At 37.3% G+C, this 57,671-nt stretch carries 50 protein-coding genes (2 of these 50 cut by a window edge); 24 read left to right on the top strand and 26 right to left on the bottom strand.

The features are described 5' to 3' along the window. The 3 genes from dnaG to FN817_RS19745 form a co-directional block, all read left to right on the top strand. Window positions 1–1,615: the 3' portion of a DNA primase gene (gene dnaG, locus FN817_RS19755; RefSeq protein WP_047423715.1), read on the top strand. 371 nt of this gene lie to the left of the window's left edge; only the last 1,615 of its 1,986 coding nucleotides appear in the window; its start codon lies beyond the left edge, outside the window; it ends in the stop codon at window positions 1,613–1,615. 112 nt (window positions 1,616–1,727) lie between these two features. Beyond that, a complete protein-coding gene (gene clpP / locus FN817_RS19750; RefSeq protein ID WP_034726592.1) occupies window positions 1,728–2,414 on the top strand; it encodes an ATP-dependent Clp endopeptidase proteolytic subunit ClpP in 687 nt (228 codons plus the stop codon). Between the two features lie 346 nt (window positions 2,415–2,760). Beyond that, window positions 2,761–4,029 (top strand): esterase-like activity of phytase family protein, encoded by a 1,269-nt coding sequence (locus FN817_RS19745; protein ID WP_142719435.1) that lies wholly within the window; start codon window positions 2,761–2,763, stop codon window positions 4,027–4,029. Between the two features lie 90 nt (window positions 4,030–4,119). Here the strand turns inward: FN817_RS19745 and tpiA are convergent, their stop codons facing one another. From tpiA to FN817_RS19720, 5 genes are read right to left on the bottom strand one after another with little or no spacing between them, the layout of a single operon-like run. Beyond that, entirely contained in the window at window positions 4,120–4,878 is a 759-nt protein-coding gene (tpiA, locus tag FN817_RS19740) for a triose-phosphate isomerase (protein WP_142719434.1), read from the bottom strand. 42 nt (window positions 4,879–4,920) lie between these two features. Next, window positions 4,921–5,268, bottom strand: a complete 348-nt coding sequence (locus FN817_RS19735) for a TerB family tellurite resistance protein (RefSeq protein ID WP_142719433.1) — start codon at window positions 5,266–5,268, stop codon at window positions 4,921–4,923. Window positions 5,269–5,272: 4 nt separating this feature from the next. Then, window positions 5,273–5,953: a DUF6058 family natural product biosynthesis protein gene (locus tag FN817_RS19730; RefSeq protein WP_142719432.1), complete on the bottom strand. Its 681-nt coding sequence runs from the start codon at window positions 5,951–5,953 to the stop codon at window positions 5,273–5,275. Between the two features lie 13 nt (window positions 5,954–5,966). After that, window positions 5,967–7,076: a BT_3928 family protein gene (locus FN817_RS19725; protein WP_142719431.1), complete on the bottom strand. Its 1,110-nt coding sequence runs from the start codon at window positions 7,074–7,076 to the stop codon at window positions 5,967–5,969. A gap of 1 nt (window position 7,077) precedes the next feature. Further along, window positions 7,078–7,644, bottom strand: coding sequence for a DUF1599 domain-containing protein (locus FN817_RS19720; protein WP_142719430.1), 567 nt, complete (start codon window positions 7,642–7,644; stop codon window positions 7,078–7,080). A 350-nt stretch (window positions 7,645–7,994) separates the two neighbouring features. Between FN817_RS19720 and folP the strand changes: the two genes are divergently transcribed. The 7 genes from folP (at window position 7,995) to ilvA (ending at window position 16,352) form a co-directional block, all read left to right on the top strand. Further along, the gene (gene folP / locus FN817_RS19715; protein WP_142719429.1) at window positions 7,995–8,858 is read left to right on the top strand and encodes a dihydropteroate synthase; all 864 of its coding nucleotides are present in this window, start codon (window positions 7,995–7,997) and stop codon (window positions 8,856–8,858) included. A 367-nt stretch (window positions 8,859–9,225) separates the two neighbouring features. After that, window positions 9,226–10,098: a branched-chain-amino-acid transaminase gene (gene ilvE, locus FN817_RS19710; protein ID WP_142719428.1), complete on the top strand. Its 873-nt coding sequence runs from the start codon at window positions 9,226–9,228 to the stop codon at window positions 10,096–10,098. Between the two features lie 180 nt (window positions 10,099–10,278). Then, window positions 10,279–11,961 carry a dihydroxy-acid dehydratase gene (gene ilvD / locus FN817_RS19705; RefSeq protein WP_142719427.1) on the top strand — a complete coding sequence of 561 codons (1,683 nt, stop codon included), beginning with the start codon at window positions 10,279–10,281 and terminating at the stop codon, window positions 11,959–11,961. Window positions 11,962–11,967: 6 nt separating this feature from the next. Next, window positions 11,968–13,692, top strand: a complete 1,725-nt coding sequence (ilvB, locus tag FN817_RS19700; RefSeq protein WP_142719426.1) for a biosynthetic-type acetolactate synthase large subunit — start codon at window positions 11,968–11,970, stop codon at window positions 13,690–13,692. A gap of 11 nt (window positions 13,693–13,703) precedes the next feature. Further along, entirely contained in the window at window positions 13,704–13,985 is a 282-nt protein-coding gene (locus FN817_RS19695; protein WP_052184688.1) for an ACT domain-containing protein, read from the top strand. Window positions 13,986–14,030: 45 nt separating this feature from the next. Beyond that, complete coding sequence (gene ilvC, locus FN817_RS19690) at window positions 14,031–15,077, top strand: ketol-acid reductoisomerase (RefSeq protein ID WP_142719425.1); 1,047 nt, start codon at window positions 14,031–14,033, stop codon at window positions 15,075–15,077. Between the two features lie 12 nt (window positions 15,078–15,089). Then, window positions 15,090–16,352 (top strand): threonine ammonia-lyase, encoded by a 1,263-nt coding sequence (ilvA, locus tag FN817_RS19685; protein ID WP_142719424.1) that lies wholly within the window; start codon window positions 15,090–15,092, stop codon window positions 16,350–16,352. Window positions 16,353–17,311: 959 nt separating this feature from the next. On the opposite strand, the gene FN817_RS19680 is transcribed toward ilvA, so the two are convergent. The 6 genes from FN817_RS19680 to alaS form a co-directional block, all read right to left on the bottom strand. Beyond that, window positions 17,312–18,781: a M20/M25/M40 family metallo-hydrolase gene (locus FN817_RS19680; RefSeq protein WP_142719423.1), complete on the bottom strand. Its 1,470-nt coding sequence runs from the start codon at window positions 18,779–18,781 to the stop codon at window positions 17,312–17,314. Between the two features lie 8 nt (window positions 18,782–18,789). Continuing rightward, window positions 18,790–19,026 (bottom strand): hypothetical protein, encoded by a 237-nt coding sequence (locus FN817_RS19675; RefSeq protein ID WP_142719422.1) that lies wholly within the window; start codon window positions 19,024–19,026, stop codon window positions 18,790–18,792. Between the two features lie 75 nt (window positions 19,027–19,101). Then, a complete protein-coding gene (locus FN817_RS19670; protein WP_228451616.1) occupies window positions 19,102–21,429 on the bottom strand; it encodes a DUF5686 family protein in 2,328 nt (775 codons plus the stop codon). A gap of 300 nt (window positions 21,430–21,729) precedes the next feature. Then, on the bottom strand, window positions 21,730–23,544 hold the full coding sequence (locus FN817_RS19665) for a cytochrome-c peroxidase (protein WP_142719420.1): 1,815 nt from the start codon (window positions 23,542–23,544) through the stop codon (window positions 21,730–21,732). Between the two features lie 69 nt (window positions 23,545–23,613). After that, complete coding sequence (locus FN817_RS19660; protein WP_142719419.1) at window positions 23,614–25,092, bottom strand: alkaline phosphatase PhoX; 1,479 nt, start codon at window positions 25,090–25,092, stop codon at window positions 23,614–23,616. 420 nt (window positions 25,093–25,512) lie between these two features. After that, a complete protein-coding gene (gene alaS / locus FN817_RS19655) occupies window positions 25,513–28,116 on the bottom strand; it encodes an alanine--tRNA ligase (RefSeq protein ID WP_142719418.1) in 2,604 nt (867 codons plus the stop codon). 232 nt (window positions 28,117–28,348) lie between these two features. Between alaS and FN817_RS19650 the strand changes: the two genes are divergently transcribed. The 4 genes from FN817_RS19650 (at window position 28,349) to msrB (ending at window position 30,817) form a co-directional block, all read left to right on the top strand. Continuing rightward, complete coding sequence (locus FN817_RS19650) at window positions 28,349–28,903, top strand: RNA polymerase sigma factor (RefSeq protein ID WP_142719417.1); 555 nt, start codon at window positions 28,349–28,351, stop codon at window positions 28,901–28,903. A 5-nt stretch (window positions 28,904–28,908) separates the two neighbouring features. Further along, a complete protein-coding gene (locus FN817_RS19645) occupies window positions 28,909–29,178 on the top strand; it encodes a hypothetical protein (protein WP_142719416.1) in 270 nt (89 codons plus the stop codon). A gap of 80 nt (window positions 29,179–29,258) precedes the next feature. Next, on the top strand, window positions 29,259–29,702 hold the full coding sequence (locus FN817_RS19640) for a DUF417 family protein (RefSeq protein ID WP_142719415.1): 444 nt from the start codon (window positions 29,259–29,261) through the stop codon (window positions 29,700–29,702). Between the two features lie 17 nt (window positions 29,703–29,719). Next, a complete protein-coding gene (gene msrB, locus FN817_RS19635) occupies window positions 29,720–30,817 on the top strand; it encodes a peptide-methionine (R)-S-oxide reductase MsrB (RefSeq protein WP_142719414.1) in 1,098 nt (365 codons plus the stop codon). Window positions 30,818–30,859: 42 nt separating this feature from the next. Here the strand turns inward: msrB and FN817_RS19630 are convergent, their stop codons facing one another. The 3 genes from FN817_RS19630 to FN817_RS19620 form a co-directional block, all read right to left on the bottom strand. Further along, window positions 30,860–31,510 (bottom strand): hypothetical protein, encoded by a 651-nt coding sequence (locus FN817_RS19630; RefSeq protein WP_142719413.1) that lies wholly within the window; start codon window positions 31,508–31,510, stop codon window positions 30,860–30,862. Between the two features lie 101 nt (window positions 31,511–31,611). Next, window positions 31,612–32,457 (bottom strand): ABC transporter permease, encoded by an 846-nt coding sequence (locus tag FN817_RS19625; protein WP_047423691.1) that lies wholly within the window; start codon window positions 32,455–32,457, stop codon window positions 31,612–31,614. 2 nt (window positions 32,458–32,459) lie between these two features. Then, the gene (locus FN817_RS19620) at window positions 32,460–33,362 is read right to left on the bottom strand and encodes an ABC transporter ATP-binding protein (RefSeq protein ID WP_142719412.1); all 903 of its coding nucleotides are present in this window, start codon (window positions 33,360–33,362) and stop codon (window positions 32,460–32,462) included. A 116-nt stretch (window positions 33,363–33,478) separates the two neighbouring features. On the opposite strand from FN817_RS19620, the gene FN817_RS19615 reads away from it, so the two are divergent. The 5 genes from FN817_RS19615 to FN817_RS19595 all read left to right on the top strand — a co-directional run bounded on the left by FN817_RS19615 (window position 33,479) and on the right by FN817_RS19595 (window position 38,520). After that, window positions 33,479–34,834, top strand: coding sequence for an ATP-binding protein (locus FN817_RS19615; RefSeq protein WP_142719411.1), 1,356 nt, complete (start codon window positions 33,479–33,481; stop codon window positions 34,832–34,834). 49 nt (window positions 34,835–34,883) lie between these two features. After that, window positions 34,884–35,990 (top strand): NAD(P)/FAD-dependent oxidoreductase, encoded by a 1,107-nt coding sequence (locus FN817_RS19610; RefSeq protein ID WP_142719410.1) that lies wholly within the window; start codon window positions 34,884–34,886, stop codon window positions 35,988–35,990. A gap of 17 nt (window positions 35,991–36,007) precedes the next feature. Beyond that, window positions 36,008–36,502, top strand: coding sequence for a hypothetical protein (locus tag FN817_RS19605; protein WP_142719409.1), 495 nt, complete (start codon window positions 36,008–36,010; stop codon window positions 36,500–36,502). A 123-nt stretch (window positions 36,503–36,625) separates the two neighbouring features. Next, window positions 36,626–37,738, top strand: coding sequence for a peptide chain release factor 2 (gene prfB, locus FN817_RS19600; RefSeq protein WP_047423685.1), 1,113 nt, complete (start codon window positions 36,626–36,628; stop codon window positions 37,736–37,738). Between the two features lie 86 nt (window positions 37,739–37,824). Further along, complete coding sequence (locus tag FN817_RS19595) at window positions 37,825–38,520, top strand: DedA family protein (protein WP_047423683.1); 696 nt, start codon at window positions 37,825–37,827, stop codon at window positions 38,518–38,520. 329 nt (window positions 38,521–38,849) lie between these two features. Here the strand turns inward: FN817_RS19595 and FN817_RS19590 are convergent, their stop codons facing one another. The 3 genes from FN817_RS19590 to FN817_RS19580 all read right to left on the bottom strand — a co-directional run bounded on the left by FN817_RS19590 (window position 38,850) and on the right by FN817_RS19580 (window position 41,773). Beyond that, window positions 38,850–39,719, bottom strand: coding sequence for an alpha/beta hydrolase (locus FN817_RS19590; RefSeq protein WP_142719408.1), 870 nt, complete (start codon window positions 39,717–39,719; stop codon window positions 38,850–38,852). A 52-nt stretch (window positions 39,720–39,771) separates the two neighbouring features. Continuing rightward, window positions 39,772–41,163 (bottom strand): serine hydrolase, encoded by a 1,392-nt coding sequence (locus FN817_RS19585; protein ID WP_142719407.1) that lies wholly within the window; start codon window positions 41,161–41,163, stop codon window positions 39,772–39,774. Window positions 41,164–41,296: 133 nt separating this feature from the next. Beyond that, window positions 41,297–41,773, bottom strand: coding sequence for a tetratricopeptide repeat protein (locus tag FN817_RS19580; protein ID WP_228451615.1), 477 nt, complete (start codon window positions 41,771–41,773; stop codon window positions 41,297–41,299). Between the two features lie 155 nt (window positions 41,774–41,928). Between FN817_RS19580 and FN817_RS19575 the strand changes: the two genes are divergently transcribed. Beyond that, entirely contained in the window at window positions 41,929–42,813 is an 885-nt protein-coding gene (locus FN817_RS19575) for a DUF808 family protein (RefSeq protein ID WP_142719405.1), read from the top strand. A gap of 479 nt (window positions 42,814–43,292) precedes the next feature. Here FN817_RS19575 and dnaJ read toward each other — a convergent pair whose 3' ends face one another. The 5 genes from dnaJ to proS all read right to left on the bottom strand — a co-directional run bounded on the left by dnaJ (window position 43,293) and on the right by proS (window position 49,559). Further along, window positions 43,293–44,411 carry a molecular chaperone DnaJ gene (gene dnaJ, locus FN817_RS19570; protein ID WP_142719404.1) on the bottom strand — a complete coding sequence of 373 codons (1,119 nt, stop codon included), beginning with the start codon at window positions 44,409–44,411 and terminating at the stop codon, window positions 43,293–43,295. 101 nt (window positions 44,412–44,512) lie between these two features. Continuing rightward, window positions 44,513–45,052 (bottom strand): nucleotide exchange factor GrpE, encoded by a 540-nt coding sequence (locus FN817_RS19565; protein WP_394345054.1) that lies wholly within the window; start codon window positions 45,050–45,052, stop codon window positions 44,513–44,515. A 136-nt stretch (window positions 45,053–45,188) separates the two neighbouring features. Then, a complete protein-coding gene (locus FN817_RS19560; RefSeq protein WP_142719402.1) occupies window positions 45,189–46,523 on the bottom strand; it encodes an Nramp family divalent metal transporter in 1,335 nt (444 codons plus the stop codon). Window positions 46,524–46,636: 113 nt separating this feature from the next. Then, entirely contained in the window at window positions 46,637–47,965 is a 1,329-nt protein-coding gene (locus FN817_RS19555) for an OmpA family protein (RefSeq protein WP_142719401.1), read from the bottom strand. Window positions 47,966–48,083: 118 nt separating this feature from the next. Beyond that, complete coding sequence (proS, locus tag FN817_RS19550; RefSeq protein WP_142719400.1) at window positions 48,084–49,559, bottom strand: proline--tRNA ligase; 1,476 nt, start codon at window positions 49,557–49,559, stop codon at window positions 48,084–48,086. A 144-nt stretch (window positions 49,560–49,703) separates the two neighbouring features. Between proS and FN817_RS19545 the strand changes: the two genes are divergently transcribed. Next, window positions 49,704–50,813, top strand: coding sequence for a prolyl-tRNA synthetase (locus FN817_RS19545; protein ID WP_142719399.1), 1,110 nt, complete (start codon window positions 49,704–49,706; stop codon window positions 50,811–50,813). Between the two features lie 53 nt (window positions 50,814–50,866). Then, a complete protein-coding gene (locus FN817_RS19540; RefSeq protein WP_228451614.1) occupies window positions 50,867–52,252 on the top strand; it encodes an OmpP1/FadL family transporter in 1,386 nt (461 codons plus the stop codon). Window positions 52,253–52,312: 60 nt separating this feature from the next. Here the strand turns inward: FN817_RS19540 and FN817_RS19535 are convergent, their stop codons facing one another. Together FN817_RS19535 and FN817_RS19530 are read right to left on the bottom strand one after the other, a co-directional pair. Next, the gene (locus tag FN817_RS19535; RefSeq protein ID WP_142719397.1) at window positions 52,313–53,041 is read right to left on the bottom strand and encodes a ZIP family metal transporter; all 729 of its coding nucleotides are present in this window, start codon (window positions 53,039–53,041) and stop codon (window positions 52,313–52,315) included. Next, window positions 53,041–53,766: a class I SAM-dependent DNA methyltransferase gene (locus FN817_RS19530; protein ID WP_142719396.1), complete on the bottom strand. Its 726-nt coding sequence runs from the start codon at window positions 53,764–53,766 to the stop codon at window positions 53,041–53,043. The genes FN817_RS19535 and FN817_RS19530 overlap by 1 nt, the downstream gene beginning before the upstream one ends. Before the next feature lie 137 nt (window positions 53,767–53,903). Between FN817_RS19530 and FN817_RS19525 the strand changes: the two genes are divergently transcribed. Continuing rightward, window positions 53,904–55,073 carry a THUMP domain-containing class I SAM-dependent RNA methyltransferase gene (locus tag FN817_RS19525; RefSeq protein WP_142719395.1) on the top strand — a complete coding sequence of 390 codons (1,170 nt, stop codon included), beginning with the start codon at window positions 53,904–53,906 and terminating at the stop codon, window positions 55,071–55,073. A 239-nt stretch (window positions 55,074–55,312) separates the two neighbouring features. Here the strand turns inward: FN817_RS19525 and FN817_RS19520 are convergent, their stop codons facing one another. Continuing rightward, the gene (locus tag FN817_RS19520) at window positions 55,313–56,119 is read right to left on the bottom strand and encodes a helix-turn-helix domain-containing protein (RefSeq protein WP_142719394.1); all 807 of its coding nucleotides are present in this window, start codon (window positions 56,117–56,119) and stop codon (window positions 55,313–55,315) included. Window positions 56,120–56,335: 216 nt separating this feature from the next. Then, window positions 56,336–57,349, bottom strand: a complete 1,014-nt coding sequence (locus tag FN817_RS19515; RefSeq protein WP_142719393.1) for an SDR family NAD(P)-dependent oxidoreductase — start codon at window positions 57,347–57,349, stop codon at window positions 56,336–56,338. Window positions 57,350–57,557: 208 nt separating this feature from the next. Here FN817_RS19515 and FN817_RS19510 point away from each other — a divergent pair, with 208 nt between their 5' ends. After that, window positions 57,558–57,671, top strand: partial view of a glycosyltransferase gene (locus FN817_RS19510; RefSeq protein ID WP_142719392.1) — the 5' end (the start) only. The gene runs 891 nt beyond the window's last position; the window shows 114 of its 1,005 coding nt (coding positions 1–114); it begins with the start codon at window positions 57,558–57,560; its stop codon lies beyond the right edge, outside the window.

Here is a 57,671-nt window from a genome sequence, read left to right as displayed (position 1 = left end):
GTATTTCCAGGAAATTCTTTGGGATGATCATGAAGGGAGAAGCATAGGACTTTCTTATTTTAAAGAGAGAGAACTTCGGGATGATATTATCAAAAAGTTCCAGTTGGGATATTCACCGGAGAAAAAGAATGCTTTTACTGCTTATGCACTGGAAAAAGGGTACAACAAAGAAATTCTTGAAAAATCCGGACTTTCTATTTTCCCGGAAAATACTCCTTCAGGTGTTGACCGCTTCAGGGAAAGAGTTATTTTCCCTATTCACAGTTTTTCCGGAAGAGTATTGGGTTTTGGGGCAAGGATTCTTAAAAATAATGTTAAGACTGCAAAATACCTCAATTCACCGGAAACGGAGATCTATCATAAATCCAATGTCCTTTATGGATTAAACCAAAGTAAGCAGGCAATTTCAAGGAAGAACGGCTGTCTTTTGGTAGAAGGATATATGGATGTGATTTCACTTCATATGTCCGGAATTGAAAATGTGGTGGCCAGTTCAGGAACTTCTTTGACAACGGAACAGATCAAACTGATAAAAAGGCTTACAGAAAACGTAACGATTCTTTTTGACGGAGATAACGCCGGTATCAAAGCCAGTTTCCGAAGTATTGACATGCTGCTTACGGAAGGAATGAACATCCGTGTCTTGCTTTTCCCTGATGGGGATGACCCTGACTCATTCGCCAGAAAACATCCGCAGGAATATGTAGAAAAGTATATTGAAAATGAGGCGATGGATTTCATCGACTTTAAAGCGGAAATCCTGTTGAGGGATGTTGGCAATGATCCTATTAAAAAAGCAGAAGCAATAAGGGATATCGTAAAATCTGTTTCTTTTGTACAGAATGCACTGAAAAGGGAAGTTTACCTTAAAGAGGTTTCCAATAAATTCGGACTTTCTGAGCAGAGCCTTTTCAATGAACTGGATGTTCAGAAGCAGATCACACAGAATCAGACCCACCATGTTCAGCAACAGCAAAAAGAGAAGGCAGCTCCGAAGATGGAGATTGTTCCCTTGGAAAAGGAAAAAGAAGATCCTTTCCTGTTTGATGTACTGTTCATGGAGAACAAGCTTGTAGAGCACATGCTGGCATTTGGGGATATTATTCTGAAACGTAGAAATGAACAGGGTGAAGAATATCAGATTACAGTCATTGAGGAAATACTTCATCATTTTGAAGAAGAACAGTATACGTTTTTAGTCAAAGGCAATGAAATCATTATCACTCAGGTGAGAGAGGGAATTCAAAAAGATGAGCTCAGAAGTGGAAACTTTTTTGTATCTTTTATGGATGAAGAGATTACCACAAAGGTGGTGGATGCCTTGATTCCGCTGGACGATCTTGAAAACTGGGCTTCCAGAAATATTTATCCTCCCAATTACGGGGATAAAGTGGCAGATCAGATCCAGGGAGATGTTTTATTGCATAAATACAGGTATATTGATTATTTAATTACAGAAACAGATAAAGAGCTGGATCTGTACAGAGATACTGATGAAGTAAAGTACTATGAGCTCATCAAAAAGATTACCTTATTGAAACAGGCTTCCATGCGATTGAGTAATATTATCGAATATTCGCCTATCAAAGGAATCTATGGAGATAGAAAAAGATAATTTTTAAGTCAGTTTTTTTCATATTCTGTGACAAAAAGTCCTATAAAATTTTAGGAATAAATATTGTAATTTAAACTTCGAGAATAGTATAAAAATAATACATAATAGAAATATGGACATTAAAAAAGATTTCAGAGATTTCTCTGTAAAACATTTAGGAAACAACGGTTTGGTTACCGATCAGTATATGGGAATGTATGGCCCAACGAATCTTACTCCGTACATCATGGAAGAAAGAAGATTAAACGTTGCTCAGATGGACGTTTTCTCCCGTTTGATGATGGACAGAATTATCTTCCTGGGAACGGGTATTGATGATCAGGTAGCAAACATCGTTACGGCACAGCTTTTATTCTTAGAAAGTGCAGACCCATCAAAAGATATTCAGATCTACATCAACTCTCCTGGTGGAAGTGTTTATGCAGGTTTAGGTATTTATGACACGATGCAGATCATTAAGCCGGATGTAGCGACAATCTGTACAGGTATGGCTGCTTCAATGGGAGCCGTATTATTGGTTGCCGGAGAAAAAGGAAAACGTTCTGCGCTTAAGCACTCAAGAGTAATGATTCACCAGCCTTCAGGAGGTGCGCAGGGAGTTGCTTCTGATATGGAGATCAACTTAAGAGAGATGCTGAAACTGAAGCAGGAACTTTATGAAATCATTGGTCACCACTCAGGACAAACGTATGAGTGGGTAGAAAAATCTTCTGACAGAGATTACTGGATGACTTCTGAAGAAGCGAAAGGCTACGGAATGGTAGATGAGGTTCTGCAAAGATCTACTGAGAAAAAATAATTGATTGCAAAATCATAAGAAACCGCACCCATCTGGTGCGGTTTTTTTGTTGGCTTAATTTTGGATTTTAAACTGTATTGACTGTTCAGATTCCTATGGAATTCTCCGCTGAAGACGTAAAAATTCCCCTCCTTTGGAGAGGTGGCGAAAATTCAAAGAATTTTTGACGGGGTGGTTTCCATATCCTCATAAAAAAGAAACTGTCTTAAAAGTCAAATTATTTGATTTTTGTCATTGGCTGCATAGAATCTTAATCATTTTATAATTCTATTGTTAAAATACAATTATCATTATATTCAAGATCAGTTTATAATCAATCTCTATTTTCGCAGCCATAAAAGTGAATATGAAAAAATTACTATGGTCTGCTGTAGTGCTGGCAGTATTGGCTTCATGTAAAAGTGATGATGATACCACAATAATTAATCAGGATATTAATTATTCCAAACTCCCTCAGGAATTTCCATTTACAAAACTGGCTACGATCAACGGAGTAGATGTCATCAATGGCGGATTTGGCTCCGGAGCGGCGGCTCACCCCACAAGAAAAGGTGAATTCTACGTCATAACAGACAGAGGACCGAATACTGATTTCCAGAATGGTAAAAAGTTTCTTGCTCCTAACTTTACGCCTACTATTATGCATTTTAAAATCAATGCTGACGGAAATGTAGAGGTAATCAAATATATTAAACTTAAAAATCCATCCGGGCAGCTTATTACAGGATTACCAAACCCTGTAGGAATGGGCAGTACCGGAGAAATAGCTTATGATGCTTCCGGAAATGTTTTAGGGACAGATCAATATGGGTTAGACAGCGAAAGTATTGTAGCAGCAGCTGACGGTACATTCTGGGTTTCTGATGAATACGGACCGCACATCGTTCATTATAGTGCAGACGGGATCGAAATGGAAAGAATAAGCCCGGTAGGTGTAAATACCGGACCAAGAAAACTACCTGCCGTTTTAGCGAAAAGGAGAGCCAACAGAGGAATGGAAGGACTTTGTATTACTCAGGATGGAAGAACGCTGGTAGGAACCATACAGTCAATGATGCATGTACCCAGCAAAGCATTGGCAACCAATACTACTTTAACGAGAATTGTCACATTTGATATTATTACTGGGCAAACCAAACAGTTTTTATATAAGCAGGACGGAGGCGCTTCTGATTCAGTGTGTGACATTACAGCCTTAAGTAACAATGAATTTCTGGTGATTGAAAGAGATGGAAATTTCGGATCCCAGGGAGGAATTAAAAAAGTATACAGAATCAACCTGAGCAATGCTTCCGATGTGAATGGAACTGACATTAATGCAGTTGACGGAATGAAAATCAATGGAAAAGCCTTAGAGCAGTGTTCATGGGACGAGATTACCAATGCGGGGATAAAAGCTGTTTCAAAAACATTAGCGGTGGATCTGGTTGCAAAACTGGGCTATGAACATGATAAGTTTGAGGGAATCGTTTATTTGGGAAATAATAAACTGGCTGTTTTCAATGATGATGACTTTGGGGTAGTGGATGATGGAAATGGAAACCCGAAAGCTAAGATTCTTCCTAAAACAGGGAAGGTAGACAAAGGAACTATGTACGTAGTCGATATTCAATAATTAGATTTTTTTAACGGAAAACGGCGGCATCGAAGATGTCGCCGTTTTTATATCAATAGGAACAGACTTTAGCCACCTATTATTTCAATATTAGTTAAAACCTTCAATAATCTTAGAGAAATCCTCTAATTTCAAAGCAGCACCTCCAATCAGACCTCCGTCGATATCCGGCTGAGAGAAGATTTCTTTTGCATTGTCCGGCTTTACAGATCCTCCGTAAAGGATTGAAATTTCATCAGCAACTTCCTGTCCGTATTTTGCAGCGATGATACTTCTGATGTGTGCATGGATTTCCTGTGCCTGCTCAGGGCTTGCTGTTTCTCCTGTTCCGATTGCCCAAACAGGTTCGTAAGCGATCACTACCTTCTTGATCTCTTCAGCAGAAAGTGTGAAAAGCGCTACTTCAGTCTGATTTTTTACCACTTCCAGGTGCTGTCCTGCTTTTCTCTGCTCAAGAGTTTCCCCGTTACAGTAAACAGGAATAAGACCTTTGTCAAGCGCTAATTTGATTTTTCTGTTACAGTGAGAATCTGTTTCTCCGTGATACTGTCTTCTTTCAGAGTGCCCGATCAATGAACCGGTAGCATCAATAGATTCCAGCATACCAGCAGAAATTTCTCCAGTGTAAGCACCACTTTCATGCTCACTCATATCCTGAGAAAATACCCCGATTTCATCCTTTTCAAAGATGTCTTTTGCCATCATTAAATATAAAGATGGTGGAGCGATCCAAACCTCACAGTTGGTAGCATTGTTGTTTTTATAGCTTAGTAACTGAATCATCAATTGTTGTGCATCAATTACATTTTTGTTCATTTTCCAGTTGCCTGCAACTATTTTTCTTCTCATAAGATTTATATATTGATTGATTTACTTTTAGTGGTTGTAGTATTATAATCCCCAAAGGTTTTTCAGCAGAACGTAGAACGTATGCTCCTCTTCAGTTACTTTATTATCCGCTTTGATCAATGATTTTGCAAACTGAACAAACTTTACACGTTCATCTTCTGTAGAATCATCATGGAAGCATCTTGCATGGAATTCAAAATGATCTTTCCATTCTTCAGGCTGCAAAAGAGCTAATGTGTCTAGTTCATTGTCAAGATTCATTCTGAAGGGAAATTCATCAGCCAGGTATTGTTGTACCAGCATTCCTTCCTCAGGAGCAAACTCTCCGTCTACAGAAGAAAGGATCATTAATAAGTGATATCCGGCAATTGATTTATTTGATTTTTGCATGTTTTTAATATTTTTTTACTAGATAGTCTAAGTTGTTTTCTTCTAAAATTTTATCGAGATACTTACCTCTGCTGCTTGATTTTCTTTGATAAGGAGCGAATTTCTGTGTTACTTCGTTGAATTCTTCACTCAGCTTGATCAGTTCTTCTGATTCATCTGTAGTAAGTTTTTTATCAGAAAACTTTGTATTGAAATGGATCAGTTTTTTTACTGCAATTTCCTTTTTTACAATTTCTTCCTCAGTAGAATGTAGAGTACAAATCCCATAGATTCCATTACAATAGGCAGCCCATTCACTTTCAAATATTTCATCCAGCTTTTCCTGTCCATGGGAAGAGGTGTTGAATATACTGTCATAAGCAAAACCTTTATGGGGATGATTCATCAGATGTCGAATGAAGTTTTCTTTGAATTCTTCTTTATACTGATGGATATCGCTCAATTCTTTATTCTTTTTAACCAGAGAAATGCAGTTTTTACTGAAATATTTTTCTGTAATCTCACTTTCAAACTCATCATTAAGAGACGATGTAATTCTGATACTTCGGGAAACAGTGTAAGAAGGCTGTGGTACTAATTGATTTTGAATAAGTGCAGCCAGATCCTCCTTACTGATATCCGTTACAGTACACAATTCATCTTCTGTAATATAATTTTCATTAATATAATCGAAATTTTGGTCCATTACGGTGAAGTATTTAGTTGATATAGTCCTTTGCAGGCTGTTTGTCTATAATTTTTCCATTTTCAAGAATCAGTACAAACGGATTGCTTCTCGCTATAGTTTTGATGGCTGTTCCATCCATCATTGCATTTTTAATCGTTTTAAAAGTATTCGGATAGGTAGAAACTCCATAGATTAGAGCTCCTTTCTGTGTATTTACTTTAGCTTCCACTTTCTGGAGCAGATCAGCAGGAACATCTTTGGGATGATAAGAAAATACCAAAACAGCTTTTGGAGCATTGATGATTTCGTTCGTAACCTCCATTCCTGTAGGATCTTCAATCTTAAATTTCACAATCTCAGATTTGTAACCTTCTTTGATCAGCACAGATTCATTTTTTCCTTCCTCAATTTTCCAAGGAGAACCTTCTGCCCAGTATTCTGTCTTTTTGATATAATCATCCTGATTTACCTTGATAACAGCTCCTGTTTTCTGATTTTTCAGAGAGTAAAAAGTCTTGTATTCAGAAGGATTTTTTTCGATTTTTACTTTTTCACCTTTAATGTCTGTTCCTACTTTATAATCACGGAAATCAATGATCGGTTCATGCATAATTCCCTGTGCCATAACGTAAACCATGCCCAGAGAAAAAACAGTTAAAAGAACATATTTAAAAGTATGGGAAGACTCTTTCTTGGTCACTCCGTACTCATCTTTTTTACGGAAATCTTTTCTGTATAAGACAAATAATATGATTAATCCTACCAAAAGTACAACATCCTTAAGGAAGCTCTGCCAGGGCGTAAACTTGATGGCATCACCAAAACATCCACAATCTGTTACGACATTGAAATACGCCGAATAAAAAGTAAGGAACCCAAAGAAAATACAAAGGGCAATTAATACGGACAAGGTAAATTTAAGCTTTAATTTAAGCAGCAGCATAAATCCTAAGAAAAGCTCCAGTATCACTACGATAATGGAAAACAGCAGGGCAAACTTTTCTAAAAATGGCATGTTGAAAACAGGAGGAGCAAAATATTCTTCCATTTTGAAAGAAAAACCTACCAGATCCACGGCTTTCACAAAGCCTGAAAGGATAAAAATAACAGCAATAATAAAGCGTAATAAACCTTTGAGCATATTAAATATTTTTGGGTTCGAATTGATTTTCTTTTTCTGAGAACTTGATCAGGCAGAAGACCGCATAATTCAGCATATCGAAATAGTTGGCGTCAAGTCCTTCCGAAACGATTGTTTTTCCCTGATTGTCCTCAATCTGTTTAGTTCTTAATACTTTCTGATAAATAAGATCTGTGATTGAAGAGATTCTCATATCTCTCCATGCTTCACCATAGTCATGATTTTTTCTTTCCATTAAAGCTCTCGCTTCATTGGCATATTGGTCATACAGACCTAAAATTTCTTCTTTATTTTCATTGAAATCATTGGAAAGACCTTTCTCAAGCTGAATAAGTCCAATAATAGAATAATTGACAATTGCGATAAATTCATCTTCCTCACTCTCATCCACCATTTTTTTATCAGTCATCTGAAGGGTACGGATTCTGTTGACTTTGATGTAAATCTGATCTGTAATGGAACTCGGTCTTAGCACCCTCCATGCAGCACCATAATCCTGTAATTTTTTACCGAAAAGATCACGACACTGACTGATAACTTTCTCGAACTGTACTGATGTTTTTAGCATAAATTTTCTTAATCTTCCAAATATACGAATTCGGTTTTAGATTTTTGAATTTGAGGAGGTGAGTTTGTGAGTGAGAAGATTGGAGAGTAGGAGAGTCGGAGGGTTTGAGAGTTTGATTAGTTTTGGGATACGGGATACGGGATACGGGATACGGGATACGGGATACGAGATATGGGTTTTGGGGGTAAGAGTGGGAGTCTTCGAGAGTAAGGATGTTTGATTGTCTGGCCTAACTTCCAGCTTCCATCTTTCAACTTCCAGCCTCAATTTATTTCTTAAAAGCTATAAATCACTAATTTTGCAGAATACAAAATCATTTACCAATTATCATTCATCAATTATAAACTCCCATGCTCTCCAACTCTCCAACACTCCAACACTCAGATCGAACCTACTCAATCAACTGTAACGGTCGTTTAGTACAACTTGATACCCCAAAAATCATGGGAATCCTCAATCTGACTCCGGATTCATTCTCTGACGGCGGAAAATTCAATGAGGAAAAATCAGCTTTGGAACATGCAGAAAAATTGTTGAAAGATGGGGCAGAAATACTGGATATCGGACCTCAGTCTACACGTCCTAATGCAGAGTTTTTAAGCGCTTCAGAAGAAATAAACCGAATCGGAAATATTATTTCTCTGATCAAAAAAGAATTTCCGGAATCCCTGATTTCTCTTGATACTTTTTATGCAGCAACCGTAAAGTTTGGGTTCAGTGAAGGAATTGATCTGATCAATGATATTTCCGGAGGCCAGTATGATGCAGAAATGTTTGATACAGCAGCTCAGACAAAACTTCCGTACATTTTGATGCATGTAAATCCTTCCTACGAAACCATGCATGATAAAATAAAATTTGAAGATATTACGTTGGAAGTGAACCAATATTTTGCTAAAAAAACAAAAGAACTTTTAGAAAAAGGAGTGAATGACATCATTCTTGATCCCGGTTTTGGCTTCGGAAAAACAGTAGAAGATCAGATGAAAATGATTCATGAGGTTGAATATCTTGGATTCGGAAGGTTTCCCTTGTTGATAGGGATTTCCAGGAAGTCATTTATCTACAAACCTCTTGGGAAATCCCCTTTGGATATCAATGAAGAAACGCAAAAACTTCACATGAAAGTTTTGGAGCAGGGGGCGAAAATTTTAAGAGTCCATGAAGTTGCTGAAACAAAGGAAACCCTCACCCATTTTTTACGGAAAAAATAAAAAGTGTGAAAAAAACTTGTGAGTAATTAAAAAGTTTATACATTTGCAGTATGAATTTTATGAATCAGAAAAATATTATTGTCATTTCTATTATCGCTGTTGTCATTAGCAACAGTAAGGAAACGGCATTTTAGATAGATTTTAATTTAAATTATATATAGAACCGTTTCAAATGTTGAAACGGTTTTTTTGTTTTAATTTTTTATAGTAAAAATATGTATCAGTTAGTATCAGTAATTATTATCGTCATTATTATTCCCTTGCGTCTGTGAGAAGGAAGGTGTATGACTGTACATATATTGAGCCCTCTCACAGCGTGAGAGGGCTTTTTTTATTCCCTTTTGTTAATTTTTTAAACCTCTATAACATGTATTACAACGACGACACGACCATCTACTTTGACGGAAAATTTATGAAAGCGAAAGATGCCGGAACAGATCTGTATGGACAATCACTTCACTATGGTTACTCTGTTTTTGAAGGAATTAAATCTTACAGCACCGATCATGGAGCCAGGATTTTCAAAGCAAAAGAACATTATGAAAGGCTAAAAAGATCAGCTGAGTTAATGCATATTCCCTTCGATTATTCTGTGAACCAGCTTACAGAACTTACTTATGAACTTCTGGATCGTAATGGTTTTACAGATGCTTATATCCGTCCGTTGGTCACGTGCTCACCCAATATGTCCCTTTCAAAAGGACAAAAATCTTATCTGTCGCTTCTTGCCTGGGAATGGAATAACGGCTATCTGGCAGATAAAATGAAAATTATGACTTCCCCTTTTCAACGTCCTAATCCTAAAGCTTTCAAGGTTGAAGCCAAAGTAGGAGGACATTACGTAAACTCAATATTGGCCTGCCAGGATGCCAAAGACAAAGGCTATGATGAAGCGTTGGTATTGGATGAAAACGGAAACGTTGCCGAAAGTTCCGGGGCCAATGTTTTCTACGAAAAAGATGGGGTTTTGTTTACTCCAGCCAAAGGGAGCATTCTTCCGGGAATCACCAGACAAACCGTTATGGAGATTTGTAATGAGCTAAACATTCCTGTGAAAGAGACCTTTTTTAAACCGGAAGAAATGCGTGGTGCAGATGCTGGCTTTTTCTGTGGTACAGCAGCAGAAATTGTTGCCCTGGATTCTCTTGATGATGTTCCCTTTACGAGGAACTGGGAAGAGACTGCAAGCGGGAGAGTACAGCAGGCATATTTGAAATTGGTAAGAGTTCTGTCATTGTAGATTTTTAGATTTTAAATATTTGATTATCAGTAAAATGTATCTGTTTTTAAAACGATTGAATATTGTAATTTTTATAAAAAATGAAAATGAAAAGAATATTACAAAATGTAGTTTTGGATCGAAATTTAGTAAAGAACTCCATTTTAAAGAAAGGAAAATAATAGAAAATGCAGGAAAAATATGTTAAATAAATATTCAAAAACATTCACGCAGAACAGCGAACAGCCCGCAGCCAAAGCAATGTTGTACGGGATAGGATTTACAGAAGAAGATATGCACAAGGCTCAGGTCGGAATTGCCAGTATGGGTTATGACGGAAATACCTGCAATATGCATTTGAATGATCTGGCTCAGGTTGTAAAAAAGGGAACATGGAATCATGGGTTAGCCGGATTAATTTTTAACACCATTGGAGTGAGTGACGGGATGAGCAACGGAACAGAGGGAATGCGTTACTCTCTGGTAAGCCGTGATGTAATTGCTGACAGCATTGAAGCCATCTGCGGAGCTCAATATTATGACGGATTGATCGCATTGCCGGGCTGTGATAAAAATATGCCGGGAACTATTATTGCGATGGGAAGACTGAACAGGCCATCCATCATGGTCTACGGAGGAACTATTGCTCCCGGTTGTTATAAAGGTGAACAGCTTAACATTGTTTCTGCTTTTGAGGCCTTGGGAAAAAAAATTGCAGGAGAAATCTCTCAAGAAGATTTTGATGGGGTTGTAAAGAACTCCTGTCCTGGAGCAGGCGCATGCGGTGGAATGTATACAGCCAATACAATGGCCTCGGCGATAGAAGCATTAGGAATGAGTCTTCCGTATTCCTCTTCCAACCCTGCTTTGAGTAAAGAAAAACAGGAAGAATGTTATGAAGCAGGAAAATATCTGAAAATATTATTGGAAAAAGACATCAAACCATCGGATATCATGACCCGTAAAGCTTTTGAAAACGCTCTTCGCATGATTGTTATTTTAGGAGGAAGTACCAATGCGGTTTTACATTTTATAGCCATGGCAAAAAGTGTTGGAGTGCCTCTTACTCAGGATGATTTCCAGAAGATGAGTGATAAAACTCCGGTGCTGGCAGATCTAAAGCCAAGCGGAAAATACCTGATGCAGGATCTGTATGAGCACGGAGGAATACCATCAGTAATGAAATATCTTTTAAACCAGGGATTATTACACGGTGATTGTTTAACGGTAACCGGGAAAACATTAGCCGAGAATTTAGAAAATGTTCCAGATCTGGATTTTAATACACAGAAAATTATAAAACCATTGTCAGAACCTGTAAAAGCTACCGGACATCTGAGAATTCTGTACGGAAACCTTGCTGAGAAAGGGAGTGTAGCAAAGATCACAGGGAAAGAAGGTGAACGTTTCGTAGGGAAAGCCCGTGTATTTGATGGCGAAAAAAATCTGATCAGAGGAATTCAGGATGGTACCGTACAACATGGTGATGTTATCGTCATCCGAAATGAAGGTCCGAAAGGTGCTCCCGGAATGCCGGAAATGCTGAAACCTACCAGTGCGTTGATTGGAGCCGGTCTGGGAAGCAGCGTTGCCTTGATTACAGACGGAAGATTTAGTGGAGGAACCCATGGATTTGTAGTGGGTCACATCACTCCGGAAGCTCACGAAGGAGGTCTGATCGCCTTTGTAAATGATAATGACCTCATTGAAATTGATGCCGTAAACAATATCATACAGCTCAAAGTTTCAGACGAAGAAATTGAAAGAAGAAAAAAAGGATGGCAAAAACCACCTCTTAAAGTACAGAAAGGACTGCTTTATAAATATGCATTAACAGTATCATCGGCTGCTGAAGGCTGTGTAACGGACGAAATCACTCAATAAAAGTATATGGAAAACCTGAATTTATCAACAGAAATACAACTTAGCGGAAGCCGGATCATTCTGGAAGCATTTCTTAACGAAGGCATAAAAACAGTTTTCGGATATCCCGGAGGTGCTATTATCCCTATTTATGATGCTCTTTATGACTATCAGAAGAACCTGAAACATGTGCTTGTACGTCACGAACAGGCTGCGGTACATGCAGCGCAAGGGCTGGCAAGAGTTTCTGGAGAAGTAGGTGTTGTGTTGGCAACCAGTGGTCCCGGAGCTACCAATCTTGTAACAGGGCTGGCTGATGCGCTACTGGATAATACTCCGCTTGTTTGCATTACAGGGCAGGTTTTTGAACACCTTCTCGGAACCGATGCCTTTCAGGAAATAGATGTAATGAATGTTACAAGTCCGGTTACCAAATGGAATTATCAGGTGACTGATGCCAATGAGCTTCCAGAAGTACTGGCAAAAGCATTCTACATCGCAAAATCAGGCCGTCCTGGTCCTGTCCTGATTGATGTTACTAAAAATGCCCAGCTGCAATCTGTTGATTATAAAGGATATTCTCCATGTCATTCATTGAGAAGCTATAAACCAGATCCTGATCCATGTTTTGAAAATATTGAAAAAGCGGCACAGTTGATCAATGAGGCAGAAAAACCCTTCATTATCGCCGGGCAGGGGATTATGCTGGGAAATGCTGAAAAAGAGTTTTTAGAGTTTGCCGAAAAATCAGGGATTCCGGTGGCATGGACGGTTTTAGGAATGAGTACTATTCCTACTGATCATCCGCAAGCCGTTGGAATGGTAGGAATGCATGGAAACTATGGACCGAATATATTAACCAATGAATGTGATGTATTGATTGCCATCGGAATGCGCTTCGATGACCGTGTGACAGGAAGATTGGATCAGTATGCGAAACAGGCAAAAATCATTCATTTGGACATCGATAAGGCAGAGATCAATAAAAATGTAAAAGTAGATGTTCCGGTTCTTGGAAACTGTAAACACACCCTTCCGTTTCTTAGAAAATGGATTACAAAAAGAGAATACCCGGAATGGCATGAAAGATTTAAAAACTGTCATGAAATTGAAAGTATCAACCTCATCAATACAGAACTTTTTCCTGAAGAAGGAGAAATTACAATGGGGGAAGTTATCCGTTATCTGAACGAGATGACAGAAGGAGAGGCGGTAATTGTAACCGACGTGGGACAGCATCAGATGGCAACATGCCGTTATTCTAAATTTAAAAATCCCCGGACCAACGTAACGAGTGGCGGATTGGGAACCATGGGATTCTGTCTTCCTGCCGCAATAGGAGCATCCTACGCAGAGACTGGACGTCCTGTAATTGCTGTCATGGGAGATGGAGGTGCTCAAATGAATATTCAGGAGTTGGGAACCATTATGCAGTATCATCCTGAGGTTAAAATTTTAATCCTTAATAACTGTTATCTGGGAATGGTAAGACAATGGCAGGAATTGTTTCACGAAGAAAGATATTCCTCAGTGGATATTCAGAGTCCCGATTTCGTTCAGGTAGCAAAAGGATATAATATTCCGGGAAGCAGGGTAACTGAAAGAGAAGAGTTGAAAGGAGCGCTTCGGGAAATGCTTGATCACAAAGGATCTTTCCTTCTTGAGGTCATGACGGGAAAAGAACACAACGTATTCCCCATGATTCCTCAAGGGAAAAGTGTTTCAGAAATTGTACTGAATAATAAATTTTAAAAATAAAAAAAATGAAAACAGATCATAAAGAATATACCATTACAGCGTATACAGAAGATTATTTAGGATTGATCGGCCGGATCAATGCTATTTTTTCAAGAAGAAGAATTTCTATGGTGACCTTCAATGTAGGTCCTTCAGAAATAGAAAAAGTTAAAAAGTTTGTCATCGTGATCAGAGAAACGGAAGATTCTGTTCAGAAGATCAGCCGACAAATGGAAAAACAGGTAGACGTTCTGGAAGTGCATTATCACAGAAATCCATACCTGACAGCTGTAGAATATGCAAGCTAAACATAAAATTAAACATCATAATCAATAATTATAAAATCAAAAAAAATGGCAAAATTGAATTTTGGAGGAGTAGAAGAAAATGTAGTAACAAGAAATGAATTTCCGTTGGAAAAAGCTCAGGAAGTATTAAAAAATGAAGTCGTAGCCGTAATTGGATATGGAGTACAGGGACCCGGACAGGCTTTGAATCAGAAAGATAACGGAGTTAATGTCATTGTAGGGCAGAGAAAGAACTCCAAATCATGGGATAAAGCAATTGCAGACGGATTTGTACCGGGAGAAACTTTATTTGAAATCGAAGAAGCTTTAGAAAAAGGAACCATAATCTGCTACCTTCTGAGCGATGCTGCACAGATTGAATACTGGCCAAAAGTAAAACAACACCTTACCCCAGGAAAAGCATTATACTTTTCTCATGGTTTCGGGATTACTTTCAGCGAACGTACAGGAATTGTTCCTCCAGCTGATGTAGATGTATTTCTGGTAGCACCGAAAGGTTCAGGAACGTCGCTAAGAAGAATGTTTCTGCAGAACAGAGGTCTGAACAGCAGTTTTGCCGTATATCAGGATGCTACAGGAAAAGCCAGAGAAAGAGTAACTGCATTGGGTATTGCGATAGGAAGCGGGTATCTGTTTGAAACCGATTTTAAAAAAGAAGTTTACAGCGACCTTGCCGGAGAACGCGGAACATTAATGGGTGCCGTACAGGGAATATTTGCTGCTCAGTATGATGTATTGAGAAAAAACGGACACAGCCCTTCTGAAGCCTTTAATGAAACGGTGGAAGAACTTACGCAGTCATTAATGCCTTTAGTGGCAGAAAACGGGATGGACTGGATGTATGCCAATTGCAGCACAACTGCTCAGAGAGGAGCCTTAGATTGGTGGAAACGTTTCAGAGATGCTACTTCGCCTTTATTTGAAGAATTGTATGACAACGTTGCCAAAGGAAATGAAGCACAACGTTCGATCGACAGTAACAGCAAGCCGGATTATCGTGAAAAACTGGAAGTAGAACTTACAGAGTTAAGAGAAAGCGAAATGTGGAAGGCCGGCAAGACCGTACGAAGCCTGAGACCCGAAAACAATTAATACTTATACAAGATGATGAAAGAGGAAATAAGTTCCTCCGTTTTAGAGAATGTCTATAAAGCGGAGGAACGATTAAAAAATGTAGTGGTAAAAACACCTTTGGCTGTCAATAACAATCTGTCAGCTATTTATGAGGCGAATATCCGTTTCAAAAGAGAAGATCTTCAAAGGGTAAGATCCTATAAAATAAGAGGAGCCTATAATAAGATGGCAACGATGTCACCGGAAGAACTCTCAAAAGGAGTCGTGTGTGCCAGTGCCGGAAACCATGCACAGGGAGTGGCTTTTGCCTGTCATACTATGAAGGTGAAAGGTACTATTTTCATGCCTTTACCAACACCCGGACAAAAACTTGAACAGGTGAAAATGTTCGGGGGAGAATATATTGAAGTCATTTTGTTTGGAGATACATTTGATGCGGCTAAAGATGCTGCGCTGAGGTTTTGTGAAGATCATAACAGCGCATTTATCCATCCTTTTGATGATCCTGCGATCATTGAAGGGCAGGCCACAACAGCACTGGAGATTCTGGAGCAGGCTGAAGGTATTGTTGATTATCTTTTTGTCCCGATTGGAGGTGGAGGACTGGCAGCAGGAATTTGTTCCGTATTTCAGCATCTGTCCCCGGAGACAAAAATCATTGGGGTAGAACCTTCGGCGGCAGCAAGTATGAAAAAAGCGCTGGAAAAAGGAAAGCCTGTCCTTCTTGAAAAGATCAGCCGGTTTGTAGATGGAGCAGCTGTGCAGAAGGTGGGAGATCTTACTTTTGAACGTTGTAAAAATATCTTGCACGATATGGCTACGGTAGATGAAGGACTCGTATGTGAAACCATATTGTCATTATATAATAAAGATGCCATTGTTGTAGAACCTGCAGGAGCTCTTTCAGTGGCTGCATTGGAAAAATATGGGAATGAAATAAAAGGTAAAAATGTAGTCTGCATCATCAGTGGAAGCAATAATGATATTACCCGTATGGAAGAAATCAAGGAAAAAGCGTTGCTTTATGCAGGATTAAAACATTATTTCCTGGTCAGATTTCCACAGCGTCCGGGAGCATTGAAAACCTTTGTAATGGATGTGCTGGGGCCTGATGATGACATCACCTATTTTGAATACACCCAGAAAAATTCAAAAGAAAAGGGTATTGCAGTGGTAGGAATTGCTCTGAAACAAAATAAAGATTTCACTCCTTTAATCGATAAGATGAAACAATATGATTTTTTTGTCAACTATCTGAACAATGACCCTTCACTGATGAATCTTCTTATTTAAAGGAATGTTTATTAAACACAGAAATTTTCTTTTATCGACCATATTAATGACATAAGAAACTGCAGCGTTAAAAAAATGAATTCTGAGAACGTTAAAAAAACTCTACTGTCTGAGTACGGGACAAAATATGATGCTAAACATACATTGCTACCGCACGAGTTTTAGAGTTTTTAGAGAACAGATTTCATTTTTAGCGGAAGTTTCTAAGTTTTGAATTTTTGGTTCTTTTGTTTCAAGACAAAAGAACAATAACAAATATTCAATATTAAATTATTTCGTACACAATCAGATTCTAAAAACACAATGATGAAAAAAGCTTCACAATCTGTGAAGCTTTTATTTTTTGAACCATTAAGAAGGATTAAAATTTTAAGAATAATGAAGAAAATATCTTCAGATATTTAATAAGCTGAATGCTTTATTCAAATTCATTTGAATCTTAACTTTCCTTACAATCTTAATTTTACTTAATGGTTAAATACATATTCAATATTAAATTATTTCGTAGTCAATCAGATTCTAAAAACACAATGATGAAAAAAGCTTCACAATTTGTGAAGCTTTTATGTTTTTGGCAATGTCAAATGACATAAGAAACTGGAGCGTTAAGAAAATGAATTCTGAGAACGTTAAAAAAACTCTACTGTCTGAGTGCGGGACATAATATGATTCTAAACATACATTGCTACCGCACGAGTTTTAGAGTTTTTAGAGAACAGATTTCATTTTTAGCGGAAGTTTCTAAGTCTTGAATTTTTGATTCTTTTGTTTTAAGACAAAAGAAGTATCATTAATTAAAAATTATTTTAAACCATTAAGGATGGTTAAGTTTTTAAGAATAATGAAGGAAAATATCTTCAGATATTTATTAAGCAGAATGCTTTATTCAAATTCATTTGAATCTTAACTTTCCTTATAATCTAAATTCTTCTTAATGGTTAAATTTTTTTCCTTATCAATTATCTTTCCAGTGAAAAATTAGAAATTACTTTCGGACGTTCTGTTTCATTAGCAACTTTCCATGATGTTCTGTACATCCATTCCGTCATTTTATAAAGCTTTTTGTAATTGATGTTCTCAGATTCATCCTGTGGTGTGTGATACTGATCATGCAGTACACTCGTGAAGAATATAGCAGGAATACCAATTTTAGCATAAGGAAGATGATCGCTTCTGAAATAGAAATATTCAGCGTGGCTCGGAGAATCCCAATCTTTCAGATATTTGAATTTTGTACTCTCATTATTGGCTTCTTCAGCCATTTTTACAAGCTCTTCAGAATTCTTGTGTGGAGCATTTCCTCCTAATAAAGCAGCTTCATTATTGTCATTTCTTCCAATCATATCACCATTAAGTACGGCTACAATTTTCTCTTTTGGAACAACCGGATGCGCTGCATGCCATCTGGAACCTAGCAATCCTCTTTCTTCAGCTCCATGGAAAACAAACAGGATGCTTCTTTTTCCCGGCTGCTTTTTGTAAGCTCTTGCCATTGCCAGCATCGCAACACAGGTACTTGCATTATCATCAGCACCATTGTAGATCGTATCATTCTTTACAGGATGTCGGATTCCGTCATGATCCTGGTGTCCGCTTAGCAGAACATATTCGTTTTTAAGAACCGGATCAGTACCCTCTATTTTTCCGATGATATTCACAGATGGATATTTGTAGGTTTCAGTGATCAGATTCAGCGAAGCTTTAGGATTGTTTTTTACCCATCCTGCATTTTCTCTTTTGATCCATAAAACAGGAATATTATTGGTGATTTTTTCTCTTAATCCTTCCACACCGTAGCTTCCTCTTGTCATTTGAGGAAGTACTTCCACCCAGCTTTGTTCAGAGGTGTCATCGGTGATGAAAATAATTGCTTTTGCTCCCAGTTCAGAAGCTTTATTGTAATATTTATTCCTTACAAATCCCGGATATCTTCTTACAAAAAGGGTCATATCCTTAGAAATATTTTTATCTGAAGCGTTTACAGCAAGCACTTTTCCTTTGATATTGAGTTTTGCCAGATCTTCAGGCTCTGCATTTCCGGCATATACTATTTCAGCGTCTACAGAAGCATTTACAGGCTCTGCAACAAGGAAATCTTTCCATAATTTTAAACTATTGTCTCCAATTTTCAGACTGCTTTGTGGAATTACCTGATGTCTGTACATATCAAAAAACTGGAAAAATGTTCCGTTATCTCCGGCAGGTTTCATTCCTGCTTCTTTGGCTTTGTCGGCAAGCCACATGGAGACTTTTAATTCATCCAGCGTTCCTGCTTCACGGCCCCAGAACTGATCTGCAGCAAGCTGATACATATCGGTACGAAGATCAGCTTCTTTGATGGCAGAAACCAAAGGTTTTTTATAATTCTGAGCATTTCCCAGGGTAAACAGGAAAAGGCTCAACAGAGCGTAAATGTAATTTTTATTCATAGCAGTATTTAATTAAATTCAGCTAATTTCTCTGAAAACTGTTTTGAAAATTCCTTTCTGTCTTCTTCCAGTTTTTCCTTTGTAGAAGGTAAAATATAAGTAAAAAGGACCTTGTCTTCATTGTCTAAAAAGATAATTTCCTTTTCGTTCCCATCGATCATCTGTGAGAAAATTTCCCACATCGGAGTGTCTTTTAATTTTAATAATTCAAAAAACTGTTCTGCTTTGATTTCGATTTTCTGCATGCTCTTTTTTATATATTATCGGTGAATATTCCTGAATTTACATTCAAAAATAAAGATTTTGTCTTTTTCTGACGGTTAAAACTCGAGAAACTTCAGCTTAAACTGAATGGCAAAGTTTTCTTTGAAATGAGGAGTTGCGTAATAACCCACTCTGTAGAACAAGCCTAAGTTAAAATAACTGGAAAGGAAATTGTTCCATTCCAACCCTACTTCCTGATACAGGTGATCCAGCTTTCTGAACTTAAACTGGTGGTATTCAGGATGCTTCATATCTCCGATAGTTCCTCTCAGAACAAAATCAAAGCTGGAAACATTGTGCCCGAAACTTTTGAAATACAACGGAAGCTTGTGGGTGAAGTAATAGGCGATAAACCTGTCATTATAATATTTTCCTCCCTCCAGGGTAGCAAATCCAAGGTAAGAAGTAAGGTTAAAATTGAAATCCTTACCAGGAGAAGCTAGCCCGTTCATCGTAAAGTTTTTCCAGATTGGCGCTTCACCCAAAACAGCACCTCCATACAACCTGAAACCGGTAGTCCCGATTGGTGTCTTGAAATTATGAACAAAAAGAGCATCAAAACGGGAATAATTAAAGTTCCCCTGCAGCAGTTTGTAGCTCTGCTCATAATTAAAATACAACTCAGGATACTTCTGGTCAATCAGAGATTTTCCCTGGGGAGTCATAATATTGGTAGAATTCGGAGAATATTTTAAGGTAAAAAGCGTATTGAAATTCCTGTATGAAGTCCCTCTGTCTCTGAACTGATAATCAAATTCTGCCTCTTCAGTATTTCTTCTTACGGCAAGGGCAAGGGTAAGACCATTGGTCACGTCATTCATATAGGATAAAGCAGCTCCTTTAAAGTGAAAATATTTATCATTATTCAGGTTATTCCCGAAATTCATCGTTCTCATTTTAAAATTCCAGAGTTTTCTGTTGAATTCTCCTGATGCCGTCACGTCATCATATACCTCAAATCTGAAAATTGAATTTTTTTCCAGTGAGGTTTTCATATCAAGCCCCATTCCGTATTTCCATCTTCTGTCTTTTACACCGTATGCAAAATAATAGTCTGGTGAAAAATAGGGGTTGAAATTTTCATTAAGTTTGGCCTTTAAACCTAATCTGAAGCCTTCATAAGAGTTATAATTGACAATTTCATCCACCGCGAAATCTACAGAACCCACTCTGATTTGCCCATTCAGTAATCCGGATAAGATCTGTGCTTTTCTGTCAATTTTATATTTTTTACCTAAACTATCAATGGTCTTATAGGTATTTTGTTCTCTTTCAGTAAGAGGCTCTGTTCTGTAACGGTCCAGAGAATGGCCGTCAATATTTTTTACAGAAAAGGTATAGCCTTTGAAATCTTTGGGATTCTCTTCGATAGGAGCTTCGAAATCAAAATATTTTGAGGTAAGAAAAGCGTAGGTTCCAAAACTTTTTTTAGTCTTCTTATCGTCAGCATGCTCTTTGTCGTCCATCGCCATTTTACCCATTTTAAGCTTGGTTTTTTCATGGGCGAGGAACCATTTATTATTATAGAATATCCATGTGCTGGTAATAATTCCGTCGTTTTTATTTTTACTGAAATTTTCAATCTTTTTGATTCCGTAGGTTTCCGTATCTACATATATGGCACCGTTATACTTTCGTTTTCTGTCCGGTTTTTTGTAATTAACTTCACGGAAACGGATCACAAAGTTTTTTCTCCCGTCAAGAGTAACGGTATCCGAAAGAAAGAATCTGTACAATCCTCTGTTCTCGGGCTTCACCTGCTCAGGAACAATATCCCTGTTACTCTGCTGGAGTGCAATCATTTCATAGATAGGCTGCTTCAGACCAGAAATTCTGTTGTCCAGAATATTGATCTTTTCACCATATTTTTTGGAATATAAAAACTCCTGTGCCCTTTCCCAGAGAAAGAGTTTACTTTTTGAAAATACTTTTCTTGCAGAAATATTGTTCAATGAATCTTTTTCCCTTTTTTTCTTGAAAATGTTTAAATCATTGAAATACTGATTAAACTGTGTAAGGCTGTCCTCATCAATATCCAGAGATATTTTTTCATAGGATTTATAGGAATAGGAGCCTAAGCTTTTTGGAGAGTTTTCGTTAAAAAGTTTATTCACTTTTTTCAGAATCTCCAAAGCCCGGGGATCACTTTTATCTTCAATAACTACAGCTTCAATGCTGGTGGTTTTTGAAGACTTTTTGAGCAGGGAAACCTCCATACTGCTTTCCACTGATACCGTTTCTTTCTGATAAGAATCGGCGTCAATATCAATGTTTTTACATTCTGTTTTAAATTCCAGAACGCCCTGTTCATTAGTGTATCCAATGATTGTGTTATCACATGACACTTTTGCATTAAAAACAGGCTTTTGACTGGCGTCATCCACAATCTTAATTTTTGATTGCGAATACCCCAAAAAGCAGATCAGAAAAAATAATAACAGTAAACCCCTTTTCATGTAAAATTACTATGTCAAAATTAATGATATTTATTGTTCTGGAAAAGTTTTTAACATAGTATAACATTGATTTAATCTAATGTTTTCATGGACTTTGGACTGTATAAAACTGAATGATGAGAACACTTAGATAGTCTTTCTGTATTTCATGGAAATTTCCAATAAAAAAACTCCTTAACCTTAGTCGTTCAGGAGTTTTTGATCAGCTGGTATTTGGTTTTCTATGGTTTATTGATCATCCAAAGCTTTCATAAATTCAATAATATCATCTATTTCCTTATCAGTAAGCTGTAAAGGAGCGTCAGACAGTGTTTGATTGTCTACTTTAAATCCAAAAGCTTTTCCACCGCCTTTGTTGTAAAAATTCATTACTTCTTTCAATGTCCTGTAGCCTCCGTTGTGCATGTAAGGAGCTGTTTTATTAATGTTTCTGAGGGTAGGCGTTTTGAAGGAATGCTGTAACGATGGTACTGTTTCATGGAATTTTCCTCTTCCCGGATCATTGTCAAAGGTTTTATTTTCTCCATTGACTGCCATTCCTAAAACCTCCTGCTCAGTTTTCTTAAAATTGGGAGGAACGGTACCATTAAATAAAGGAACAAAATGACATATTGCACATTGGGCTTTTCCAACAAAAAGATTGAAACCCTGCTTTTGGTTTTCCGTCATTGCCGACTTATTTCCTCTCATATAATCATCAAAAGCAGAATTGAATTTTGACAAAGAACGAATATAACTCGCCAGTACATTCTGAAGCTGCCACACCTCTGTTTTTTGGGAATGATAAATCTTTTTAAATGCCGCTTGATAGTTTTTATCCTGATTGATTTTCGTGAGAATGACATTCAGATCACCATGCATTTCTTCTTTATTGGAGATCACATCCGAACTCTGTCCTTCCAGATCGTCCTTTCTCATATCCCAGAACTGGCCATGCTGATAGCCTGCATAGTTGAGGGAAGGAGCATTTCTTGCAAGCTCCGAATTTTCCAGTGACATAGATCTGGCAAGCCCGTCAGTAAATGCTTTCTCAGGAATATGACAGGTTGCACAGCTTCGGTTATTGTTGTTGGAAAGGATTTTATCATTAAAAAGCTGGTGCCCGAGAGCTGCCTTTTCTTCAGAGAATACATATTCTTTTCCCGGAGTGAAAGCATTAGGATTGAAAGCATTTTTAGCAAAGAATGTAGCCGCATTTTTGTTTAAAGCTGTCGTTACCTCAACATCCGGAATTTTCTCCTGGTTTTTAAAATCAAGCATCAGAGTGGTGATCTTGTTCAAATGATCAGGGATAAAACTGGCATAGTCAAAAGTATTTTTGTCTGTGTTTCTTTGCAGGACTTCAATGGCTGAATTGATTTCTGTAATGATACTTTTTAAAGCTTTGTCTTTCGAACGTTCAGTGGAAATTTGTTCCAGTGTCTCTTTGATTCCTTCCAGTGAAGAAGGCATTTCCTGTAAAAATATTCCGGAAACCGGAGTATCAAAACCTGCAATTCCCAAACTTGAAATTCTGAAAGCTTCCTGCCTTAATGCATCAAAAACCTGGTCTTTACTGATGGTAATGACCTGAAAGTTGGTGGCTATGGTATTGCTTTTATTGATGAGCTTATTGAGCATTCTGATCACCTCATCTTTATTCCCTTTATCATAGGGATAAAGCATCTCTTCCAACACCTGCAGTCCTTCGGGTTCTAGCTCTGTATGCTCATCCATTTCTATTTCAGGAAGGGCAGGACCATTGATAAATCTCGCAGAGTGGGGCAAGAAGTATTCTACAGCCCATTCCATTTTTTTGTAGGTTTTTCTGATATCCTGAAATTTTTCCTGAAGAAGTTTTTCGTCAGAATTTTTGGAAATAAGGGCTTTCAGTTCATTGATCTGTTTTTCAAAATCAGTATTGGTTTTGATAATCCTGCTTTTTACAGAACCAAGATCTTCATATACGGGCTGCTGTTTATCTTTTTTACAATAATAGAGCGTAAAAAGTGCTGCTGCACAGTATAAAAAAAGAAGTATCGGGTATTTTGAAAGTTTATTCATAAGTATGAAAAGTATCAACAGAGATTTTCTATTGATACTTTAATTGAATTTGATATGAAGAATTTGAAACTATTTTTCTACGTTTCTGATGATTACAATCTGTCCACCTTCTTTATTGGTGTTGATTCCGGAACCGTCAGGATTTTTAAATTTATCCAGCTGCCATGTATGAGAGTGGATGTTCACAGAGAATGTGTTCGGAATTCCGATGATATCTGAAATATCAACCATTGCCCCGAATTCCCATGAACCGAATTTCTGCAGATCTCCGGACTGGTTGTAAGCAGTCTGCCATGCAGAATCACCCCTGTTGTGCTTCATGTTCAACCATGGTTTGTATTGTTTTGTAGCGATATTCAGCTGCCAGATGTAAGAATCGTGGTTGGCATTTTTGTAATAAGAATCTCCATCTTCCTGAATGTATACAAAGTTTTCAGTCACGCATAAGTTATCAGGATTGATAAGATTATTTCCAGGATTGGAATCTCCTTCAGCTACAATTTCCAGCTTTCCTGTCAGCATATTATTGGAGTTCAGAACAAGCTTATAAACTCTTCCCCACATTGTTAATCCCGCTTTCGGATTTATACCGTCAGAAGATTCTCCTGTAGCGGTAAAGTAAATTTCTCTTCCTTTTCCTGCTCCTTTTCTATAATCCACATCTTCCACTCTTGAAAAACGGATGGCGTTATTATCAATGTTTTTCTGGTTAATCTGAGCACCTGTAAGATTTTTGGCATTAGGAATTTCTACAAATTCTACATCGTAGCTGCTTCCTTTTGTCATATCTGTTTCAGTGTAGTTGCTGTTGGTTCTTTTTAAAGAATATAACTTCCCGTTATCAAGATCTCCCTGCGTATCGGCTACATACATGATTAATTGTCCTGCAGACTGGTGAGAAGAAGAATAAGACTGATCTTCACCAATAATAATATAAGTTTTTCCGTTAGAAACATCTTTAGGAAGTGGAACCGCATTTTCCATAGAAGCCTTTCCCAAAGCTGGTTTTACTCTTGTTTTATCAGTTGCCTGAGAAGTTGGAGCCAAAGGATTTAAAGCGTGAACCATACTTTCTTCACCTGATTCACCTGCAGTAAGGAACGCACTGAAACCGTGAATTTCAGGAGTTGCCAATGTAGCGGAACATAATCTTGTCATTCCTCCGGTTCCGTTTAAAATATATTCTCCTTTTACAGGTTTAAACGTTTTATCTAAATATACTCTTGATACAGATTGCTTGATCTCATGATTAGTGATCATCAGGTAACCGTCAGAATTAGGATCTTTCATAAGTCCCATTCCATCAGGCTGGCCTCCGAAAACGAAATCAGGAGAACCTGGAAGCACATCAGAACTGGAAATAAGGGTCGTAATATTTAAATTTTCAAAACCTTGCATTCCATAAACGAAAGCAGGTTCTTTAGAAAAATTTTCAAGCTTGATTTTGCCATTGGAAGGGGTATTGGAATCCCCATTATTGTCATCGTTGCAGCCTTGAAATACAAGGGAAGCAAAGAGTAGGGCTCCGATAGTTTTGTTAATTTTCATAATTATATTTTTTGAATTTCGATTAAGGCAAAACTAACGGTCTATTGTTAACTAAGTTTTAAGAAGACAAAACAAATAGTTTAAGATTAAGTAATGATTTGTTAAGGTAAGGTCAATAATTAGAATGGATATAAATAGAGAGATTTTGATGAATATCTGAATAATAAGGAATGCTATATTATAACGCAGAGACGCTAAGGCTTTTAAATACCTACTTTTTTTCGTTCGCAAAGGCATTCTATTTAGCAAAAAACGCAATCATTTCATGGCTGAGCGTAACGCCTTTGCGAACGAAAATATCTATGATGATATGAGGGTTTCTTGCGTCCTTAGCGTTAAATAAAAGATAATAGTTAAAACTAAAACCGGCTGTCTCAAAATGAAACAGCCGGTTCTAATATTTATAATAGGTATCCTATTTTAGATATTCAAAGCTTTTTGGTAAGCATTTTCTAACCCTTCAAGGTTTTTACCACCTGCTGTTGCAAAACCTGGGTTTCCACCACCACCACCTTGGATTTCTTTTGCAAGATCCTTTACGATAGCGCCAGCCTGGTAATCGGCAGCCAGATCATCAGAAACTCCAACAGTAATCATTGGTTTTCCGTCTGCATCAGAAAGAATGATCGTTACAGAAGCAGGGATTTCTCTCTTCAGCTGGAATACGATGTCTTTTACAGAACCTGCATCCAAGGAAGTTTTCTTCACAAGAAGCTGCTTGTTGCCTTTCTGCTCATAAGCATTTTTCCATTCTCCGATTTCTCCTTTTGCTTTTTCCTTTTTAAGGGCGTCTACTTCAGCCTTCAATGACGTATTTTCTTCGATCAGTTTCTCGATAGATCTTACAACATCTTTAGACTTTAATAATTGAGAAAGTTCAGTGATCTGTTTTTCAAGATTGTTGAAATATTCCTCAGATTTATCTCCTGAAATCGCCTCAATCCTTCTGATTCCCGCAGCAGCAGAACCTTCAGAAGTGATTTTGAAATGACCGATTTCGCTGGTGTTTTTTACGTGAGTTCCTCCGCAAAGTTCCTTTGAACTTCCAAACTGGATCATTCTCACATTGTCACCATATTTTTCACCAAATAAAGCCATTGCTCCTTTCTCCAGAGCTTCCTGAATAGGAATGTTTCTGAATTCCTGTAAAGCAATACTTTCTTTGATCTTTTTATTTACTTTTTCTTCAATTAATGCCAGTTCTTCTTCAGTCATTTTGTTGAAATGAGAGAAGTCGAAACGAAGATAGTCAGGACCTACATAAGAACCTTTCTGCTCTACGTGAGTTCCTAAAACATCTCTTAAAGCCTCGTGCAGAAGGTGAGTCACAGAGTGGTTGGCCTGAGAATTTTTTCTTTCTGAAGCATTTACTTTAGCATAGAAAACTGCGCCTGCATCTTTTGGAAGGCCGTTGATCAAAGAAATGATTAATCCGTTTTCTTTTTTGGTTTCTAAAACTTCAAAGCTTTCGACTGCATTCTCAAGAACACCTTTGTCTCCAACCTGTCCACCACCTTCAGGGTAGAAAGGAGAGCTGCTTAGTACTACCTGGTAAAATTCTCCGTCTTTATTTTCTACCTTTCTGTATCTGGTAATATACGTTTCAGATTCAGTCTGGTCATATCCTACAAAGGTTTCAGGCTTCGATTCAAGATTTACCCAGTCATATACTTTCTGAGCAGAATCAGCTTTGGAACGAAGTTTTTGTTTCTCCATTTCAGCTTTGAAACCTTCTTCATCAATGGTCAGCCCTTTTTCTTCAGCAATAATTCTTGTTAAATCGTCAGGGAAACCGTAAGTATCATACAGCTCAAAAACTTCTTCACTTGGTAGTACTTTCTGATTATTGGCTGTTGTCTGCTGGATCAGTTTTTCAACTCTGATCAGACCGTTTTCAATTGTTTTTAAGAATGAATCTTCTTCACTTTTGATAACTTCAGCAACCAGTTTTCCCTGTTTTTCAAGTTCAGGAAAGAAAGGTCCCATTTGCTCCTGAAGAACAGCCACCAATTTGTAAAGGAAAGGCTCTTTCATATCCAGGAATCGGTAAGAATAAGAAATTCCTCTTCTTAAAATTCTTCTGATTACATAACCGGCACCTCCGTTGGAAGGTAACTGCCCATCTGCAATAGCAAAAGAAACCGCTCTGATGTGGTCTACCACAACACGGATGGCAATATCTTTTTCGTCTTCTAAGATTCCGGTATATTTCTTACCTGAAAGTTCTTCAACCTTAGCAATAAGCGGAGTGAAAACATCGGTATCATAGTTGGAAGATTTCCCTTGAAGCGCCATACAAAGACGTTCAAAGCCCATTCCCGTATCCACGTGCTGAGCAGGAAGCTTCTCTAACGATTTATCTGCTTTTCTGTTGAACTCCATGAAAACCAGGTTCCATACTTCTACAACCTGTGGATGGTCATTATTTACCAGCTCAAGTCCTGAAACCTTAGCTTTTTCTTCCGGTGTTCTCAAGTCAACATGGATTTCTGAACACGGTCCGCATGGTCCGCTTTCACCCATTTCCCAGAAGTTATCTTTTTTATTTCCGTTGATAATTCTGTCTTCTGCAATGTGAGATTTCCAGAAATCATAAGCATCCTGATCTCTGTCCAGATTTTCAGAAGCATCACCTTCAAAAATCGTTACGTATAAATTTTCTTTTGGAATTCCGTATACTTCAGTCAGTAATTCCCAGGCAAAAGCAATAGCCTCTTTTTTGAAGTAATCCCCGAAAGACCAGTTTCCTAACATTTCAAACATGGTGTGGTGGTAAGTATCTCTACCCACATCATCCAGGTCATTGTGTTTCCCTGAAACTCTCAGACACTTTTGTGTATCGGCAATTCTAGGGGCGGTAGGCGTTTTGTAGCCAAGGAAAAAATCCTTGAACTGCGTCATTCCGGAGTTGGAAAACATAAGGGTAGGGTCGTCTTTCAGCACAATAGGAGCTGAAGGAACAATAAGATGCCCCTTATTTTTAAAATAGTCTAAAAATTTTTGACGTATTTCTTGTGATGTCATAGTATTGCTTTTGCTTTTTTAAATATCAAATTTTTGATAAGATGCAAATTTAAGATTTTTAAGCGATTTGTAATAATTTTATGCTATGTTTTGAATGGTGCCGGATTTTGATGATGAATGCTCCTGACTAAGTTTATAAAGCCTAAAACCAATGATCATTATTTAATTTTGCAATTTCCCACTTAACTTACTACCTTCGTCACCATCTGATTAAGATAAAATATCCTTTTCTATGACAAAAGATGAAGAATTGAAAAGCTGGATAGAACAGTATTCAGGGCCACTTTTGAAGCGGGCACTGTATGTACTTTCTAATAAGGAAGACGCACAGGATGTTGTTCAGGAAGTTTTTCTTGCAGCCTATTCAGGATATGATTCTTTTGAAGGAAAAAGCAATCCTCTTACCTGGCTGATGGCTATTCTGAACAGGAAAGTTGCAGATTTTTACCGGAAAAAATATAAATCGGAACCGAATATAAGACTTGATCATTTCTTTGATGAAACGGGATCGTGGAAAAATAATGATGTTTTAAATGACTGGAATGTGTCAGGTGATGGAGATGAACTTTTAGACAACAGTGATTTTAATAAAACATTAGAAGAATGCATCGAGGAACTGCCATCCAAATGGAAGATTCTGTTGAAAATGTACTATATAGAAGAAAAAAAAGCTCCGGAAGTAAGTCAGGAATTGAATGTTTCTACGACTAATCTCTGGAAGATTTTGCAAAGAAGCCGTATGCAGCTCAGAGAATGCCTGGAGTTTAACTGGTTTTCAAGATCGTAAGTAAAATGATAAAAGAAATATTACATAAATTATTTTTACCATGTAGTGAAGCCACTTTACTGATGGAAAAAAGGAATGCCCAATCTATTTCTGCCAAAGAAAACAGGATGTTGAGCATGCACCTGATGATCTGTAAATGGTGCAGAATGTATAAACAAAAGCTGGAAATTCTGGATAAAGTTTTTAAAAAAACTTTTTCTGAAAAAGAAACTGAAATAAATGAGTTTGAAATTCAGGATTTTAAAAATAAAATGATCGATAAATTGAATTTCTAGGAAAAATTCTGTCAGGATTGTAAAAAGGCTCCGACTATACTATTGAAAACAATAAAGTATTCAATTAAAATCTTAAAAACATGGTCGGAACAGTACAGGAAACTAACAATCAATTCACCCGGGCCGGGTATTATATCTCCCTCTTCGGAGCAGCTCTTATTTTGCTGTGGATCGGTATCTTCAAATTTACCCCTACAGAAGCAGCCGCAATAAAACCTTTGGTGGAAAACCATTTCTTAACTTTTTTCGTATATAAGATTATGAGCGTTCAGGCAGTGTCAAATCTTATCGGAACGATAGAAATTATCATTGCATTACTCCTGATATTTAGTGCGAAATTTGCTGTACTGAAGAAGTATGCAGGAATTGGAATGATAGTCACCTTTCTGGTAACCTTAAGCTATTTGTTTACAACACCGGAAATGTGGAAAGTGGTGGACGGAGTGCCTGTGACAGATTTCTTTATTGTAAAGGACCTGATGCTCTTAGGATTTGGATTGATGCTCGTTCAAAATAATAAGTAATGAATAAAAAGGTAAAAATGAAAAATATATTAATTGTACTCGGAATCATTCTGGGTATAGCAGTTTTTGCTGCAGGATCCGGGCTTTTTAAAAAAGCGAAGCATAATGAAGTGGAAGTAAAAAAAGAAAATGAGAAAATTATGGATAATAAAAACGTTAAAGAGATTTATTTTGCAGGGGGATGTTTCTGGGGAACAGAACATTTTTTTCAACAGATTCGTGGAGTTGTAGGAACAGAAGTGGGCTATGCCAACGGGAATACTCAAAATCCTACCTATGAAGAAGTAGTAAGCCATACAACAGGTTTTGCTGAAACAGTGAAAGTGAAGTATGATCCCGAGCAGGTAGATCTGAAACTGTTAATTGACCTTTATTTTAAAACCATTGACCCTACCAGTAAAGATCAGCAGGGAAATGACAGAGGAAACCAGTACAGAACAGGAATCTATTTTACCAACAAAACAGATGAAGCTATTGTAAAAGATGAGGTTCAGAAACTGGCAAAAAACTATAATAAACCTTTATTGGTAGAAACTATTCCACTGAAAAACTTCTACAGAGCAGAAGATTATCACCAGGATTATCTGGATAAAAATCCGGGAGGCTACTGCCATATTGAACCGGGACTTTTTGAAATGGCCAAAAAAGCCAATCCGCTTCCAAAGCCAACGTATCAAAAACAGGATAAAAAAGTTTTAAAAGAAAAACTGACTGCAGAACAGTATAATGTTACGCAGGAAAACGGCACAGAAAGACCTTTTCAGAATGAATACTGGAATGAAACCCGCGAAGGAATTTATGTAGATATTACCACAGGAGAACCTTTGTTTATTTCTACAGATAAATTTGAATCCGGCTGTGGATGGCCAAGTTTCTCAAAACCAATTACAAAGGCTTTGATTGATGAAAAAATGGACCGTACCCACGGAATGACCAGGGTAGAAGTAAGAAGTAAAACCGGTGATGCCCACTTAGGACACGTTTTCACAGACGGCCCTGCAGACAAAGGCGGACTTCGTTACTGTATCAACAGTGCTTCGCTGAAATTTATTCCGAAAGCTGAAATGGAAACAAAAGGATACGGAAAATATCTTCCGTTGTTAGATAAAAAGTAATGTGAAAGGAAGGCTGCCAAATGGCAGCCTTTTTATTTTGAATTAATGATATAGTTGAAATTTTTCTTTGATGCTGAGCATGGAAATATTTAGAAATATCAGAAATCCAAAAATAAGGTAGGAGGTTTCTTTGGAAACAGTAGTAAACAAGTTAAAGATTTTCCCATAGCGGGTAGATTCAAAAATATTCACAGTTTCTGCTGGTCCCCAATCTATGGTATCATTACAAAGTAAACATTCATATTCAAGCGGTTGAGCATTAGGGTCAACATAGCTGTAAACAGCAAAAATATGTCCTGATTTCTCCAGATCAACGGCATATTGATCTTGTTTGGCTATCGCTAAATCATTCAAAACAGATACAAAATCACCATAGGTACTATTTTGATCTAAAATAAATTCAATACCAGACTCTTTCTCATTTCTTTTCTGGAGATTTTTCAGTTCAGAAACATATAATTTTGAATTTTGCTTGGCTGTGCTTGGTTCTATTTTAATTTTTTTGTAATTCCAGTTTCTGTAAGGTTCAAAGCTTAAAGGAGACGCTTCTTTTCCTGATTCATTTTTAGGTGGCAACCATATATCAATGACATTGAGGTTAATTTCCTCAAATTTCTGATTTCCATAATACCAAAACAGAACAGGAATCAGTATGGCACTGATTAACCCGGGTACGTAGAATATTTTTTTCATGGTTAGTTTTTAGCGAAACCTAATGAAAATTTTAAGCCAAAAAAGTGATCCGAAACGAACCACTTTAATTTTTTTGAATCTTTAATTCTAATCATTGAAACCTACCAATCTCTTTTTCTCAGAATCCAGTACGATCCGAATATGAATAGAGCAGACCAAACCAGGCAAGCAATAAGGCTTTCTGTAGGGTAGTGGAATTCATATTTTACGCCCATCATTTTCACCATATTTAATCTCATCATCGGATTAGGAATAAGGCTGGACATACTTTCCAACGGTAAAAGATGCGTGATGAAAAAGTCATTCTGAAGAATTTCATTCCTTTGCGGCCCCTGCATCCCTTTTACTTTTGAGAATACTTCCACGGCAGTTAAAATTCCTTCGCCAATCCAGAAGACAAAAAGAGCAAGAAATACAAACACCGATTTTCTCAGTAAAATAGAAAGAAACATTAAGAAACAGAAGAAAGTGAACAGTTTTACAAAGTAATTTCCAATAAAGAAAATCTCAGCAACAACCTTTGCAGATTCTTTTGTATTTGAATATTGATAACCAAGGAATATAGTAATACCCAATACAATCAACGTTGAAACGATCGTGAAAATACTTATTGTCAGCAGCTTTGAAGTGATAAATTCTTTTCTGCTTAATCCATCAATCGTATTCTGCTTAAACATTCTGTTGCTGAATTCCTGTGAAATAGAGAAGACAATAATCAGTCCCAGGAAAATTTTCAGTAAAGCGACAATCCATGTGGTAAAGTTCCAGATTTCCGGGAAATTATAAATTCCCTGCTCTTTTAAATTAATGGTTCCTCCGAAAATATCAAAATCAACCAATCCAATGAAAAGCAAAGCAATAAGAATAGCGAAATATAATATGGTAAAAACTTTGAACGGCTTATAGTTCAGGTTTTTGTAGTATTCCAGTTTTAATAATTTTATCATGATTAGTTGGTGTTTTTTACAAGTTCAAGGAATTGAGATTCAAGAGAAAGTTTTTTCTTGGCCAAATGAGATAAGAAAATCCCTTTCTCAGCCAGTTTCTGATTCAGTGCCGAAGCAGAAATTGATGCATCATCACGGATCTGAGCTTTAATATAATCTCTGTCCTGATTGACAAAACTAAACCATGGCAGCTCATTCAACGTGTTGAAAAGAAGTGTATTATTATCTGCTTTCAATTCAAAATATCCGTTGTTGGAAGTCATTTCATCCACTCTTCCGCAGTAGATGGAGTTTCCTTCTTTCAATACAATCACATGGCTGCAGATTTTTTCAATTTCATCCAAAAGGTGGCTGGCAATAATGATCGTGATTCCCTGTTTGGCAATATCACTGATGATTTCTCTGATCTGAATAATTCCTTCCGGATCCAGTCCGTTGGTCGGTTCATCCAATATCATTACTTCAGGGTTGTTCAGCATCGCTGAAGCAATAGCAAGACGTTGTTTCATTCCCAGAGAAAAGGTTTTGAACGTATCTTTTCTCCTTTCAAACAGGTTTACGGTTTTCAAGACTTCATCAATCCTTGAATAAGGAGCATTTTTAATTTCTGCTACAATTTTAAGATTGGTTTCTGCACTTAAATAAGGGTAAAAGTTGGGTTGTTCAATAATTGCTCCGATCTTTTTTAAAGTTTCCGGATCAGTTCCCTTTTTACCAAACCAGAACCAGTCTCCGCTGGTAGGATTGATGGTTGAAAGCAACATCCCGAAAGTAGTGGATTTTCCGCTTCCATTCGGACCCAGAAGCCCATAAACATTTCCTTTTTCAACGTCAAAAGAGATATTGTTAACCACAACCCTTTTGAATTTTTTCGTTAAATTTTTTACTGATAAAATCTTTTCCATGTAATTTGTTTTACATAGTAGTAGTCTATATAAATTAGATAATGTTACAGAATTATCATAAATCAATGTCAATTTATTTGTAAATACATTAAATTTGATAGAATTAATCAATACTTATGAAGCTAATTGAACTGGCAGAAGAACTGAATGTTTCTGCAGAAGCCATAAAACAGTTTATACAGGATTTCGATCTTGAATTGGTAGACTGTGTCAGTACGAATTTTGAAGTCAAAGATGATTTTGAAAAATTTGCCCGCGAAAACGTAGATTTTTTAAGATTATATGAAAAAGATCTGGACAAAAATAAAACGCTTGAACAGATTGCCAAAGTCATCAATCAGCCTAAAGACAAGGTAGAAAAGGTGATTAAAGATAACAACCTCAATATTTTTGATAACGGTTTTTTCAAATCCTCCATATCAAGTTATGGAATTGATAATAAATTAGGCGGAAATTATAAGTTTGTCTATGATTATTTCGGGAGTAAAACCAGCCTTCAGCAAAGAGATTTTATAGGATACAGAGATCTGTTTTTTTATACCTCTACTGTTCTGGAACCCTTCCTGAATCCACAGCAGATCAAAGATTGGGGAATCAATAAGCCTGCGGGAATTATTCTGTACGGACCTCCGGGAAGTGGTAAAATATTCTGGGCGAATAAAATTGCTGAGATTATTGGCTATCAGTTTAAAGAAGTCAAGAAACATTATCTGGGAACTTCCTTGATTGACGGAAATGAAATCAACTTCAGTGATTTTCTTTTAAGTATGATGAAAGAAAATAAAATGCTGCTCTTCATGGATGATTTTGATGAAATTATGATGCAGAGAAGAGCCGAAACAGATATTGCTTCCTGCAATCTTGAAGCTCAGGAGCTTATCCTTCATTATATCGGAAAATTTGAAAAAGAAGGCGTTCTGATGGTTGGCTCTGCCAATTCTGTTTCAGAAATTGACGAAGAAATTCTGGCTCCGGGAAGATTTGATGTGATGATTCCGATCTTTCCTCCCAACGCTTCAGAGCGATCAGAAATCATTTTATATGCCATGACCAGAGGATTAGAAGAGGATTCTTTACTCTATAAAATACTTAAAAACAACAAAGCAGATAAAATTCCTTTCTGGCATGACATCTCATCAAAGATGAAAGCATTCAGCAACACGATGCTGATAGATTTTACCCAAAGTTTAAAGAAAAGAATTAAAAATCTCTATCAAAGAACCAGAAATGAAAAGCTAAAGATTGATCAGGATCTTTTGAACGGAGCACTTAGAGATGCTGGTTCAAAACTTACGGAAGAATATCTGGATCAGGTAGCGAGATTCCTTGCGGATGCTATTATTAATAATTTTGATGATTTTAAGTTCAGGATTCAGGCATTGAAGAGCGAACTGGAAACCTACAGAGTGGTTGAAGAACCACAAAGAGCTATCGGATTCCAGCATAATGAGGAGGAAAAAGATAAAGGGTAGGTGATTTAGGTTTATAGAATAATTACTCATCATTCATTACTCATTACTCATGAACAGCATTTGGGAATTGGACACTTTCTACAGGAAAAGAGATATCATTATCATTGGTGCCGGGTTTTCCGGGCTTTGGACAGCCATATTCATCAAGGAGAAGTATCCTGAAAAATCTGTTCTCATCATTGAACGGAATGCTATTCCATTGGGAGCTTCAACGAGGAATGCCGGGTTTGCCTGTTTCGGAAGCCTTACCGAAGTTATTGCTGATTCAGAGAAAATGGGCTGGGAAAAAACGCTGGAGCTTGTTAAAATGAGATTTGACGGACTTCAGAAAATTCAACATTATTTTAAAAGTGATGAAATTGATTTTGAACTTACCGGAGGTTATGAAGTTTTAAATACTGAAGAACCTTTATTCCATATTGATTCCGTTAATGAAAAGCTGAAAGCAATAACCAGTCTGGATCAAACATATACTCTCAAACAGGACAAAATACAGGAATTCGGGTTGGGAAAATCGTCATTTCTGATTGAAAACCCTTGTGAAGGAAGTCTGCATTCAGGGAAACTGCTGCAGAAACTGCTTGAAAAGTGTCATGAGCTGAAAGTGGAATTTTTATTCGGAAGAGAAGTTGGAAATATTGAAGAAACAGCCCATGAGATTGCGGTTGGTCTTCCTGATAGTCTTTCCGTAAAAGCAGATAAAATAATCTATTGTACCAACGCTTTCACTTCCACATTCCTGGAAAAAGAAAATATCGTTCCTGCCCGCGGACAGATTCTTCTGACAGAACCCATAGAAGAATTGAAGCTGAAAGGAACTTTTCACTATGATGAAGGGTATTATTATTTCAGGAATATAGGAAACCAGGTTCTGTTGGGAGGCGGAAGAAATCAGGATTTTAAGACAGAAGAAACAACGGCTTTTGAAACGACAGAATTTTTACAAAATCACTTGGAAAATTTTTTAAAAGAAGTCATACTTCCTTATACAGACTTTAAAATAGCACTCCGCTGGTCAGGAATAATGGCTATGGGCGAGGAAAAATCACCCATTGTAAAACAACTTTCAGAAAGACAGTTTTGCGCAGTAAGACTTTCAGGGATGGGAGTTGCCCTGGCTCCTAAGATGGGCGAAATAATGGCTGATATGATTTAAAATAAAGAGGTGTACCAATGAAATACTTACCTTACGAGCGTATTACTTACAAAACAAATTTATCCGAACAGGAAGTTTTAACAAGACTTTCCGGCTTTGTAGAACCCAAAAAATTCGGTTTAGGGAGAAATCCCATGAAGGATTATGAAGGTTTCGTCAATAAAAATAGCTTTGAAATCAGCAAAGTTATTCAATATAGAAATTCTTTTATTCCTCAAATAAACGGTAGAATTCAAAATGACAATGATGGGACACAAATTCAGGTGACCTTTTCATTACATGCATTTGTAACCTTTTTTTTAATAGTTTGGTGTTCATTTGCCCTGATTTTCTTCGTAGGTGTGTCCATAAGAGATATAAGAGAAAAAGAAATATCTGTAGAATTTTTTCTTCCTTTATTTATGCTCTTGTTTGTCTATGCTTTAACTATGGTAGGTTTCAAATCGGAAAGTAAACAATCAAAAGAATACCTTAAAAGAAGCTTTGAAGCCGAAATCATCAGAGAATCGTGAGTTCTGATTAATTTATGAAACTTTAATAAACCTCTAACCCGACTCAAAACTTTAACCCCGGAACTTTAAACTCAAAATACTCCACTCTAAAAGAATTCCTTATTTTTGTAAAAAGAAAAATTCGTGATTAACAACGACCAGATAAAAGAAGTTCAATCCAGGATTGAAGACTTACACAGATACCTTCAGATTGAAAAAAAGAAGATAGAAATTGCCAATGATGATGAAAAAACAGCAGCTCCTGAATTTTGGGACAACCCGAAAACTGCTGAAGCATTCTTAAAACAGCTTCGTTCCAAGAAAAAATGGGTGGAAAGCTATGATGAAATTCAGACTCAGTTTGAGGATATACAGGTTTTAGTGGACTTTGCTAAAGAAGATCCGGATTCTGAAAAGGAACTGGATGAGACCTTTCCGCAATTGGTAGAAAAAATTGAGGATCTTGAATTCAAAAACATGCTTTCCAATGAAGGTGATGAGCTTTCTGCTGTACTTCAGATCACCGCTGGGGCAGGAGGTACAGAAAGCTGCGACTGGGCGGCTATGCTGATGAGAATGTACACGATGTGGGCAGAAAAACAAGGATATAAAATCCGTGAGCTGAACTTTCAGGAAGGTGATGTAGCAGGTGTGAAGACCGTTACCCTGGAAATTGAAGGTGAATTTGCTTTTGGATATTTAAGAGGTGAAAATGGAGTGCACCGTTTAGTAAGAATTTCGCCTTTCGACAGCAATGCGAAACGTCATACCAGTTTTGTTTCCGTATATGTTTATCCTTTGGTAGATGATACGATCGAAATCAATATTAACCCTGCCGATATATCTTTTGAAACGATGAGGTCTTCCGGAGCAGGAGGGCAGAACGTAAACAAGGTAGAAACCGCTGTACGTCTTCGTCACGCACCAACCGGAATTATCATTGAAAACTCAGAATCCCGTTCTCAGCTTCAGAATAAAGAAAAAGCAATGCAGCTCCTTCGTTCAAGACTATATGAAATGGAACTTGAAGAGCGTATGAAGGCAAGAAATGAGATAGAAGCCAACAAAATGAAGATCGAGTGGGGAAGCCAGATCCGAAATTACGTAATGCACCCTTACAAATTGGTAAAAGATGTGCGTTCAGGTCATGAAACTTCAGATGTGGATGCGGTAATGAACGGAAACCTTACTCCATTCTTAAAAGCATTCCTGATGGCCGATGGGACCGCAGTTTCCGATGATGATCTCGATTTATAAAAATCATGTTTGAATTTTAGTTAAAATCTTATAATTAATTTTTGTTTCAGATATTTTAGACTTACTTTTGTTGTTCATCGATATTTATGGAAGATTTCAATAGCTGGAAGGATTTATTAAACCCGGAATTTTATATTAAAATGGGAGGGTTTTGGCTTATTTTATTCATTGTTTTTGCCGAAACAGGTCTTTTTGTAGGGTTTTTCCTGCCTGGAGATTCACTTTTGTTTGTTTCGGGGATTTATGCTGTTGAAATCATCAAAGAGACTTTTGGATCTACAGGAAGCGATTTCCTAGATACTACATTATTAGCTTCGGGAGTAGCTCTTGCCGCTATTATTGGAAATGAAGTTGGATATTATTTCGGAAGAAAGGCCGGGCCTGCTTTATATAAAAGACCGGATTCAATGCTTTTCAAGAAAAAATACCTTTACCAGGCTCATGACTTCTTTGAAAAACACGGAGCATTAGCAATTATTATGGCTAGATTCTTACCTGTTGTAAGAACTTTTACCCCCATTGTAGCAGGAATTGTGAAGATGGATAAAAAAGAGTTTTTAAGAGATAATATTATTGGTGCTGTATTATGGTCGTTCATTTTGATCTTTGCCGGACATTATCTGGATAAACTGTTTATGGAGCAGTTTGGAATCAACCTGAAAGAGAAGCTGGAATATATCATTATTGTGATTGTTTTGGTGACAACACTTCCGGTGATTATTAAGTTTGTTTTCGGAAAAAAAGATGATTTTTCCAAATATGAAAACAACGATTCTGAATAAGAAATAATTCAATCAAAAATATACAGCCGTCTCAGAAATGAGGCGGCTTTTTTATGTAAGAGAAATGTTTTTTTACCAAGCAAAGCTCGCAAGGTTATTATTATGATCCGTTACTTTTCGTTCGCAGAGGCGCTTCACTTAGCTAAGTAATCTACTTTGCTGAACGAAGTGTCTTTGCGATCGATATATAAGCTTTAAAATTTCTTTGCGAACGTAACGTTTTTAAATACATCTAGCAGGCGAAAATTTTTTATGCTGGATATTTAAAATATTTTTATGAACGAATTGTTTAAAATAGTAGTTTAATTATTTATTGCATTAAATAACAGCTATTTTTTAATCCATTCCAGAATGTTGGGATAGATAATGCTGTCCCTTTTTCTTTTACTGAAGAACCTTGGGGCATGGCCTGCTCCCTTCATGAAGATAAACTTGTGCGGAATATTCATTTGGGTAAGCGCTGAGTCCATGGCAATTCCCTGATGCTGATTGACCAAAAAATCATTGTTACCCTGAAACAACAACGTAGGAACATTGGTAATATTCGCAATAGGGCTTGCTTCTTTGAAGGCTTCAGAAACATTTTTCCGTTCAAACTTACTGCCTACTACCTTTTGAAAAGTGGGAGAAGTATATTTAGAATAAAAAGATTTAAGATACTCAGAGCTGTAAAAATCTGTTGGTCCACTGAGAGAAATAATCTTTTTGATCTGATCAGAATGCTGATATCCGTAAAGCAACGCCAAATGTCCGCCGGCACTTTCTCCCAGAAGAATATAATTATTGGGCTGAAGCTCTGCTTTTTCCGTTAAAGAATTGAATTTTTCAATCGCCAGGCCAATATCCTCAAGCTGTTGCTTATAAGTGATTTCTTTCTTTGCAGAAACCAACCTATAGTTCATATTGATACTGGGAATTCTGTTTTCAAAAAGCATTTTCTGGACCTGTATCATGTGTTCTTTTTTACCTAAAGTCCAGGCACCGCCATGAACGATAAGAACCACAGGAGAATCTTCAGCATAATCTTTGGGAAGAAAGACATCCATTTTCTGTCTTTTATGCTCACCGTATTTTAAATTGTAAATTTTCTGCTGGCCTCCGGTACCTACCCAGACTCTGAACTTCGTATTGCAGGACTGCAGCAGAAAACCGAAGCATCCCATTACGAAAAAATGATACCTGAGAATGAGCTTTTTCATTAATTAAATTTACAAAAAAATTGATGTCTTGTCAATGATAGATATCAGAATATTAAAGTTTTTCAGCGGTTTTTGATGAAAGTCCTTTTTTGATGCTGATAACATCTTTTTCTCCTTTCTTGATAATGAAAGAAATTTCGCTGTCATCATCCTGAAGGAAAAACAGATCCTCTTTTTCAGCCAGCATTCTCACTTTGGGAATAGTATCGCTCTGAATAAAAAGCTGACCGTTTTCGTACAGAATATGAATAATACTGTCGTCCGAAAGCTTATAATTACCTGCATATTTTTTAAGTAAATCAGTACTTAAAGTGACTTCTTTCTTAGGCTGGGGAAGAGTATAGCTTTGATCTAAAAGGGCTGCTAGAATAGTGTTCCCAGCTTTTTCCAGCTTTTTACTTGTGATATTATTCAAAAGGATAATGCTGAGGTCCTCTTCAGGAAGCATGGCAAAATAGCTTGTAGAACCTTCTATATTTCCACCATGGTTGATGAGTTTTTTACCATACAGACCATCAATAAACCATCCGTAACCATAGCCGCTCAAATAAGGTGTTGTGGCCTTTTTAAATGTTTCTTTGGATACAATTTTATAATCTTTTAATCCTTTATAATAATTGTAAAGGTCTTCAGCAGTACTGTAAATCTGTCCTGCAGGACCTGTTAATGTAGAATTCCAGACTTCTGTTTTTTCCTGTTTTGTTTTTGAAATATATGAATAGGGAACTGTTTTGTATGGACTTTTCAGAGCCAGATAATTAAATCCGGTGTGAGTCATCTTCAGAGGGTTTAAGATGTTTTTTCTTATCGCATCTTCATAAGGAAGGCCCGTTATTTTCTCAATAATAATTCCCAGCAGAATATATCCTGAATTGGTATATGAGAATTGGGTACCCGGTTCAAAAGCCAGAGGTTCGTTTTTAAAATAAGAAAGCTCTTTATCTCTGGTAATACTTTTTCCGGTGTGAAGCAGGCTGAAATACTCTTTATTTTGCAATACTTCATAGATACCAGAAGTGTGGGTAAGCAGATGCTCTATCGTGATTTCATTTCCTCTCGGATAATCGTGAATAAACTTTGAGATGGGATCATGCACAGAAAGTTTTCCCTCTTCACTTAATTTCATAATCATCAGAGCTGTGAAAGATTTGGTCAAAGAAGCAATCTGATAGACACTTCCGTTCTGATTGGGTATCTTTTTTTCTGCATTTTGCCAGCCGTAAGACTTTTCAAAAATGATTTTATTCTGATAATGGATTAGAGCCGTTCCATTAAATTTATTGATAGCTGCGTATGCCTTTATGATACTGTCTATTTCCTGCTTTTTCTTTTCCTGATCAATAATGCTGATATTCTTTTCAGTCTGGGCTTTTAAAGGAGAACAGGATATGCCGAACATAATAATAGAACATATTAAGGCTAAAACAGAGGATTGACGTCGCATAGTATCAGATTTTTAAAACGGTTAAAAGTAAGCAGATTTTTGTTATGTTGTTAGTACATAATTTATTATATGAGATTTTGAATACTCAACTGCCAGGAGCATCATTATTTATCTGGGAAATTGCTTAGCCAAACTATAGATTTTCAGCATAGCGGCTCAGAGAATTATTGTATCTGGGCAAATGTTTTGAAATTGCTTTCAGGGTAAGTGATAATGCTTCTTTGTATTCTCCCGCTGAAGAAAGAGACAGCGCTAAAAAAGAATCTACTGCATCATTCAGTTCATCAGAATAATTAGCTTTTTCTTCCCTTAAAATATGAATGCTTTCTTCTATCTTTCCATTATTTCTTAAGGTACTTGCCAGCTGGATTCTTGCTCTTCTCCTTCTTAAACCGGTTAGTCCTTTATCTAATGCTGATCTGTACAGAGGTTCTGCTTCCTTTTCATGTCCCGTGGAATCAAAAGCACAGGCTTTTTCAAAATCAGCAATAGCCTGGGAATCCGTTAGTAATTCTGTATGGTTTTTAATTTGATGAATAAACTCTTCATTGCTTATTGTTCCGAGTTTCAGCCATATACTCTGTAATTGGGTTTCCCAGTTTTCATCCATTGGATAGATTTTAAACAAAGATATAAAATATTGAAAGCTGAGCATTGCTTAATCATTCTTATAATTTTCAAAATTATTGTCAGTTTATGAATCTAAAAACGGAATTAAATATTTATTTTTGCTAGACTTAACAAAGATTAAAAAATTATTAAAATATGGCATCAGGCTTTTTTGCAATTTTGGATGACATTGCAGCATTGATGGATGATGTAGCGGTTACCAGTAAGGTTGCTACACAAAAAACAGCAGGGATTTTAGGAGATGATCTGGCTGTAAATGCGGAAAAGGCCACTGGCTTTCTTTCTTCAAGGGAAATTCCGGTTTTATGGGCAATTACAAAAGGTTCTTTTATCAACAAACTGATCATTTTGCCTATCGTTTTTTTACTCAATTGGCTGTATGCTCCGGCTATTAATTATGTATTGATTCTTGGAGGATTCTATCTTGCTTTTGAAGGCGTTGAAAAGGTAATAGAATTTCTTTTTCATCGTGATAAAAAGGGGCATGAAGTCATAGAGGAAATTGTAGATGACGAAAAAAGTTCTGAAGAAATAGAAAAAGAGAAAGTAAAATCGGCAATTACAACGGATTTTATCTTATCAATCGAGATCGTTATCATTGCTTTAGGAACCGTACTGGAAGAAAGCCATCCTTTCATTACGCAGATTTTAGTAACGAGCCTGGTGGCGTTTATCGCGACTGTTGGAGTGTATGGAATTGTAGCTTTGATCGTAAGAATGGATGATGCAGGCTTTAAATTAATAAAAAAAAGTAACGATAAGGGTTTTTTCGGGAGGCTTGGGCATGTATTAGTGAAGGCTTTACCTATTGTTATTAAAATATTAGGAGTAGTCGGAACAATTGCTTTAATAATGGTTGCTGGAGGAATTTTTCTACACAGAGTAGAATTTTTTCATGGCATACTTCCAACCTGGCCGGATGTTTTGAAAGAGCTTACGCTTGGAGTTGCTGGCGGATTGGCAGCGGTTGCTGTCTTCACTTTAGGAAAAGGAATCTATTCCCTGGCAACAAAAAAATAAAACAGAATTAGAATTAAATAACCAAAAAATCCTGTATTCGTGAGAGTACAGGATTTTTATTGGTTTATTCAATGTTGCAGATTCTGATATTTGCTATAATTGAAACCTATGAAATTTTGTTTAACGTAAAGAATTCATTTCAATATGTTTAAGTAGATGGAGTAAAGTTGGTTGCTTATCCTTTTAATTAATACTCGGGATTAATAATTAAGAAAGGTTTTCTTATTGGCTGCCCTTCGACAGGCTCAGGGGATAACTCGAACGCCAACCAAAATTTTAAGCGTTGTCAGGCTGAGCCTGTCGAAGCCATTGTTATTAAAAAAGATCAAAAAGTTGAAATAAGGTAAATGGCTTTCCTATAGGCATACGTTTGTTAATAAAGCTTTTTCAGTAACAAAGTTGTCATTGTTTACTTTCGTTGCCACAAAAACCGGAGCTTTCTTCAAAACAAAAAAGAGGCTTAAAAAGCCTCTCTTATATTAATTGAATAAATCTTTTACTTTATCAAAAAAAGTTTTTTCCTTTCCGGATGGTTCTGCAACCATTTCTCCGCTGGACATCTGCTTTTCAAAGAAGTCTTTCTGGTCCTTCGTAAGCTTTTGTGGCGTCCATACATTGATGTGGATAAACATATCTCCTTTTCCGTAGCTGTCGATGCTTGGAAGTCCTTTTCCTGCCAATCTTAAGATCTTTCCGGACTGAGTTCCCGGGTCAACAGTAATTTTTACTTTTCCGCCTACGGTAGGAATTTCCTTTTTCGTTCCTAACGCAGCTTCAGCAAAAGAAACATAAAGTTCCTGGTGAAGATTATCGCCTTCTCTCTTAATGATTTGATCTACTTCCTCTTCAATGATCACCAATAAATCTCCTGGAATTCCACCAAATGGAGCATCATTTCCTTTTCCTCTTACATTCAGCTGAATTCCGTCTCTTGCTCCTGCCGGAATGTTGATCGTGATTTCCTCTTCATCTTTGATAAGACCTTGTGCATTGGCTCCTGCAGGAATCTTGTCAGCAACTTTCCCGATTCCCTGGCAAGTACCACAAGTTGTTTGCGTTTGCATTTGACCGAACATGGTATTCATTACTTTAAGCTGAACACCGGAACCGTTACAGGTAGGACATGTTTTTGAAGTGGCACCTTCTGCCATCTTCATTTTTTTTACTTTAATGGTCTTCTGAGTACCGTTTACCATTTCCTCAAGGTTCAGCTTGATTCTGATTCTTAAATTAGAACCTTTTACCTGCTGACGGCCTCCACCGCCGCCGCCAAATCCTCCGAAACCACCACCGAAAATATCTCCAAACTGGCTGAAAATATCTTCCATGTTCATTCCGCCTCCGAAGCCTCCACCTCCGAAACCGCCATTTCCACCCATTCCGGCATGACCGAACTGGTCGTATCTGGCACGTTTCTGATCGTCGCTCAGAACTTCGTAAGCCTCAGCAGCTTCTTTAAATTTTTCTTCAGCCTCCTTATCACCGGGATTTTTGTCCGGGTGAAACTTGATGGCCATTTTACGGTATGCTTTTTTTATTTCGTCGGCGGATGCAGATTTGCTGATCTCAAGAACCTCGTAATAATCTCTTTTTGACATGACAATTTTATAATTGATTGTTGATAAATGATAAAAGATATTGTAAAGCTAATAAGTGAAACATTCATCAATTATCACTCATCATTTATCATTTATGAATTTTAATTTCCTGTTACTACTTTTGCAAAACGAATTACTTTATCACCTAAAGTATATCCAGTTTCAATAACATCTACGATTTTTCCTTTCAAATCTTCCGATGGAGCAGGGATCTGAGTAATCGCTTCATGGAAATCAACATTAAAGCTGTCACCAGCTCTTACTTCCATTGTTTTTAAGCCTTTTTCGGTAAGTTTATTTTTGAATTTCTGATAGATAAGCTCTACACCTTGCAGGTCAGCCGGGTTTCCGTTTTTAGCGATTTCCTTTAATGCTCTTTCAAAATCATCTAAAACCCCTAACATTGAAACCATCATCTCCTGGTTGGCATACTGGAAGAATTCCATCTTCTCTTTGCTTGTTCTTTTTTTATAGTTTTCGAATTCAGCATACAATCTGATGTAACGGTCTTTTTCTTCTGCCAAAAGTTCTTCTGGAGAAGGTGCTGCTGTCACATTGTCCTGAGACGTTGCGTCATTCTGAACGTTGTTTTCTTCCTGATTATTGATGCTTTCTTCGTTAATATCCTGGTTTTCCATAATTCAATATTTATTTACTGTTTGTTTGACAAAGAGCCTGCCAAATCTGAAATCAGGACATTAAGGCAGAAAAATGTATAACGGTGAAAAGTGAATAAATCAATATGATTCGCTTGTGAATTTGTAGGTGTGTAGTTTTTTATTTTCCTGTAAACGTCTGATACAATAGGTACAGGTTTAAAACAATGATAATAATGGAAATTGCCCATACGCAGATTTTAAGAAACGGTTTATTGACAAATTCACCCATTTTTGCTTTATCATTGGTAAACATAACCAATGGGACAACAGCAAAACTCAGCTGCATGGATAGAATAACCTGGCTTAAAACCAATAATTCGGTCGTTCCCTGTTCGCCATAAAGGATCGCAACAATAAGTGCTGGAATTACAGCAATAAGTCTTGTGATAAGCCTTCTCAGCCAGGGTTTTAATCTGATATTTAAAAACCCTTCCATTACAATCTGTCCTGCAAGAGTGCCGGTTAATGTTGAGTTTTGTCCGGATGCCAATAGTGCAATAGCAAACGCAATACTTGCCATGGAAGCTCCTAAAATAGGGGTTAGCATTTTATAGGCATCATGAATGTCAGCAACATGTTCGTTCCCTGTCGTATGGAAGGTGGCCGCTGCCAGAATTAGGATTGCAGCATTAATGAAGAATGCCAGCATCAATGAAACCGTGCTGTCCAGGGTAGCAAATTTTATGGCTTCTTTTTTTCCTTGCGTATCCCGGTTATAATCTCTGGTCTGTACAATACTGCTGTGCAGATACAGGTTGTGGGGCATTACGGTGGCTCCTAAGATTCCAATGGCAATATAAAGCATTGCAGGATTCTGAATAATTTCCTTTTGAGGAACCAATCCTCCCAGAATCTCATTGAAAGCAGGCTTAGAAATAACGATTTCATAGACAAAACAGGCGAGGATGATGAATATAAGCCCTCCTACAATACTTTCAATCCATCGGAAACCTTTGGCCTGAAGTAAAAGGATAATTAAAACATCCACTGTGGTAATGACAATTCCCCACGTTAGCGGAATGTGAAATAATAGGTTTAATGCAATCGCAGAACCAATGACCTCTGCGAGATCACAGGCGGCAATGGCTATTTCACAAAATACCCAGAGAATAAAATTGGTAGTAGGACTGAAGTGATCTCTGCAAGCCTGTGCAAGATCTCTTTCTGCAACAACTCCCAGTTTCACAGATAAATGCTGCAAAACCATTGCGAAAATATTGGAAATAAGAATTACGGATAGCAGAGTATACCCAAACTGAGCTCCTCCGGCAATATCTGTAGCCCAGTTTCCCGGATCCATATATCCTACGGCAATCATCAGTCCCGGTCCGGCAAATGCAAGATACTTTCTCCAGAAATTTGCATTTTTAGGAACTTTGATGGATGAATAAACCTCTGATAAGGAATGAGATGTTTTATCTTTTCGCCAGGCGCTTTTTATATTGAAATTCATAAATGTTAGAAATGACTAACAAATTTAATTAAATAAATGTAAACAGAGAAATCATGGCACAAAAAAATCCCGGAAATTACTTCCCGGGATCTAATTTTTATTGAATCTAAAGATTATTTTGCAAATCTTACAGACATTTTTCTATCAGCAGCTCTTTCTGCGTCAGAAGCTTTTGCGTCTACTTTAGCAAATTTGCTTCCATAACCTTCTGCTTCTAAAACCTGAGCTCCAACTCCAGCTTTTGCTAAAGCTGCTTTAATAAATTCAGCTCTGGCTTTTGATAATTTTACGTTTGAAGCTTCGTTTCCTGTTTTGTCAGTGTAACCACCGATTTTGATTTTTGCATCAGGGAAAGCTTTAAGGATAGCCACTAAGTTATCCAATTGTCCTTGTGAACCTGCTTCAAGTTCAGTAGAACTTCCCATTTTGAAATTAACATGGTCGAAATCGTACCATTTATCTTTTAATGCTGAATCATCAGCTGCATTTTTGTAAGCTCCGGATTTCAGGAAAGTAATCATCTGATCCTCCATACCGCCTTTATAACCTTTTAACATTACTCCGTTAAGATCAATGTTTTCGTCGGTTTTAGCAGTAGCCGGAACAGGCGTTGCAGTTCCTGTTGTAGCAGTATCTGTTGTAGTACTGGTTGTAGCAGAGTCAGACGTAACAGTAGTGGTGGTAGTGGTCTGTTTTTTCTCACACTGTTTCCACAAGAAATACCCGGCTGCCAGTAACAGTAAAAGCGGAAGCAACCATTTCCAGATGGAGCCTCCACCTTGATTATTATTGTTATTATTTTCAAATCTTTCTCTTACTTCTCTAGCTCCTTCAGAAACATTTTCTCTTGCTGTAGCTACACCTTCTGCGATGTTATCTTTAGCAGTAGAAGTTACCGAAGAAACAGTTTCCTTCGCCTGGCCAAACCAATTTTCAGCTCCTAATCCAAAGGAAGCCAAAGAAAGACCTGCCGGCAATAAGGAAGAAATAATGCCTTTCTGATCGTTCAGTAAACTGGAAATACCTGAAGCACCCAAATTATTGTCTGCTGCATATTTTCCAACTGTGCCTACTGTAGCTCCAGTCACCAGGTTTAACAAAGAACTGGCAGAAGTATTGCTTACTCCTGAAAAACTAGCAATGGAATTAACTAATCCACTTACTTTATCTCCAAAAATTGAAGACAACAAGTTAGAAATAATAGGATTGCTGGACGAACCGCCTAATAAATTTCCTAAAATTCCACTTGAAGAGGCTTGTGTAATAGCATCCACAACGCCAGGCTTATCTGCATTATTGGCCAATCCTCCTACTACTGCAGGTAATAATCCACCAATTGCTTTAGAAATACCGGATTCACTTTCTCCAAACTGCGAGGCAGCCTGTGAAACCAAAGCGGGACCTAATTGTCCTTTAATTAAATCAATGACATTTAAAGACATAATAATAAATTTTTTTGATTAATGTTGAGATAAATTTAAACAAAAATCCGTCCAAATGTCACTTTTTTTTGAATATTTCTTTAAATTTTAATGATTTTTTTTTAAATCATTAAAATTTTTAATAAGCTTTTGCGAATAACACACGTCTCTTAGAAGGTTTTCCGGAAACTAATGAAATCCCTTCTTCTACATCATTATCTAGGGGAATACATCTGATGGTAGCCTTCGTTTCATCCTTGATCTGTTCTTCTTCTTCAGCGGTACCATCCCAGTGAGCATAGATGAAACCACCTTTCTCTTCCAGAACTTTTTTGAATTCTTCGTAAGTATCTACTTTCGTAAAATTATCTTTTCTGAATTCAAGAGCTTTGTTATAAAGATCCTGCTGAATTGTTTTCAATAGATCTTCGATATAAGAATCCAGACCTTCGATAGAACGTACTTCTTTGGTCAGATTATCTCTCCTCGCAATTTCCACAGATTTATTTTCAAGATCTCTTGGTCCCATTGCGATTCTTACAGGAACTCCTTTCAATTCGTATTCTGCAAATTTCCAGCCCGGTTTGTTCTGAGTATCATTATCAAATTTCACGGAAATACCTTTAGCTCTTAGTTTAGCCTGAATGTCCAACGCTACTTCACTGATTTGCTCTAATTGCTCTTCTCCTTTAAAGATCGGAACAATCACCACCTGAATCGGTGCCAGGGTAGGAGGCAGTACCAATCCGAAATCATCAGAGTGGGTCATAATCAAAGCGCCCATCAAACGAGTTGATGTTCCCCATGATGTAGCCCATGCGTGTTCTATTTTTCCTTCTTTATTGGTGAATTTTACGTCAAATGCTTTGGCGAAATTCTGTCCTAAGAAGTGAGAAGTTCCAGCCTGTAAAGCTTTTCCATCCTGCATTAATGCTTCAATACAATAGGTTTCATCAGCTCCTGCGAATCTTTCAGAAGGTGTTTTTAACCCTTGAATTACCGGCATTGCCATAAAGTTTTCTGCAAAATCTGCATATACTTTATTCATTTTTTCTGCTTCTTCCACAGCTTCATCTTTTGTAGCGTGAGCGGTGTGGCCCTCCTGCCATAAGAATTCCGCAGTTCTTAAGAAAAGACGTGTTCTCATTTCCCAACGAACAACATTCGCCCATTGGTTGATCAGTATCGGTAAGTCTCTGTAAGACTGAATCCAGTTTTTGTAGGTATTCCAGATAATAGCTTCTGAAGTAGGACGAACGATAAGCTCTTCTTCCAGTTTCGCATCCGGGTCTACAATCAGTTTGGATGGATTGTCCGGATCGGTTTTTAATCTGTAGTGAGTAACAACAGCGCATTCTTTTGCAAAACCTTCTGCATTTTTTTCCTCTGCCTCAAACAAGCTCTTGGGCACAAAAAGCGGGAAGTATGCGTTAACGTGACCAGTTTCTTTGAACTTTTTATCCATTTCATCACGCATTTTTTCCCAGATCGCATAGCCATACGGTTTGATCACCATACATCCACGCACGCCTGAGTTTTCAGCTAAATCAGCTTTTACAACCAGCTCATTATACCATTTGCTGTAATCTTCGCTTCTTGAGGTTAATTTTGCCATTATTTTTTTTAATTTTTTTAACTTTTGTACATTATTGTTATCTAAAAATAAAAATCTATTTTTGATAGATTTTTTTACCAGTATTTTGGTACATTTTTGGTACAGATTGCAAATATAATTTAAATTAAAAATTTTTACGTTATCATGAAAAGAAATATACATAAAAATTTGCTTGGTCTGCTAAGATCCAAAGGGGTGTTGGCAATATCAGGCGGATTATTACTTGTGTCTTGTGGTGCTCAGATGGGAGGGTATAGCGAGACGGATGGGGTGTATTACGACCCCAATAAGGATACGCTACCTGAAGGAGTTATCATCAATGATAGCGGAAACAGAGTAGGAGAATATTATGACTATTATCAGGATTCCAATGTTATTCAAAATGCAGAGGCGAATTCCAGAGAACAGCAAAACAGATATAATGACTGGAGTGGTACGAATACCAACTGGAGCTCCAATGCTACCGATTCAGACTGGGGACTTTATGCAGGTTCGCAGACAAACTACTATGACAATTCATGGGGATGGGGATCCCCTTGGGGCTGGTATGGTGGTTACAGCCCATATTGGGGCTGGGGCATGAACCGTGGCTGGGGCTGGGGTGCAAGTTTGTCCTGGGGTTGGGGCGGATCATTCGGATGGGGCTGGGGAGGCTCTTACGGATGGGGAAGTCCATACTGGGGATACGGTGGATATTATGATCCATTCTGGGGCGGTTACGGAAACCCTTATTGGGGATACGGAGGCGGTTACTGGGGTGGCGGATACTACAACAGACCTGTTTACAGAAGAAGCGGTGCCAGTGGAGGAGGATTCCAGAATACGGGTGTAGCCAACGCAGTATACAGAACCAATACAGCCAATTCAGGCTTCAGAAATACGAATGGTGGTTTCAGAAACGGAAATAACGGAGGTTTCAGAGATTCTAATTCAAACGGAGGTTTCAGAAACAGTAACGGCGGATTTAGAAACACAGATAATGGTGGCTTCAGAAACTCCAACTCAAATGGTGGTTTCAGAAACTCTCAATCTAATGGTGGATTCCGTAATACTGCACCACAGACAAGACCTAATTATAATTATCAACAATCACAGCCTAGAAACAACAATAGTGGAGGCTTCAGATCTAATGATTCAGGAGGTTTCAGATCTAGCGGCGGCTTCAACTCCGGTGGAGGCGGCTTCAGAGGCGGTTCTTCTGGCGGCGGTGGCGGAATGAGATCCGGCGGCGGAGGCAGAGGTGGATTCAGATAATTTTCAAACGAATAAACTATTAAAAAATAATGTTAAAAAAATCTTTAGTATTAATGAGTATTTCTGCTGCATTTTATGCGCAGGCTCAGGATGTTTCTGTGATAAGAAATACCGTGGATGTTTACTCAAGTACTCCTATGGTGGGATCGGCTAAGTTTAATGCAATGGCTGGAGCTAATGGTGCACTGGGTGGTGATGCAAACTCTTTGCTTACCAACCCGGCAGGTTTAGGGGTAGCTATTTCAGGAGAGGTTTCAGGAACTTTATCTATTTTAGGCAATAAAAACAGCAGCTCTTTAGCTGGATCTACCATAGACTACAGCAAAACCAAGGGAGACCTTGGAAATGCAGGAGGGATCATTGCTTTCCCACTGATGACAGAAACGGCCTGGAAGTTTATTAATATCGGTATTAATTTTTCCAACCAGTCTCTTGATAATGTAATCCAATCACCGGGTAACAACAATGTTGTTTACGCTTTTGATAAAGATGATATAACCAAGGATGCAGCATTGGCAGGACATATTTATGAAAGATATGGTAATTTGTCAAAGATGAGTTTTGGGGTAGGAGCGAATTACAATCATAATTTATATTTAGGAGCAGGTTTCAATTTTTTCAACGCTTCAGTTGATCAATATGATACTTTATTTTACCGAAACCTGGCCAATAATTCCACAGAAGGATTCAGTAAACAAGATACTCCATATACAGAAAGATCTTCTGGTTTTTCAGCTTCATTAGGGGTTATTGGAAAGCTAAGTCCTAACTTCAGGGTGGGAGCATCTCTTGAAACTCCTACATTCTGGACGATAGACAGAAATTATTATTTCTATAACGATCCTGTTTACGGGGACGATATGGGTGCTGAAAACAGAAAGTTTACTTCACCGCTTAAAGCAACAGTGAGTGCTGCCTTTGTAGCAAGTAAAAACTTCTCTTTGAACGTAGACTATACCCTTGGACTTACAAAGCCTGATTATAAAGTATATGGCGGTGCAGAAAGATCATTAAATGATTTCTTTAAGGAGAATTACAAAAACCTTTCTGAAGTAAGAGTAGGAGCTGAGTACAGAGTACAGCAGTTCAGACTGAGAGGAGGTTATGCCTACCAGTCAAGTCCTTTTGATGCTCTTACGATCAGTAGATTTAATGATGCAGGTACTGTAGGAGATCAATCGTACAGCAACATGATGCTAAGTGACAGAAATACACTTTCTTTCGGTATCGGGTATGATTTCAAATCATTCTATGTAGATGCATCTTATCAGAATATCTCATCTAAGTACACTAACCCTTTTATGAGAGGATATATGGACGGAAATTCTGATTCATCTTATTATTCTGCTAATAACATCTTTGAAAGCGATGCATATGCAGCAAGTGAGGTTAAAAATAACAGAAACAATTTCTTCCTTACAGTAGGATGGAAATTCTAAGCTTTAGATAGGCTATATACAATAAAAAGCTCCGGAAATTTTCCGGAGCTTTTTTATTTTTTAATGAGAATGAGCAGAAGGGTGCTGATGGAAGAGATGCATCATCAATGCAAGTGAGACTCCTAAAACTACCAGTCCGATTTTTACCCAGTCTATATTGTGATTTTTATTACTTTCAAAAATAATCACTGATGAAATGTGAAGAAAAATTCCTCCCACGACAGCCAGAAAATAGGGCTGAAGATCAGGATTGAAATAGTTTCCTAACAGCATTCCCATTGGAGAAGCCAAGGCAAATAAGGCTACAATGAGAATAGAAGGATAAGATGAAGAACTTTTTGATTCTCCTTTTCTGTTGAATAAAAATGCTCCCAGAATAAATGAAATAGGAAGATTGTGAAATACAATTCCCCAAAGATAAGGAGACATCTCGTGTTCTTCATTGGCAAGAGGGATTCCTTCAATGAAAGCATGGATGAATAATCCCACCATTAAAGCAACAGGAAGAATATTGTGTTCATTATGATGATGGAAGTGGCCATGTTCAAAACCTTTGGTAAGAGCTTCCAGAATCATTTGTAGAAGCACTCCTGCAATTACAAATATCCCAAGATTATTGCTTCCTGCAGAGGTATAGACCTGAGGGAAAACTTCATTGAGACAGATTGTAATTAAAAAACCGGCACTTAAGATCAGTAGATTTTTGGCCAGTTTTTCTTTTTTACCAAAGTGTTTTCCCAGGAATACTCCTGTAATTACACTTAGAATCAGTAAAAGTACTGTTGTCATTATTTTTTCTTAAATAAATTGATGCAACGTGGGGAACTTTCTTTGTTAAATTCATTCAGCTGATAATCTCCCCATATTTTTATTCTTTCAAAACCGCATTCGGAAGCATAAGCATGAATGGCTTCTAATGTGTGAAGCTTTACTTTTTCAAAGAAATGAAAAGGTTTACCGTCTGCTTCAAAACGGATATCTTTGATGACATGTCTGCCCTCTATCTTTTTAAGAATCCTGAAATCTATATCACCGCGGGTGATTGCTGTTTCAGGAACTAAAGTTTTTCTTACATACTCTTCATTCAGATAATCCAGCACAAAATATCCTCCGGGCTTCAATACATTGTAAACCGATTGGAATACTTTTTTATCATCATTTTCATTGTCAAAATATCCAAAACTTGTAAATAAATTGAATACAGCATCCATCGGGTCTGCATCAATTGGGTTTCTCATATCATGAACTTCAAAAAGGAGGGTTTGATTTTCATACTTTTTGTCAGATTCAATACTTTGTCTTGAAAGGTCCAGTCCCAAAACATCATACCCTAATTTATTGAGGAAAACAGAGTGTCTTCCCTTTCCGCAGGCAAGATCTATGATTTTCGACTGAGGCGGAAGCTGAAGGTCCGCTGTGAGCTTTTTAATGAAGTTTTCAGCTTCAGTATAGTCTCTGTTGCTATAAAGCAAATGATAATAAGGGGTATCAAACCAAGATTCAAACCATTCCATAATGCAAAAATAACTAAATTTGTGCGGTTAAAAGCAAAGTATTTTACAACATTAAGAGATTGAAAAATTCAATTGGACAAGAAGTTGGAGGGCTAATCTTTTAATTATTAAAACTTTAAATCTTTTAATTCATACTTATGGATACAGAAAATATTAAAATACAGATAAAGACATTCTTCGGATTGGAGCAGATTCTGGCAGAAGAAATCAAAAAATTGGGTGGAAGAAATGTTGAAATTAAAAACAGGGCGGTAAATTGTGAAGGAGATCTGGGTTTTCTTTACAAGATCAATTACTCTGCAAGAACAGCATTGAAAATTCTGGTGCCCATTCATGAGTTCAAGGCTTTCAACCAGCATCAGTTTTATGACAGACTTTTCAAGTTTGAGTGGGAAAACTTCATGGATGTAGACCAGTCTTTCTCTATTGATGCCACCGTAAACTCTGAAACATTCAAACATTCACAGTTTGTGACTTTAAAGATGAAGGATGCTATCGTGGATTATTTCCAGGAAAAATTTAAAAGACGTCCGAATGTAGAAACGAGAAATCCGGATATTAAATTCCATCTTCATATTGACAGAGAATTGGTGATGATCTCAATGGATTCTTCAGGAGATCCTTTGTTTAAAAGAGGGTACAGAAGAGAACAGGGAGAAGCTCCTATCAATGAAGTGCTGGCGAGCGGAATGCTTCAGCTGGCAGGATGGGACGGAAAAGGAAATTTCCTTGATCCTATGTGCGGTTCCGGAACATTGCTGATTGAAGCGGCTATGATTGCTATGGATCTTCCGGCTCAGATCTTCAGAAAGAGATTCGGATTCCAGAACTGGAATAATTATGATGCAGAATTGTTCTCGAAAATTAAAGAATTCAGAATCAACAGAGTCAGACAGTTTGATGGGAAAATTGTTGGATATGACATTGATGCAAGAATGCTGAACGCTGCAAGAATGAATGTAGAAGCGGCAGAAATGGAAGATGTTATTGAGATTAAAAAACAAAACTTCTTTGAGTCTAAAAAGGAACTTTTCCCTTTATTGATGGTATTCAATCCTCCATATGACGAGAGAATTTCCATTAATGATGATGATTTCTACAAGAAAATCGGAGATACCTTCAAAACTAATTATCCGAATACATTAGCATGGCTGATCTCTTCTGATCTTGAAGCCGTGAAGAAAATTGGTTTACGCCCTTCAAGAAAGATCAAACTTTTCAACGGGAAGCTGGAAACGAGATTTTTACAGTACGAAATGTATGAAGGAACGAAGAAAGTACATAAGCTGGAGGAAAATAAAGATTAGCGATGTCCTGGAATTTTTTAGATATATTTGATGTGGTTTTGGATGTATTTGGCCTGTTTAGCTCCGGATCAAAATCATCAGGCTCAAAACTTAAAAGAAAGGCTTTAAATCATAATGTAATATCTCAAAAGAAAGAGCTAAAAGATCCGGATATTCAACAGAAAGAATAACTGCAATAGAATTCAGTTGAATTAAAATAATAAAAAGAGACTGTACTTATGTGTGCAGCCTCTTTTATCTTATCTGGCCAGTGAAGGAGCAAATCCATACTGCTTTTTAAAAGCATGTGAAAAATGCGACAGGTCCTCAAAACCTACTTCAAGAAAAACATCGGAAGGTTTTTTATTCTTTTCTGATAACTGATAATAGGCCAGTTCAAGACGTTTTTGCGTAAGCCAGCGCTGTGGTGTTGTTTGAAAAATCTTTCTGAAATCTCTGTTGAAAGTAGATAAACTTCTTCCCGTCAGATAGCCATATCGTTCCAAAGACATATTGAACATATAATTCTTTTCCATAAAATTAATAAGATCCACTTTTCCCGGTTCATCAAAATCAGCGAGTACATGATCTATATCCGGATCAATTTCCCTTAAAATACTGATGGCTTCAGTGATCTTCAGGTGAGCGATATTCTCAGGAAATGATCCTTCAATCTCAAAATAAGGAATGAGTGACGCAAGACAGCTGTTCAGAAGCGGATGACTGCTGAAACTGTGAATGCTGGATTCCCGTGGACTGTTGTTCTTTTGATAGTCAACAGCGCTGTAAAATGCTTTCAACCGTTCTGTGGTAAGATGCATCACTACTGCTTTATGAGGAAGCCCGTCTTTTGGATAATTGATAATCGTGGCAAGATGATTTCTCGGAATCAGAAATAGATCTCCGGCTTTGAAAATATAGGTTTTGTCTGCCTGGATAATTTTCGTTTCTCCTGATATGAACCAGACCAGCATATGATATTCAAAAACCGTTTCTGTTTTGAACAGCTTATCATCATAACTGGAAAGCTTGATATCCGGCGTGAGGTATTGTATCTGGAAATCCATTGTCAAAAGTTTTTCATTACAAATGTATTTAAAAAACGGCGACTATATAGAATTTTACACCATTGTCATGGACTACGTCGAATCTTCGATTTCTGACGAAGGAAGAATCTCATGTAAAGTTTAGATTCTTCATTTCACTGCGTTACATTCAGAATGACAGTGTCATAAAAAGATAGAAGGATTAGTGTAGGATTGTATATAATTGCCTAAAAACAATTATTTGGTGTCAAAGTTAAATCCCAACATCTTTTCACTCAATTTCCATAATTGCTCTGCATTTTTTTTGTCAATAGAATAAGGCTGTACCCCACGGATGGTAGCCGGTTCATCAAACCTGTGTTCAATTTGCCCTCTGTCGATTTCTGCAATATCACAGTTTTCACAATAAACTCCGCCGATTCCGTTAAGCTGGGGACTTACAGCGCACCAGATCGTAGTAGCAGCTCCTTGTTGAATGGTTTTTAAACGTGCTTCAACTTCCGGTTTGATATTTCCATTTTCATCATGCGTTCCGAGTTGCTTAAAAAGCTCGATAGGTTCTTCTCTGCCCAGATCAGTACCATAGACTGAACCTGGATGAAGAGAATACGTTCTGATATTGAATTCTTTTCCTCTTTCATCAAGTTCCACGGCAAACAGATTACAGGCTGTTTTAGATTGTCCATATCCGGAAAGCGTGTCATACTCTCTTTTCTCAAAATTCGGGTCTTCAAAATCAAAAGGAGCCATCTGATGACCATATGAAGAAACACTTATAACTCTTGCTCCATCTGCTTTTTTCAGAGCCGGCCATAATTTTGCGGTAAGATGAAACTGCCCAAGGTAATTGGTTGCCAATTGAGATTCGATACCTCTGCTGTCCCTGCGGAGAGGAACCCACATGATGCCCGCATTATTAATGAGAATATCCAGGCTTCTGCCTGACGATACAAATTTTTCTGCAAAAGCGTCAATAGATGCCGGATCCATCAGATCCATTTTTTCGAGTTCAACATTTTCAATTCCTGAAAGATTTTTTCCTGCTTTTTCAATATCTCTTGCGGGAATAATGACATGTGCTCCGGCGGAGGTAAGGGTTTTTGTCGTTTCAAGGCCGATTCCTGCATACCCGCCGGTAATGATAACTGTTTTTCCGGTAAGATCAATTCCCTTTATGACTTCCTGAGCTGTTGAGTAAGCATTAAATCCTGATTGAATAGGTTGTTGCATTGTGCTGATAATAGATTCCATTTTGTTGTTGTTTTAATTTCTAAAGCAAAATTATGATGGATTCCTTAGCTTTATTTTGTTTAAAATGTCAAATGTCTTGGCTCAGAATTTCATTTGTAAAATCCATTTTCTGAGAAAGATAAAAAGCCACTTCGTTAATTTCTCTGAATAAGCTGTTAAACTGTTTGTAGGTTGTTCTGCGAATAAGTAATTTTGAAAAATTTTCAATTTGAAGCCTACTATTTCCATTGTCGTTGCCATTTACAACCGAAAAGACGAACTTTTTGAGTTGCTTACCTCTCTTACCCAGCAGACAGATAAGGAGTTTGAGATCATTATTGTA

The sequence above is a fragment of the Chryseobacterium rhizoplanae genome, assembly GCF_900182655.1.
Classification (GTDB): domain Bacteria; phylum Bacteroidota; class Bacteroidia; order Flavobacteriales; family Weeksellaceae; genus Chryseobacterium; species Chryseobacterium rhizoplanae.
This window is presented reverse-complemented; position numbering and strand designations above follow the sequence as displayed.

Excerpts from the sequence above, each read along its gene's own strand:
- clpP (WP_034726592.1), top strand. The coding sequence starts at position 1,728 with ATGGACATTAAAAAAGATTTCAGAGATTTCTCTGTAAAACATTTAGGA.
- FN817_RS19745 (WP_142719435.1), top strand. The coding sequence starts at position 2,761 with ATGAAAAAATTACTATGGTCTGCTGTAGTGCTGGCAGTATTGGCTTCA.
- tpiA (WP_142719434.1), bottom strand. The coding sequence starts at position 4,878 with ATGAGAAGAAAAATAGTTGCAGGCAACTGGAAAATGAACAAAAATGTA.
- FN817_RS19735 (WP_142719433.1), bottom strand. The coding sequence starts at position 5,268 with ATGCAAAAATCAAATAAATCAATTGCCGGATATCACTTATTAATGATC.
- FN817_RS19730 (WP_142719432.1), bottom strand. The coding sequence starts at position 5,953 with ATGGACCAAAATTTCGATTATATTAATGAAAATTATATTACAGAAGAT.
- FN817_RS19725 (WP_142719431.1), bottom strand. The coding sequence starts at position 7,076 with ATGCTCAAAGGTTTATTACGCTTTATTATTGCTGTTATTTTTATCCTT.
- FN817_RS19720 (WP_142719430.1), bottom strand. The coding sequence starts at position 7,644 with ATGCTAAAAACATCAGTACAGTTCGAGAAAGTTATCAGTCAGTGTCGT.
- folP (WP_142719429.1), top strand. The coding sequence starts at position 7,995 with ATGCTCTCCAACTCTCCAACACTCCAACACTCAGATCGAACCTACTCA.
- ilvE (WP_142719428.1), top strand. The coding sequence starts at position 9,226 with ATGTATTACAACGACGACACGACCATCTACTTTGACGGAAAATTTATG.
- ilvD (WP_142719427.1), top strand. The coding sequence starts at position 10,279 with ATGTTAAATAAATATTCAAAAACATTCACGCAGAACAGCGAACAGCCC.
- ilvB (WP_142719426.1), top strand. The coding sequence starts at position 11,968 with ATGGAAAACCTGAATTTATCAACAGAAATACAACTTAGCGGAAGCCGG.
- FN817_RS19695 (WP_052184688.1), top strand. The coding sequence starts at position 13,704 with ATGAAAACAGATCATAAAGAATATACCATTACAGCGTATACAGAAGAT.
- ilvC (WP_142719425.1), top strand. The coding sequence starts at position 14,031 with ATGGCAAAATTGAATTTTGGAGGAGTAGAAGAAAATGTAGTAACAAGA.
- ilvA (WP_142719424.1), top strand. The coding sequence starts at position 15,090 with ATGATGAAAGAGGAAATAAGTTCCTCCGTTTTAGAGAATGTCTATAAA.
- FN817_RS19680 (WP_142719423.1), bottom strand. The coding sequence starts at position 18,781 with ATGAATAAAAATTACATTTACGCTCTGTTGAGCCTTTTCCTGTTTACC.
- FN817_RS19675 (WP_142719422.1), bottom strand. The coding sequence starts at position 19,026 with ATGCAGAAAATCGAAATCAAAGCAGAACAGTTTTTTGAATTATTAAAA.
- FN817_RS19665 (WP_142719420.1), bottom strand. The coding sequence starts at position 23,544 with ATGAATAAACTTTCAAAATACCCGATACTTCTTTTTTTATACTGTGCA.
- FN817_RS19660 (WP_142719419.1), bottom strand. The coding sequence starts at position 25,092 with ATGAAAATTAACAAAACTATCGGAGCCCTACTCTTTGCTTCCCTTGTA.
- alaS (WP_142719418.1), bottom strand. The coding sequence starts at position 28,116 with ATGACATCACAAGAAATACGTCAAAAATTTTTAGACTATTTTAAAAAT.
- FN817_RS19650 (WP_142719417.1), top strand. The coding sequence starts at position 28,349 with ATGACAAAAGATGAAGAATTGAAAAGCTGGATAGAACAGTATTCAGGG.
- FN817_RS19645 (WP_142719416.1), top strand. The coding sequence starts at position 28,909 with ATGATAAAAGAAATATTACATAAATTATTTTTACCATGTAGTGAAGCC.
- FN817_RS19640 (WP_142719415.1), top strand. The coding sequence starts at position 29,259 with ATGGTCGGAACAGTACAGGAAACTAACAATCAATTCACCCGGGCCGGG.
- msrB (WP_142719414.1), top strand. The coding sequence starts at position 29,720 with ATGAAAAATATATTAATTGTACTCGGAATCATTCTGGGTATAGCAGTT.
- FN817_RS19630 (WP_142719413.1), bottom strand. The coding sequence starts at position 31,510 with ATGAAAAAAATATTCTACGTACCCGGGTTAATCAGTGCCATACTGATT.
- FN817_RS19625 (WP_047423691.1), bottom strand. The coding sequence starts at position 32,457 with ATGATAAAATTATTAAAACTGGAATACTACAAAAACCTGAACTATAAG.
- FN817_RS19620 (WP_142719412.1), bottom strand. The coding sequence starts at position 33,362 with ATGGAAAAGATTTTATCAGTAAAAAATTTAACGAAAAAATTCAAAAGG.
- FN817_RS19615 (WP_142719411.1), top strand. The coding sequence starts at position 33,479 with ATGAAGCTAATTGAACTGGCAGAAGAACTGAATGTTTCTGCAGAAGCC.
- FN817_RS19610 (WP_142719410.1), top strand. The coding sequence starts at position 34,884 with ATGAACAGCATTTGGGAATTGGACACTTTCTACAGGAAAAGAGATATC.
- FN817_RS19605 (WP_142719409.1), top strand. The coding sequence starts at position 36,008 with ATGAAATACTTACCTTACGAGCGTATTACTTACAAAACAAATTTATCC.
- FN817_RS19595 (WP_047423683.1), top strand. The coding sequence starts at position 37,825 with ATGGAAGATTTCAATAGCTGGAAGGATTTATTAAACCCGGAATTTTAT.
- FN817_RS19590 (WP_142719408.1), bottom strand. The coding sequence starts at position 39,719 with ATGAAAAAGCTCATTCTCAGGTATCATTTTTTCGTAATGGGATGCTTC.
- FN817_RS19585 (WP_142719407.1), bottom strand. The coding sequence starts at position 41,163 with ATGCGACGTCAATCCTCTGTTTTAGCCTTAATATGTTCTATTATTATG.
- FN817_RS19580 (WP_228451615.1), bottom strand. The coding sequence starts at position 41,773 with ATGGATGAAAACTGGGAAACCCAATTACAGAGTATATGGCTGAAACTC.
- FN817_RS19575 (WP_142719405.1), top strand. The coding sequence starts at position 41,929 with ATGGCATCAGGCTTTTTTGCAATTTTGGATGACATTGCAGCATTGATG.
- dnaJ (WP_142719404.1), bottom strand. The coding sequence starts at position 44,411 with ATGTCAAAAAGAGATTATTACGAGGTTCTTGAGATCAGCAAATCTGCA.
- FN817_RS19560 (WP_142719402.1), bottom strand. The coding sequence starts at position 46,523 with ATGAATTTCAATATAAAAAGCGCCTGGCGAAAAGATAAAACATCTCAT.
- FN817_RS19555 (WP_142719401.1), bottom strand. The coding sequence starts at position 47,965 with ATGTCTTTAAATGTCATTGATTTAATTAAAGGACAATTAGGTCCCGCT.
- proS (WP_142719400.1), bottom strand. The coding sequence starts at position 49,559 with ATGGCAAAATTAACCTCAAGAAGCGAAGATTACAGCAAATGGTATAAT.
- FN817_RS19545 (WP_142719399.1), top strand. The coding sequence starts at position 49,704 with ATGAAAAGAAATATACATAAAAATTTGCTTGGTCTGCTAAGATCCAAA.
- FN817_RS19540 (WP_228451614.1), top strand. The coding sequence starts at position 50,867 with ATGAGTATTTCTGCTGCATTTTATGCGCAGGCTCAGGATGTTTCTGTG.
- FN817_RS19535 (WP_142719397.1), bottom strand. The coding sequence starts at position 53,041 with ATGACAACAGTACTTTTACTGATTCTAAGTGTAATTACAGGAGTATTC.
- FN817_RS19530 (WP_142719396.1), bottom strand. The coding sequence starts at position 53,766 with ATGGAATGGTTTGAATCTTGGTTTGATACCCCTTATTATCATTTGCTT.
- FN817_RS19525 (WP_142719395.1), top strand. The coding sequence starts at position 53,904 with ATGGATACAGAAAATATTAAAATACAGATAAAGACATTCTTCGGATTG.
- FN817_RS19520 (WP_142719394.1), bottom strand. The coding sequence starts at position 56,119 with ATGGATTTCCAGATACAATACCTCACGCCGGATATCAAGCTTTCCAGT.
- FN817_RS19515 (WP_142719393.1), bottom strand. The coding sequence starts at position 57,349 with ATGGAATCTATTATCAGCACAATGCAACAACCTATTCAATCAGGATTT.